The organism is Pseudanabaena sp. BC1403, from assembly GCF_002914585.1.
In the GTDB taxonomy this organism is placed as follows: domain Bacteria; phylum Cyanobacteriota; class Cyanobacteriia; order Pseudanabaenales; family Pseudanabaenaceae; genus Pseudanabaena.
Window position 1 is genome coordinate 1 of sequence record NZ_PDDM01000031.1, and the last position, 57,671, is coordinate 57,671.

Annotated in this window: 50 protein-coding genes and 1 tRNA gene (1 of these 51 running past the window's edge); 30 read left to right on the forward strand and 21 right to left on the reverse strand. The window is 42.3% G+C overall.

Going from position 1 to position 57,671, the window contains the following annotated elements:
• Positions 1 to 93 precede the first annotated feature (93 nt).
• Positions 94 to 723, forward strand: a complete 630-nt coding sequence (locus CQ839_RS21010) for a DUF3293 domain-containing protein (RefSeq protein WP_103670257.1) — start codon at positions 94 to 96, stop codon at positions 721 to 723.
• Between the two features lie 9 nt (positions 724 to 732).
• Here the strand turns inward: CQ839_RS21010 and CQ839_RS21015 are convergent, their stop codons facing one another.
• Positions 733 to 1,110, reverse strand: coding sequence for a hypothetical protein (locus CQ839_RS21015; RefSeq protein ID WP_103670258.1), 378 nt, complete (start codon positions 1,108 to 1,110; stop codon positions 733 to 735).
• A 118-nt stretch (positions 1,111 to 1,228) separates the two neighbouring features.
• On the opposite strand from CQ839_RS21015, the gene CQ839_RS21020 reads away from it, so the two are divergent.
• Together CQ839_RS21020 and CQ839_RS21025 are read left to right on the forward strand one after the other, a co-directional pair.
• Positions 1,229 to 1,471, forward strand: coding sequence for a hypothetical protein (locus CQ839_RS21020; protein ID WP_103670259.1), 243 nt, complete (start codon positions 1,229 to 1,231; stop codon positions 1,469 to 1,471).
• A complete protein-coding gene (locus CQ839_RS21025; RefSeq protein ID WP_103670260.1) occupies positions 1,450 to 1,821 on the forward strand; it encodes a type II toxin-antitoxin system PemK/MazF family toxin in 372 nt (123 codons plus the stop codon). The genes CQ839_RS21020 and CQ839_RS21025 overlap by 22 nt, the downstream gene beginning before the upstream one ends.
• Before the next feature lie 91 nt (positions 1,822 to 1,912).
• On the opposite strand, the gene CQ839_RS21030 is transcribed toward CQ839_RS21025, so the two are convergent.
• Positions 1,913 to 2,185 carry a hypothetical protein gene (locus tag CQ839_RS21030; RefSeq protein WP_103670261.1) on the reverse strand — a complete coding sequence of 91 codons (273 nt, stop codon included), beginning with the start codon at positions 2,183 to 2,185 and terminating at the stop codon, positions 1,913 to 1,915.
• The gene (locus tag CQ839_RS21035) at positions 2,175 to 2,450 is read right to left on the reverse strand and encodes a BrnT family toxin (RefSeq protein WP_103670262.1); all 276 of its coding nucleotides are present in this window, start codon (positions 2,448 to 2,450) and stop codon (positions 2,175 to 2,177) included. The genes CQ839_RS21030 and CQ839_RS21035 overlap by 11 nt, the downstream gene beginning before the upstream one ends.
• Before the next feature lie 312 nt (positions 2,451 to 2,762).
• Between CQ839_RS21035 and kdpA the strand changes: the two genes are divergently transcribed.
• The 6 genes from kdpA (at position 2,763) to CQ839_RS21065 (ending at position 9,437) form a co-directional block, all read left to right on the forward strand.
• A complete protein-coding gene (gene kdpA / locus CQ839_RS21040) occupies positions 2,763 to 4,472 on the forward strand; it encodes a potassium-transporting ATPase subunit KdpA (protein WP_103670303.1) in 1,710 nt (569 codons plus the stop codon).
• Between the two features lie 73 nt (positions 4,473 to 4,545).
• On the forward strand, positions 4,546 to 6,558 hold the full coding sequence (gene kdpB / locus CQ839_RS21045; RefSeq protein ID WP_258040822.1) for a potassium-transporting ATPase subunit KdpB: 2,013 nt from the start codon (positions 4,546 to 4,548) through the stop codon (positions 6,556 to 6,558).
• A 141-nt stretch (positions 6,559 to 6,699) separates the two neighbouring features.
• Positions 6,700 to 6,954: a potassium-transporting ATPase subunit F gene (locus CQ839_RS21050; RefSeq protein WP_103670264.1), complete on the forward strand. Its 255-nt coding sequence runs from the start codon at positions 6,700 to 6,702 to the stop codon at positions 6,952 to 6,954.
• A gap of 38 nt (positions 6,955 to 6,992) precedes the next feature.
• The gene (kdpC, locus tag CQ839_RS21055) at positions 6,993 to 7,592 is read left to right on the forward strand and encodes a K(+)-transporting ATPase subunit C (RefSeq protein ID WP_103670265.1); all 600 of its coding nucleotides are present in this window, start codon (positions 6,993 to 6,995) and stop codon (positions 7,590 to 7,592) included.
• 97 nt (positions 7,593 to 7,689) lie between these two features.
• Positions 7,690 to 8,331, forward strand: coding sequence for a hypothetical protein (locus tag CQ839_RS21060; protein ID WP_103670266.1), 642 nt, complete (start codon positions 7,690 to 7,692; stop codon positions 8,329 to 8,331).
• On the forward strand, positions 8,328 to 9,437 hold the full coding sequence (locus CQ839_RS21065; protein WP_103670267.1) for a universal stress protein: 1,110 nt from the start codon (positions 8,328 to 8,330) through the stop codon (positions 9,435 to 9,437). Before CQ839_RS21060 ends, CQ839_RS21065 begins: the two co-directional genes overlap by 4 nt.
• Before the next feature lie 28 nt (positions 9,438 to 9,465).
• Here CQ839_RS21065 and CQ839_RS21070 read toward each other — a convergent pair whose 3' ends face one another.
• From CQ839_RS21070 to CQ839_RS21100, 7 genes are all read right to left on the reverse strand, one after another.
• Complete coding sequence (locus tag CQ839_RS21070) at positions 9,466 to 10,074, reverse strand: flavin reductase family protein (RefSeq protein WP_103670268.1); 609 nt, start codon at positions 10,072 to 10,074, stop codon at positions 9,466 to 9,468.
• 83 nt (positions 10,075 to 10,157) lie between these two features.
• Positions 10,158 to 11,144 carry an aldo/keto reductase gene (locus CQ839_RS21075; RefSeq protein WP_103670269.1) on the reverse strand — a complete coding sequence of 329 codons (987 nt, stop codon included), beginning with the start codon at positions 11,142 to 11,144 and terminating at the stop codon, positions 10,158 to 10,160.
• Positions 11,145 to 11,383: 239 nt separating this feature from the next.
• A complete protein-coding gene (locus tag CQ839_RS21080) occupies positions 11,384 to 11,899 on the reverse strand; it encodes a MerR family transcriptional regulator (RefSeq protein WP_103670270.1) in 516 nt (171 codons plus the stop codon).
• Between the two features lie 291 nt (positions 11,900 to 12,190).
• Positions 12,191 to 13,774 carry a mucoidy inhibitor MuiA family protein gene (locus CQ839_RS21085; protein WP_103670271.1) on the reverse strand — a complete coding sequence of 528 codons (1,584 nt, stop codon included), beginning with the start codon at positions 13,772 to 13,774 and terminating at the stop codon, positions 12,191 to 12,193.
• Positions 13,775 to 13,777: 3 nt separating this feature from the next.
• Positions 13,778 to 16,084, reverse strand: a complete 2,307-nt coding sequence (locus CQ839_RS21090) for a DUF4139 domain-containing protein (protein WP_103670272.1) — start codon at positions 16,082 to 16,084, stop codon at positions 13,778 to 13,780.
• A gap of 402 nt (positions 16,085 to 16,486) precedes the next feature.
• Positions 16,487 to 18,838 (reverse strand): ComEC/Rec2 family competence protein, encoded by a 2,352-nt coding sequence (locus CQ839_RS21095; RefSeq protein ID WP_103670273.1) that lies wholly within the window; start codon positions 18,836 to 18,838, stop codon positions 16,487 to 16,489.
• A 4-nt stretch (positions 18,839 to 18,842) separates the two neighbouring features.
• Positions 18,843 to 19,118, reverse strand: a complete 276-nt coding sequence (locus CQ839_RS21100) for a hypothetical protein (RefSeq protein ID WP_103670304.1) — start codon at positions 19,116 to 19,118, stop codon at positions 18,843 to 18,845.
• A gap of 908 nt (positions 19,119 to 20,026) precedes the next feature.
• On the opposite strand from CQ839_RS21100, the gene CQ839_RS21105 reads away from it, so the two are divergent.
• A complete protein-coding gene (locus CQ839_RS21105; protein ID WP_146048783.1) occupies positions 20,027 to 20,380 on the forward strand; it encodes a hypothetical protein in 354 nt (117 codons plus the stop codon).
• Between the two features lie 460 nt (positions 20,381 to 20,840).
• On the forward strand, positions 20,841 to 21,101 hold the full coding sequence (locus CQ839_RS21110) for a hypothetical protein (RefSeq protein WP_103670275.1): 261 nt from the start codon (positions 20,841 to 20,843) through the stop codon (positions 21,099 to 21,101).
• A gap of 148 nt (positions 21,102 to 21,249) precedes the next feature.
• On the opposite strand, the gene CQ839_RS21115 is transcribed toward CQ839_RS21110, so the two are convergent.
• On the reverse strand, positions 21,250 to 22,950 hold the full coding sequence (locus CQ839_RS21115) for a ShlB/FhaC/HecB family hemolysin secretion/activation protein (RefSeq protein ID WP_103670276.1): 1,701 nt from the start codon (positions 22,948 to 22,950) through the stop codon (positions 21,250 to 21,252).
• Positions 22,951 to 23,184: 234 nt separating this feature from the next.
• Between CQ839_RS21115 and CQ839_RS21120 the strand changes: the two genes are divergently transcribed.
• From CQ839_RS21120 to CQ839_RS21175, 12 genes are all read left to right on the forward strand, one after another.
• The gene (locus CQ839_RS21120; protein WP_103670277.1) at positions 23,185 to 25,716 is read left to right on the forward strand and encodes a filamentous hemagglutinin N-terminal domain-containing protein; all 2,532 of its coding nucleotides are present in this window, start codon (positions 23,185 to 23,187) and stop codon (positions 25,714 to 25,716) included.
• 15 nt (positions 25,717 to 25,731) lie between these two features.
• Positions 25,732 to 28,368 (forward strand): CHAT domain-containing protein, encoded by a 2,637-nt coding sequence (locus tag CQ839_RS21125; protein WP_103670278.1) that lies wholly within the window; start codon positions 25,732 to 25,734, stop codon positions 28,366 to 28,368.
• Between the two features lie 781 nt (positions 28,369 to 29,149).
• The gene (locus tag CQ839_RS21130; protein ID WP_181016279.1) at positions 29,150 to 29,791 is read left to right on the forward strand and encodes a DUF928 domain-containing protein; all 642 of its coding nucleotides are present in this window, start codon (positions 29,150 to 29,152) and stop codon (positions 29,789 to 29,791) included.
• The gene (locus CQ839_RS21135) at positions 29,751 to 31,478 is read left to right on the forward strand and encodes a CHASE2 domain-containing protein (protein ID WP_103670280.1); all 1,728 of its coding nucleotides are present in this window, start codon (positions 29,751 to 29,753) and stop codon (positions 31,476 to 31,478) included. The genes CQ839_RS21130 and CQ839_RS21135 overlap by 41 nt, the downstream gene beginning before the upstream one ends.
• Before the next feature lie 287 nt (positions 31,479 to 31,765).
• Entirely contained in the window at positions 31,766 to 33,457 is a 1,692-nt protein-coding gene (locus CQ839_RS21140) for an AarF/ABC1/UbiB kinase family protein (protein WP_103670281.1), read from the forward strand.
• A gap of 427 nt (positions 33,458 to 33,884) precedes the next feature.
• Positions 33,885 to 34,631 (forward strand): Stp1/IreP family PP2C-type Ser/Thr phosphatase, encoded by a 747-nt coding sequence (locus tag CQ839_RS21145; protein WP_103670282.1) that lies wholly within the window; start codon positions 33,885 to 33,887, stop codon positions 34,629 to 34,631.
• Between the two features lie 53 nt (positions 34,632 to 34,684).
• Positions 34,685 to 35,269, forward strand: a complete 585-nt coding sequence (locus tag CQ839_RS21150) for a DUF4157 domain-containing protein (RefSeq protein WP_103670283.1) — start codon at positions 34,685 to 34,687, stop codon at positions 35,267 to 35,269.
• 269 nt (positions 35,270 to 35,538) lie between these two features.
• Positions 35,539 to 36,165: a recombination mediator RecR gene (recR, locus tag CQ839_RS21155; RefSeq protein WP_374937755.1), complete on the forward strand. Its 627-nt coding sequence runs from the start codon at positions 35,539 to 35,541 to the stop codon at positions 36,163 to 36,165.
• 145 nt (positions 36,166 to 36,310) lie between these two features.
• On the forward strand, positions 36,311 to 36,829 hold the full coding sequence (locus CQ839_RS21160; RefSeq protein ID WP_181016280.1) for a YdcF family protein: 519 nt from the start codon (positions 36,311 to 36,313) through the stop codon (positions 36,827 to 36,829).
• 437 nt (positions 36,830 to 37,266) lie between these two features.
• Positions 37,267 to 37,339 (forward strand) — tRNA-Phe (locus CQ839_RS21165).
• Positions 37,340 to 37,517: 178 nt separating this feature from the next.
• Complete coding sequence (locus tag CQ839_RS21170; protein WP_103670284.1) at positions 37,518 to 38,036, forward strand: FKBP-type peptidyl-prolyl cis-trans isomerase; 519 nt, start codon at positions 37,518 to 37,520, stop codon at positions 38,034 to 38,036.
• A 63-nt stretch (positions 38,037 to 38,099) separates the two neighbouring features.
• Positions 38,100 to 40,646, forward strand: a complete 2,547-nt coding sequence (locus CQ839_RS21175) for a CHAT domain-containing protein (protein ID WP_103670285.1) — start codon at positions 38,100 to 38,102, stop codon at positions 40,644 to 40,646.
• 92 nt (positions 40,647 to 40,738) lie between these two features.
• Here CQ839_RS21175 and CQ839_RS21180 read toward each other — a convergent pair whose 3' ends face one another.
• Complete coding sequence (locus CQ839_RS21180; RefSeq protein WP_103670286.1) at positions 40,739 to 41,602, reverse strand: hypothetical protein; 864 nt, start codon at positions 41,600 to 41,602, stop codon at positions 40,739 to 40,741.
• A gap of 264 nt (positions 41,603 to 41,866) precedes the next feature.
• On the opposite strand from CQ839_RS21180, the gene CQ839_RS21185 reads away from it, so the two are divergent.
• Complete coding sequence (locus tag CQ839_RS21185; protein WP_103670287.1) at positions 41,867 to 42,556, forward strand: zinc metallopeptidase; 690 nt, start codon at positions 41,867 to 41,869, stop codon at positions 42,554 to 42,556.
• Between the two features lie 278 nt (positions 42,557 to 42,834).
• On the opposite strand, the gene lpxB is transcribed toward CQ839_RS21185, so the two are convergent.
• Positions 42,835 to 44,016 carry a lipid-A-disaccharide synthase gene (lpxB, locus tag CQ839_RS21190; RefSeq protein ID WP_181016281.1) on the reverse strand — a complete coding sequence of 394 codons (1,182 nt, stop codon included), beginning with the start codon at positions 44,014 to 44,016 and terminating at the stop codon, positions 42,835 to 42,837.
• A gap of 313 nt (positions 44,017 to 44,329) precedes the next feature.
• On the opposite strand from lpxB, the gene rpmI reads away from it, so the two are divergent.
• The 3 genes from rpmI (at position 44,330) to CQ839_RS21205 (ending at position 45,856) form a co-directional block, all read left to right on the forward strand.
• Positions 44,330 to 44,527, forward strand: coding sequence for a 50S ribosomal protein L35 (gene rpmI / locus CQ839_RS21195; RefSeq protein ID WP_103670288.1), 198 nt, complete (start codon positions 44,330 to 44,332; stop codon positions 44,525 to 44,527).
• A gap of 72 nt (positions 44,528 to 44,599) precedes the next feature.
• Positions 44,600 to 44,953 carry a 50S ribosomal protein L20 gene (rplT, locus tag CQ839_RS21200; RefSeq protein WP_103670289.1) on the forward strand — a complete coding sequence of 118 codons (354 nt, stop codon included), beginning with the start codon at positions 44,600 to 44,602 and terminating at the stop codon, positions 44,951 to 44,953.
• A gap of 66 nt (positions 44,954 to 45,019) precedes the next feature.
• Entirely contained in the window at positions 45,020 to 45,856 is an 837-nt protein-coding gene (locus CQ839_RS21205; RefSeq protein ID WP_258040818.1) for a transporter substrate-binding domain-containing protein, read from the forward strand.
• Positions 45,857 to 45,888: 32 nt separating this feature from the next.
• Here CQ839_RS21205 and CQ839_RS21210 read toward each other — a convergent pair whose 3' ends face one another.
• Both CQ839_RS21210 and btpA read right to left on the reverse strand, forming a co-directional pair.
• On the reverse strand, positions 45,889 to 46,788 hold the full coding sequence (locus CQ839_RS21210; RefSeq protein WP_103670290.1) for a vitamin K epoxide reductase family protein: 900 nt from the start codon (positions 46,786 to 46,788) through the stop codon (positions 45,889 to 45,891).
• Positions 46,789 to 46,858: 70 nt separating this feature from the next.
• Positions 46,859 to 47,725 (reverse strand): photosystem I biogenesis protein BtpA, encoded by an 867-nt coding sequence (gene btpA, locus CQ839_RS21215; RefSeq protein WP_103670291.1) that lies wholly within the window; start codon positions 47,723 to 47,725, stop codon positions 46,859 to 46,861.
• A 176-nt stretch (positions 47,726 to 47,901) separates the two neighbouring features.
• Between btpA and CQ839_RS21220 the strand changes: the two genes are divergently transcribed.
• A complete protein-coding gene (locus CQ839_RS21220) occupies positions 47,902 to 49,176 on the forward strand; it encodes a lipid-A-disaccharide synthase (protein WP_258040819.1) in 1,275 nt (424 codons plus the stop codon).
• A gap of 59 nt (positions 49,177 to 49,235) precedes the next feature.
• Here the strand turns inward: CQ839_RS21220 and msrA are convergent, their stop codons facing one another.
• From msrA to CQ839_RS21245, 5 genes are all read right to left on the reverse strand, one after another.
• The gene (gene msrA / locus CQ839_RS21225; protein WP_103670293.1) at positions 49,236 to 49,886 is read right to left on the reverse strand and encodes a peptide-methionine (S)-S-oxide reductase MsrA; all 651 of its coding nucleotides are present in this window, start codon (positions 49,884 to 49,886) and stop codon (positions 49,236 to 49,238) included.
• Between the two features lie 104 nt (positions 49,887 to 49,990).
• Positions 49,991 to 50,335, reverse strand: coding sequence for a DUF1816 domain-containing protein (locus CQ839_RS21230; RefSeq protein WP_308455528.1), 345 nt, complete (start codon positions 50,333 to 50,335; stop codon positions 49,991 to 49,993).
• Between the two features lie 46 nt (positions 50,336 to 50,381).
• Positions 50,382 to 51,932 carry a 23S rRNA (guanosine(2251)-2'-O)-methyltransferase RlmB gene (gene rlmB, locus CQ839_RS21235; RefSeq protein WP_103670295.1) on the reverse strand — a complete coding sequence of 517 codons (1,551 nt, stop codon included), beginning with the start codon at positions 51,930 to 51,932 and terminating at the stop codon, positions 50,382 to 50,384.
• A complete protein-coding gene (locus tag CQ839_RS21240; protein WP_103670296.1) occupies positions 51,929 to 52,324 on the reverse strand; it encodes a Mini-ribonuclease 3 in 396 nt (131 codons plus the stop codon). The genes rlmB and CQ839_RS21240 overlap by 4 nt, the downstream gene beginning before the upstream one ends.
• A 621-nt stretch (positions 52,325 to 52,945) precedes the next feature.
• Entirely contained in the window at positions 52,946 to 53,299 is a 354-nt protein-coding gene (locus CQ839_RS21245; RefSeq protein WP_181016282.1) for an STAS domain-containing protein, read from the reverse strand.
• A gap of 214 nt (positions 53,300 to 53,513) precedes the next feature.
• On the opposite strand from CQ839_RS21245, the gene gatA reads away from it, so the two are divergent.
• Positions 53,514 to 54,974, forward strand: coding sequence for an Asp-tRNA(Asn)/Glu-tRNA(Gln) amidotransferase subunit GatA (gene gatA / locus CQ839_RS21250; RefSeq protein ID WP_103670297.1), 1,461 nt, complete (start codon positions 53,514 to 53,516; stop codon positions 54,972 to 54,974).
• Between the two features lie 76 nt (positions 54,975 to 55,050).
• Here gatA and CQ839_RS21255 read toward each other — a convergent pair whose 3' ends face one another.
• Positions 55,051 to 56,340 carry a glucose-1-phosphate adenylyltransferase gene (locus tag CQ839_RS21255; protein WP_103670298.1) on the reverse strand — a complete coding sequence of 430 codons (1,290 nt, stop codon included), beginning with the start codon at positions 56,338 to 56,340 and terminating at the stop codon, positions 55,051 to 55,053.
• 275 nt (positions 56,341 to 56,615) lie between these two features.
• Here CQ839_RS21255 and CQ839_RS21260 point away from each other — a divergent pair, with 275 nt between their 5' ends.
• Positions 56,616 to 57,671: the 5' portion of a hypothetical protein gene (locus CQ839_RS21260; protein ID WP_258040821.1), read on the forward strand. 285 nt of this gene lie beyond the right edge of the window; the window shows 1,056 of its 1,341 coding nt (coding positions 1-1,056); it begins with the start codon at positions 56,616 to 56,618; the stop codon falls past the right edge of the window.

Genomic DNA, 57,671 nt, shown 5'->3' on the forward strand with positions numbered 1-57,671 from the left:
TAAACCTGTCTCCTGTTCTGTTGTTCGTTAATTGTCTATCCTAAGATCCTCCATCTTTTGGCTTCTTTTTATTCATGCAACAACGCCGATGATATGCATAAGTTGCGAAATACTATAGCTCACGGAGGAAGTATTTTATCATTTGCTAACGAGAAAGGGAAAGATATTGAAGAAGTTATTGAGTGTATTTGGGAAATTGATAAGCTATTGGAAGAAATCACAAAACTAACCGAAAATAGAGATCAAGTATGGAAAGCTTTTGAAAAATCATACATAGTTACAAAAGGGAAAGTAGAGGAATATTGGGTAGGTGTAAACACAGTTGATTTGTCGAAAGATTTGAAACTACCTATTTATGTGATTAGTGCTGAAAATCCATCAGAAGAAGTACTTTTAAAAGAAAAGAACGAAGTGCGAACTAAGGCAATGTGTGATGTTCTAAACTATCGCAAGTCCAAATCTTCTAACGAGAAGTGGGAATACAGAGAGGTTATTGGTCAATCTCCCGATGGAGTATGGAAACAAGATAGTTTTGCTGTTGGAGGTATAAGTAAAGAAGAAGCTCGTGAGTTAGCAAAAATGTTCGGACAAAGGGCAGTTTTTGAGCTTACCCAAGACTATATTTGCGTTATCCCAACTGATCGTGGAGATGAAAATAAGCGTGAATTTAAAAAGCTAAATCGAAACGTGAATTTGAGGCTTAAACTTGCAAAAGATATATAGATAGATATTTCAAATCTTATTAAACTTCTGATTATCGTCACACTGCCAAAGTTCACTATTTATTAAAACTTTGTATGGCTTTTGCTCCAATGTCCTTAGACGAATAGCAATTTCTTCTGAAGACAATTCTAAGCTATCGATCTCTTTAGTTGCATCACCGACATTAAAGAGATCATTACTTTCGATAGCTTCTAACAGTGATGAATATACCGTTGTATTTTCGTCACTGCTGAGAGAAACAATATACTTATCGCCCCAACGATATACCTGCTCAAGGTCAGCACCAGCACCAAGCGATTCACTATCCCAATACACACTGTACACAGGCTCTTCTTCTAAGAGCTTTTCTAGTTCTTCATCACTAGGAAATTGGCTATATTTAGTCATTGTAGTAATTGCTGTTATTGCAGTTGTCTCAATTATTCTAATACTTTCAGGCGATCGCCTATGCACTTAGCCAACAATATGAGTTAGCATAATACACATAGCCAATGTGTACCCATATATGTATCAACGCATTAACATCACATTACCCAACGAAACACTACAGCTACTAGATCGCATAGCACCAAAAGGCGATCGCAGTCACTTCATTGACCAAGCTGTTAAGTACTACATCAACGCCGAAGCCAAGAAAAATCTACGGGAAAAACTCAAACAGGGCGCACTGCGTCGCGCAGATCGAGACTTAGGGATTACTCAAGACTGGTTCAATATTGATGAGGAATCATGGCAAAACGGAAAATAGAATTTCCCAAGAGAGGCGAAATCTATTTGGTTAACTTTGACCCTACCATTGGCTCAGAAATTCAGAAAACTAGACCTGCTCTCATTCTCCAAAATGATATTTCCAATCAATACAGCCCCATTACCATCGTCGCTGCCATCACATCCCAATTCGACTCTGAGACATATCCCACAGAAGTTTTAATCAATCCCCCAGAAGGCGGACTAAACGTGACATCCGTAGTTCTTCTCAATCAGATTCGTTCCATTGATAAACAACGCTTAGTCAAAAAAATGGGTGTCGTCTCCGATCGCCTCATGGGGTATGTTGATAACGCAATTCAAATAAGCTTAGGATTGATTGAGCTATAGAATTAGTTAGCGATCGCATATGCCCTTAACCATAAGATGACAAGGCGAGCGCCCCATCAAAAAACTTATCTAATAAAGTCTTGAATAGTTTCTAACGAGGAATTAATTTGATTAAACTTCTTAAAGTAGAATTGACCGATTCTGAATTGGGAAAATATATTTTGACATCAGGATCGAGAATAATTAAATCATCTTGTGGAGGGAAATGTTCCACAGTAGATGTACCATCTTCATGATGAATAGTAACACTATGTCCTTTTCGATACTGTTGATAATATTTGCCGCGAACAGGATTTTTAAGCTCACTTAAATCATATTCTTCCCGTAAATCATCTTCTAATTCATATTGAATTTCATCGCTCATAATATCTTCTCTCCTTTGGTGTAAGCAATCTTGCACTAATTAAACGAATCTTATTATTGCGATCCGTATGAGATACAAACAGAAGTCTACTTTGATTTGATAAGCCTAATATAATATAGCGCTCTTCTCCTCTAGAATGCTCAGGATCATCAAAATTTAGAGATAATGGGTCGTCAAATACAGTAGCAGACTCTTCAAAAGAAACGCCGTGTTTTATTTGATTTGCTTTATCTTTTCGCTCATCCCACTCAAACTCTAGTTCCAACCCATTTCAACTCTTTAAATTCAACTAATTTTTATCCTAACATATCGTTGAATCGTAGTTTTAAACAAACTTTGGCTAGAAGCGATCGCCTATGCACTTAACCATGAGATGACAAGGTGATCGCTAGCTAAACACCATCTAAACGCTATCTAAACAGCACAATCTTGAATGTGTCTAAAACCTATGCTTGATTAGGCACAAGGATTCTAAACAAAAAGATATACCTTGCCAGAGTAGAGAAATAGGTTGATGATTTGCCTATCACAGCAATTGCTTGTTACTTCATCGACTCATAAGGAAGCAGAAATCTCCATGCTACAAGGATGGATTCAGATAGGAATAACGCTAGTGCTGATAGTGGCGATCGCGCCGATCTTTGGTGGTTACATCGCACGAGTGTTTTTAGGGCAAAAGACATTGCTGGACAAGGCTTTAAACCCGATTGAAAGACTGATTTTTAAGTTCAGTGGCATTCAGTCTCAAATGCAAATGACAGTTTGGCAATATATTCGTGCAGTTTTATATAGCAACTTTGTCATGGCGATACTGCTATTCCTGATGATCATCTTTCAGGGCATATTGCCACTAAACCCAACGGGACTGAGCGCTCCCAGTTGGGATACAGCGCTACATACGACGATTTCGTTTATTACCAATACCAATCAACAGCATTATTCTGGTGAAACTACCCTCAGTTACTTTACACAGATGTTGGGTTTAGGATTTCTATTTTTCACCTCGGCAGCGACAGGTATTGCTGTCGCGATCGCATTTATTCGTGGCTTGACTGGGCGATCATTGGGTAATTTCTATGGAGATTTAACACTTGCCATTACGAGGATTTTGTTGCCGATCAGCATTATTGGGGCAATAATATTTGTCGCCGCAGGTGTACCTGAAACCTTGTCAGTGCCTGTAATTGTCCCAACTTTTGAAGATGGAAATGTTAGTCAGGCGATCGCGATCGGCCCTGTGGCGCATTTCGAGATCATTAAGCAACTTGGTGAAAATGGTGGAGGCTTTTTTGGTTCTAATTCCGCCCATCCCTTTGAAAATCCCAATGGCTTTACAAATCTAATCCAGATTTTGACGATGATTTCCATACCTACAGCGCTAATCTTTACCTACGGAGAAATTGCCAATAGCCGTAAGCAAGCATGGCTAGTGTTTGGAATGGTGTTCATTCTTTATGTTGCCTTCATTATCATCGTAGGAATTGGTGAATATCAAGGTAATCCCCTTGTAAATGCGTTGCTCGGTTCACAGAGTCCAAATCTAGAAGGTAAAGAAGTTCGATTTGGTTGGGCGCAATCGGCATTATTTGCCGTGACCACGACAGGAACGATGACTGGCGCGGTTAATTCAATGCATGATTCGCTGATGCCCAGTGGTGGCTTTATCACTTTGTCAAATATGTTCCTGCAAATCATTTGGGGTGGACAGGGAACTGGAACTGCTTACTTGTTCTCCTATTCGATTTTGGCAGTATTTGTGACTGGATTAATGGTCGGAAGAACTCCTGAGTTTCTTGGACGCAAGATCGAGAAGAATGAAGTGGTGTTGACTAGTTTCTTGATTTTATTAATTCATCCAATTTTTATTCTGATTCCCAGTGCGATCGCTTTAGCATTTCCCGATCAGTTAGCTGGAATTAGCAATGCAGGATTTCATGGACTCTCTCAAGTTGTTTATGAATATGCTTCGGCAGCAGCAAATAACGGTTCTGGCTTTGAAGGTTTAGCCGATAGTCAACCCGCAGCAACAGGGCTATGGTGGAACCTTAGCACTTCCGTTAGCTTGCTGGGTGGTCGTTATATTCCTTTAATTGCTCTGTTGCTGTTGGCTGATGGGATATCCCGTAAGCAACCTGTGGCAATGACTACAGGCACATTACGAACTGATACTGTTCTATTTACTAGTGTTACCGCAGGCGTGATTTTGATTATGGGTGCATTGACTTTCTTCCCTGTGTTGGCTCTCGGCTCTGTTGCTGAAGCTTTTCTGATTGCTAGAGGTGGCTAAATCTATGAATAAAACTTCATCTCATGTACCAAGTGGAACTCGCGAGTCTCGTAGACATACGCCTAAAGCATCGATGGCAGGACTCTATCCACGCGCCATTCGTGATGCCTTCCGTAAACTGAATCCACGTATTGCCGTTCGTAACCCTGTCATGTTTATGGTCTGGGTCGGCACAATTGTCACTTTACTTGTCACTATTGATCCAAATCTCTTTGGCAATGTCCAAGCCGATCCCACTCAACAGCGTATTCTTAATGGCTCGATTACCCTGATTCTCTTTTTGACAGTGGTATTTGCCAACTTTGCAGAGGCGATCGCAGAAGGACGTGGTAAAGCCCAAGCGGACTCATTACGAACTACGCGATCGGATACGATCGCTAGCAAAGTATTGCCTGATGGCACGATTCAACCAACCAGTTCTACAGAATTGCGACGTGGTGATTTAGTCAAGGTTAAGATTGGCGAGATGATTCCTGCTGATGGTGAAGTGATTGCAGGTTTAGCCTCAGTGGATGAGTCGGCGATTACAGGGGAATCTGCTCCCGTCCTCAAACAACCAGGCACAGATATCGCCAGTTCCGTCACAGGTGGTACTCGCGTGGTTTCCGATGAACTGACGATTAAGATTTCGGCTGACCCTGGGCAAGGATTTATTGATCGCATGATTTCCCTTGTAGAGGGTGCAGAACGCACGAAAACTCCTAATGAAATTGCCTTGACAGTACTGTTAACAGTACTTACACAGGTATTTCTAATTGTGGTCGCAACGATCACGCCGATCGCCAATTATGTGAATACACCCACGACGATCGCGATCTTAGTTTCTCTACTAGTTGCACTGATTCCCACCACGATAGGCGGTTTGCTTAGTGCGATCGGTATTGCAGGTATGGATCGCGTCGCGCAATTTAATGTTATTGCTACATCAGGTCGAGCAGTCGAAGCTTGCGGCGATATTAATACCTTAGTACTTGATAAAACTGGAACGATTACCCTTGGCAACCGCCTAGCTGATGAATTTATCCCAGTTAATGGACATTCACTTTCAGAAGTAGCCACTGTGGCTCTTGCCGCAAGCATCTTTGATGAAACTCCAGAAGGGCGCTCCATCGTGCAGCTAGCCGAACAATTAGGAGCGATCGCTACTTTTGATCGCGACCAAGCTAAAGGTATTGATTTCTCCGCACGTACTCGCATGAGTGGGACTGATTTACCAAATGAGATCGAAGTTCGCAAGGGAGCCGTGGATGCGATTCGTGGATTTGTGCGATCGCGATCGGGTGAAGTGCCTGAAGAATTTGAAGCCGCCTATGAGAAAGTCTCAAAACTTGGTGGCACGCCTTTGGGCATATGTCAGGGCGGCGATCTCTATGGGGTGATTTATCTCAAAGATATTGTCAAATCAGGACTGCGAGAAAGATTCGATCAATTGCGTCGGATGGGTGTGCGCACGATCATGCTCACAGGCGATAACCAAATCACTGCCTCAGTAATTGCCGAGGAAGCAGGAGTCGATGACTTCATCGCTGAAGCAACACCCGAAGACAAAATCGAAGTCATTCGTCGCGAACAGTCTCAGGGCAAACTGGTAGCAATGACAGGAGATGGCACAAATGACGCGCCAGCACTAGCCCAAGCTAACGTGGGTGTTGCCATGAACTCAGGCACACAAGCCGCCAAAGAAGCCGCAAATATGGTGGATTTAGATAGCGATCCGACTAAGTTGATTGATTTAGTTGCGATCGGTAAACAATTGTTGATTACTCGTGGCGCATTAACCACTTTCTCGATCGCAAATGACATCGCTAAATACTTCGCGATTATCCCCACCATATTTGCCGCCGCAGGGATCGGATCTTTGAATGTGATGGGACTAAAAAGCCCCCAGTCAGCAATTCTGTCAGCTCTAATCTATAACGCCCTAATTATTCCTGCCCTGATTCCGTTGGCGCTCAAAGGTGTGAAATTTCGCCCCCTCACCGCCGATCAACTATTACAGCGCAATATCCTGATCTACGGGTTAGGTGGCGTGATTGCGCCATTTATCGCCATTAAATTCATTGATGTTCTATTACCAATCATCTGAATCACGGATTAAATGGATTATGAGATTTCACGGATTTTGATGATGCTACAACCCTCAAAATTTAAGAATCGAAAAAATCTGTGTAATCCTTAAATCCGTCTAATCCGTGATTCAGGCTTTTTATTTACTCATCCATTACCTATGAAAAACCCTCTTTCTCATCATCTTACGATCGCTGATTTCACCGATCTATGGCAATTTGCAACTAAAAAGAAATATCCAAAATATCTATTTCTCACACTCTGCCTGAATCTCATCGTTGCCCCTGCTGTCTATGCCGCTAATGCTGATAGTTTTACCCGCTTTCAAGCCTACGCCTTAGGATTATTGGGAATCGTTACTTTGAGCTTCTCTATTTATCTATTTGTTGTCATGTTTCAGCCTGAGAAATTTTAAATCAATTACGAATTACGAATTATAAATTACTCAAATCTATGAACGAAATTATTAAAGCTATTCGCATCACCTTTGTCCTTTGGGTGCTAGTTGCCGTGATTTATCCTGCGGGAATATTAGCGATCGCGCAATTACCGTTTCTCTCAAATCAAGCCAATGGAAGTTTGATCCGTAATGCTCAAGGACAAGTAGTCGGTTCGGCGCTGATCGGACAACCATTTACCAGCGACAAGTATTTCAACAGCCGCCCCAGTACCTCTAGCTACAGTACCGCCGATCCCAAGAAAGATGATGCTGGTATCCTCAAGACAGGCGTTTCAGGTGCAAGCAATCTCGCGCCAAGCAATCCTGACTTGTTAAAGAGAATTAAAACGGATATATCGAAACTCCAACAATCAGGAATCTCGGCAACTGCTGATTTGGTCTATACTTCTGGCTCTAGTCTTGATCCCCATATCACGCCTGAATCAGCGAAGGCGCAAGTTGCCAGAATTGCTCAAGTCCGTAAAGTTGAACCTAGCCAACTTGAAAAGCTAATCGATCAAAATTGCGATCGCCGCTTTCTCGGTGTCTTTGGTGAGGATGGCGTGAATGTCTTGAAATTAAATTTGGCGATCGATGCGATATCAAAGGCTTAGAATAAGAAATGTAATGGCAAGGGCAATTCATGAATTGCCCTTGCCATTACATTTCTTGCCTTTGCGTAATTCCTAAAAACATCTAAAAAACCAAAATATGCCATACAACAATTACAAAAAGATTGATGAAGTACTAGGCGAATTTGAAGTTACCTATGCCGAGCAGAACTTTATCCAAATATCCGAAATAGAAGTGCCTACATACTTTGAATCTGAGATTGAGTTAACCCTGCGAGAAGGCGTATATAAAAATTCAGAATATGCCCTTTGCGAAACCTTAATTTATCCCACACTTAGAGAAGTATGGAAACTCTATAAAAATGATTTATTACTCTGGAGTCATCAGCCCCTCAATTATGATGAAAATCTATGTGGTATTCCTGACTACATGGTGGCAAAGCGATCGCCAATGGGCAAAATCTTTCTCGAAAATCCTTTCTTGATTATCGTTGAAGCTAAAAAAGATAACTTTGAAGAAGGTTGGGCGCAATGTATTGCGGAAATGATCGCTGCTCAGAGAATTAATCAAAGGCACAATCCAATATCTACGCCGATCTTTGGCATTGTATCTACTGGTGTAATTTGGGAATTTGCCCTACTTGATGAAAATCTGGGTAAGAAACATTTTATAAAAGAGATTCCCATTTATACAATCCAAAACTTAAAGTTATTATTCGCTGCACTGAGATATTTATTTGAACAGTCTAAACTACAGCTAGTGAATGTCCCTTCATCATGATTAAGACCCACCGTCGAGGTAAGCATAAAATATTTATCGGTATGAGTCCAGGGGTTGGTAAAACCTATCGGATGCTGGAAGAAGGACATCGACTGCGTTCTGAAGGAATTGATGTGGTAATTGGCTTACTGGAAACTCATAATCGGACTGAGACTGAGGAAAAAGCAATCGGCTTAGAACTTATCCCACGCCAACAGATTAAGTGGGAATCAGTAACGCTCACGGAAATGGATACTGATGCGATCGTTAAGCGACAGCCTCAATTAGCTCTAGTAGACGAATTAGCTCATACCAACGTCCCTAATGCAGAACGCGAAAAACGCTATCAAGATGTGGAGATCTTGCTCGAAGCTGGAATTGATGTCTATTCAACGGTAAATATTCAACATATTGAGAGCCTTAATGATACCGTAGCAAAAATTACGGGAGTGATTGTGCGTGAACGCATTCCCGATCGCATTTTAGAAAATGCTGATGAAGTGGTAGTTGTTGACGTTACTCCTGAAACTCTTCAGGAACGTCTACGAGATGGCAAAATCTACGCTCCTGAAAAAATTGATCAATCGCTAAATAACTTCTTTCAGCGTCGCCATTTGATTGCTTTACGAGAGTTGGCTCTGCGCGAAATCGCTGACAATATCGAAGATGATTTTGAATCTCATGATCAGTCAGGTTCCGCAACAACTATTATCTGTAATATTCATGAACGGGTTTTAGTCTGCGTTTCCACCTATCCCAATTCACTCCAATTATTGCGAAGAGGAGCAAGAATCGCGGGATATATGCACGCCCAACTCTATGTTTTATTTGTGAATGATCCTGATCGCTTTTTAACCAAAGCCGAAAGTCTACATATTGAGACCTGTGAACGCCTCTGTAAAGAGTTTGCAGGTACTTTTATTCGAGTGCGAAATAGTCAGCCTTTAGATGCGATCGTGGATACGGCAAAAAATTATCGAATTACGCAAATTGTGATGGGTGAAAGCCAGAAGTCACGCTGGCAAATCCTGTTTAAGGGATCGCTCACGCAAAGGATTTTACGAGTACTCAAAAATGTGGATATTCATATCATCTCCACTAGTAAAACTGGAGATGGTGGTATATAGTCGCTTTAAACCCAGCAACCTGATGGGTTTAAAGCAGATTCTCATAGGGAATACGCGGAACTTCAAAGCGATCGCTAGTTCGACAATAGTAAGCTGGTGAACCCATTCGACCGATAGGAGCAAATCCATTAATATGGAGGTGATTGCCAAGCAGTGCATCATCCACATGAAACATGACCACTTGTCCGATGATCAGTGTGTATATTCCCAAAGGCTGTTGGCTATGCAGTACACATTCTAGGCTGGCTTTTGCTTCTTCTACTCGCGGAACCTTAATCCGTTTTGATGCTGCTGCATGTAAACCAACTGCTGTGAGTTCACTCTCATCTGAGGGAAAGTTTGCCGCAGAAATATTCATGGCAGATAAAAGATCTTCTGTCACCAAATTAACCACAAACTCGCCGCTAGTAATGATGTTTGCGGCTGTATCCTTCATGCTGCCATCGTCTTTATTACCAATGCTGATGATTAGGTATAGAGGGTCACTCCCGATCGCATTAAAAAAACTGAAGGGAGCAAGATTGATCACTCCTTCAGAATTTTGCGAAGTTACCCATGCGATCGGTCGCGGTACGACCAGATTTGTTAACAGTTTGTAGTTGTCTTGTGGTGATGTTGAGTTGGGATCAATATGCATAGGAAATAGTCAACCTCTAGATATGCTGAATATAGCAGTTTGCCAATGAGCATATGCTCATTGGCTATAGGGCGAGTACAAGCTTAACGATTGAGGGCACTCATATTTTGGGCGGGATAGCGATCGCCTGCGGCAATGCCCTGAGGTGCGACAGCATCAATACGGCTGAGATCTTCAGGGGTTAGAGTTACGGTCGCAGCACCAATGTTTTCTTCCAAATAAGTACGGCGTTTTGTCCCAGGAATCGGCACGATATAGTCGCCTTGGGCAAGTAGCCATGCTAAGGCTAGTTGTCCAGCAGTAACACCTTTTTCAGATGCGATCGCCTTTACTTGCTCGACTAATTGCAGATTTTTAGTGAAGTTCTCACCTTGAAAGCGTGGAGATCGGCGGCGAAAGTCATCGGCGGCGAAGTCATCGGGGGTGGAAATTGCTCCTGTCAGAAAACCTCGGCCTAATGGACTATAGGGCACAAAGCCAATTCCTAATTCTTGCAAAGTGGGCAAGATTTCATCCTCTGGGTCACGGCTCCAAAGTGAATATTCAGTTTGCAGGGCGGAAATAGGATGTACGGTCTGAGCACGTCGGATCGTGGCGGGGGCGGCTTCGGATAAGCCTAGATATCTGACTTTACCTTGTTTGACCAGTTCTGCCATTGCGCCTACAGTCTCTTCAATTGGTACTGTTACATCAACACGATGTTGATAATAGAGGTCAATTACATCTACTCCTAAACGCTGTAATGAGGCATCACAAGCCTGTTGAACATATTCTGGCTTGCCGCTAATGCCTAGCCATCCACCATCAGCACTGCGAACATTGCCAAATTTGGTGGCGAGGATGACGCGATCGCGGCGATCTTTAATCGCTCTACCGACTAGTTTCTCGTTGGTGAATGGCCCGTACATATCAGCGGTATCGAGGAAGTTCACACCAAGGTCTAGGGCATGATGAATTGTCGCGATCGCTTCTTGTTCATCACCACTGCCATAAAACTCGGACATTCCCATACAGCCAAGTCCCAGTTCTGAAACTTCTAGTCCTTGATTACCCAGTTTTCTTGTTTTCATGGATTTGTTCCTTTTTGGTTGTAATAATTCGAGCATTATCGATTTTTTATTTTCAAATGAGTGCATACTCATTTGAATAGGACTTACGCAAAAGAACGAGATGTAGGGGCAATTCATGAATTGCCCCTACGATAAAATGAGGATTTTAGGGCATTTTTGCGTAAGTCCTATTGAAAATAAAAAATCAGTCCCAGTAGGGTTTTTGAGTTTTCATTTTGCCGTAGGCAAATTGAAAACCGTTATAGAATTGCTGGATCGAGTTGATCAATCAATTCTTGAGCAGCAGTTTCGGCTTTGAGAGAGATGTGAACTGAATGATTGATTTTTCCTGCTTGAACCATTGCGATATAAGTAGGAAGATGATACGAGTCTTCCTCATTGGTAATTTCTTTCTCCTCCAATTCCTTATAGTAAGCAATTTTTTTACTGATAATTTCAAGGCTATGATTAAGCTCTTGCTGGCTGGCAAGAACTGCATTGTAATGCTCTTCCAATAGCAATCGTCTTTGATGTGCTGAAGAAAGTCCTTGTCGGCGAAGCTCTGCAAACTGCTGCATTTGACGGATTGGCATTTTCGTAGTTCGTAATTTAGTTAGAAACCTGACACAATCCAGATCATAGTTTGTAAATCTACGATACCCACTATCATCTCGATTGATTGAATCAAGAAGATTCATGCGTTCGTAATAGCGCAATGTATGTGCACTTACACCAGTCATCAGTGAGGCTTCTTGAATTGTGAATGTCCTTTCCATAGAACTAACTCTAAACGTTAGAGTGCACTCTAAGTCAAGTACTATTTTTTAACATCACCTTAGTGGCTTACACAAAATAAAAACCCAAAAAATATAGCGGCGGGCGTAGCCCGCCGCTATATTTTTTGGGTTTTTATGGATCATTTTTAACTGATGTTACGTGGAATTCAGAATGTGAATCTCCTACTGCTAGCATGACAGGGCTGCACGGGGGCGCAGCCCCTACCCCAACAATTTAGATTTTGTAAGTACTGTGCCCACCTCGTGCTAACCCTATATACTATCTGCGATTTATAGACCTTCGACATCAGGCGCAGCAGCAATTTTGTAGACTAGGATCACTTTGGATTGAGAATAGGGTGGGAGATGCAAATGCCAATTGCAAAAACCGTTGATATCGGGTTGGATGCGATCGCTGGTTTCATCCTGAACTACTTCAATTTTTACCTTCTCCAATTCTGAGACAGGCATTCGCTCAGTCATGGTGATTTTTCTAGCTTCATCGCCAATATTTGAGAGAAAGATACTGACAGTGTTGGTAATAGTATTCCATTGGGTGAGATGATTCTTTTCTCGTTTTTGTGACTGGGTGCGCTGGACACGCATATTTGCATCAGTTCCCCAACCAAGGGCAAATTTTTCTTGGGGAGCGATAAAAGATACAGTTGTTCGTCCGACATATTCTGTAGATCGTACTAGATCTACGGGGCCAGCCAAAATTGGCAATGTGGAATTATTAGTTTGTTCACTTTTAAGAACGACTTGCAGAGCTATTTCTGGCATAAGCACATACTCAATCTTGGCTAAGGATTGAAATTGAAATAATGGCACACGATAGGGATTACCATCAGAGGGAATATTCGCTTTTTTGGGAGCGCGGAGAGTTCTCACTTCACCGCCATCATCAACCCCAGGTAAATCGATCGCATCTGGTCTTGCTCCTCCACCTAGCCCCGTCGTTTTAACCGTTTGATCGCGCATTTCTACGGCAATCTTCTTTGCTTTTTCACGGATATTCAGCCAATCATCGGTGAGTAAAGGTGGCTCAGTGCCAAGGGATGCACGCGCGGTGGAAAAGACTAAATCCACATTTAGCCAGTCTTCGCCTGTGTTTTGCCAAACGCAACCATCAGTACGGAAGGTTAATTGCGAATTTTCTCCCGTTTGCTTATCTCCCATCTGTAACTGGGCTTGATGATATGGTCGCCAGAAGGCATTGGGAACGACATAATCAAAAGCTAGTTCATATTCACCAGTTTCAGCGATCGCTAAATCCGCTTCGAGATGCGCCGTAAAAATCTGATCGGGTCTAGCTTCAGCGTGAATACGGCTTACCAGTCGCTCGATCGCAGATTTCAACTTCGCCTGTGCATGGTAAGTATTGAGGATTTCGCTACGAGCTTCCCGCATTTTTTGAAATAGCGGCTGTAATTGCGATCGCCATGCCATTGGATCGACTTGTCCCCATGCCGCGTCAATGGGCAACTCCTGCAAAGCTTTTTCCAAAATTATGCCGATTTGTTGAAACTGGTCTTCGAGTTGTTGGCGATCTTCAGTTAGGACATTGTATTGATCAAATTGTGATCGCCATTCAAGCATTAGCTCTTCTAACAAGCCTGAGCGATCGGATTCCTTAATTAACATCCGTCGGCGTACACGTACATCGTTTACTCTTGCACCAGATATGCGATCGCTAAATTCAGCACGAAGGGATTTATCAGAGAGAATGGGCGCAACTTTGGCAACGTGAACGCGCCAAAGTCCTGATGTTAAAGTTACCTTTGCCATCCGTTGAACTTGAGCGCGATCTTCGAGTAGCGTCACGGTAGTAACAGGAGCATTTAGATCTAGGGTCTGAATTTCGGTTGATATCATGTTCTATTCCTCTCTCCGATTACCGTTAACTAATTCGTTATCCACAAAAGTCTTAATTGTATAGTCGGCGGTTAATTCCGTTTCACCACCTGCTGGAACGTTGATTTGCCAACGATAGCCGCCTTTAATCACGGCATTACGCTCTTGCTGTTCGTATTTCTCCCATGCTGGGGCAACCTGTGTGACCGTCACATCTACTTTTACGTCAGCTTGTGGCACAGGAATACGTTCGCGTACTTCGATTCTGGCATCTCGTCCTAGTCGATTGGCGATCGCAATATGAATACTGTGACGCAACTCGTTAAAGGCGACCAGACTCATGCCCGATCGCACTTCTTTAAAGGAAGTATTTCGCGCCACTTTAATCGATTGTTCCACGCCTAAGCCTAGTTCCATTTGTCCTTTGGGTGGCACGGTGTTAATGCGCGTTGAGAGAATGTATTCCCCATCAACATAGACATCCGTAGAGCCTGCTAACAATGGCGATCGCAGTGGATTGCGAAGTTGTGCGATCCGAAAAACATTGGTATCTTCACGGGGGACGACGATATAGCGCAAATCAATCTCCGCATTCTCTTCCAGCAATGCAACTGAATGAAACTGTCCATCGGATGGAATATCAACAAGTCCAGTCCCAAGATATGCAAAGTCGAAAGCGCCTACCATCTCACGGACATTAGTTCCACCTGAAGGTAAAGGGATAGTAGAGCAAGCAGCAAGAAGTAATGCTTGCCGCAAAACCATCGTCAGCTCGAAGTTAACCGTCATTTGCGATCGCTTCAACGACTCCAAATAGATCGTCTGCACGTCAGGCAAGCTGAGTTTTCCGCGTTGTGAGGTATTACTAGGATCAGCCAATCGCATCAGTCCATAGTTCGTAATCTCTTGGACAGGATCAAAGATGGATTCTCGCATTACTGCCCCTGGACGATCGAGAAGCGTAGAACTTTGTGCAGGAGCAGGAGCCATTGCCTTACTCATTCTTGCTTCACTCACCATAACTCTTTCTTCCATTCTTGCTAGAGCAGGAGCTGGTGAACTTCTGCTAGCGTTAGATTGCATCATAGATTTAAGTTCTGCCAACTCTGCATCAACTTCTGATGACATACCACCAAAATATTGGTTCTGTTCATCAAATGAGATGGCTTCACGTGCTAACTCAACCGAATTGACTCCACGACCCAGCAGATTTTGACTAAGATCTGCTACGGAATCTATTTTTAAATTTTCAAGCTTCTGGTTCAGAATCGATTGGGTTACTGATGATAATGGCTCTAGTACTGGAATTTGAAAATTTTGCGAAACTGAAGTAGTACTAATGGCGCTATAGGCAATCTGTCTCTGAAGATCATAATCTTCAAAAAGTATCTCAGCTCCCTTGGGTGGATTGCGCCAAGCTTTTTTGGACGCAAATGGTTGCGATCGCCCTAACCTCAGAGAAGGTAATTCTGGTAACTCACACCAACCCGTCGGCGTAGCTGTCGAAAGCTCGATCTGCACACCTGACCAATCCTCGCCAGTACGCTGACAAATCAAAGCTCTCAAGGCGATCGCTGCCGTATTGTTGGCACTATTCAGCCGACAAACATAGGTGGGTGTCCATTTTGCCCCCTGCACAAAATATTCCACAATCAGTTGCAGATTGTCAGGTATGGCTAAAGATGCTGCCATGCGATCGCTAATTTGCAAACGAGCGACAATGGTTTTGCGTAACTCATTTTCTTTGGCAACATTCGCATTTGAAGCAATGGTTTGCTGTTGTTGCAGATCGCGCAGATTTTCTATGGCTTTTCGCAATTGCATATCAAGTTCGCGCTTTTCTTTGATGCGTAACTGTTTCTGCTCATCCTTGAAATTTGCTAAAGCTACTCTTGCACCTGTTGGTGAGGTTGGTGGGGCTTTGCCCTCTTCTCCTATAGGGCGATCGGGGACATTCAACACATTCAAAGCCGACATTTCTATAGCAATTACACCTTGGAGATCATTTAAGCGATCGACCTCAGCTTTTGCTGACTGGATTAATTCTTCTAAATCTGATATCGGAACTTCCACAGGTGATGGGACACTCAAACCAACCCGTACATCTGTAACAATTACATTCTCATCTGCCCCAGTTTCGCCATTGTCCACCCGCACCCTGACACTCGCATCATCCAGAGCTAGCGGTAATCCCACGATCTCGACTTCGACATTTTCAGTATTTTCATTTTGCCATGCGATCGCTGACAGACTTGCCAAACGCCTCACAGTGGAGCCTTCGGAGTAAACTTTAACTTTTTCGATTTTGGAGGCAAGCTGGGCGATCGACATAAATTTATTCTTTATACAAATCTTGTCCTGTTTTCTTGAATTTATTATATACGCCTAAAAATAATTTCACTTACCAATTTAGTTTCCACTTATGGAGAACCATAGAGATAATGGTCATGGTTGATTGAGCCATCATGGGGAAGTTTATCCCATTCTTCAGTGGGAACTTTGGCTTGAATTTCTTTGACGAGCTCTAATGGGAATCTTCCTTACAATGTGGGACAGTTGAATGAGAATGACAATAATAAAAATCGTAAGCTGCTAGCATAGCAGGGCAACCACGGGGGGATTGCCCCTACCCCAAAATTTAAAGGTTCTCGTAGGGGCTACGCCCCCGTGCCAGCCCTAGACCTATGCTATGGCAGGAATTCCTTCCACGTAACATCAGTTTATAAAAAATTGTTAGATTGGAGATCTCGTGTCTTGTTGATCTCTTAGGGTATGAAAGTCTTTTTCAGGATTCCATTGAATTGCACCGTCTCGACCTGTATAAAACACTCTGATTTTGGCTTCATAAAGTTGATTGACCATAGCTTCCACGACACTAGTTGCAGACGCGATCGCAATTTTAGGATTGATCGCTTGCAAAATAGCTGGCTCTATTTGTCCTCCCGTCCACCAGAGAATATTCGCTGATAGTTTTGGAAGTAAATCTTTTTTGGCAGCGATCGCTTGTTGAGATTTTGGATCAGCATTGGGAAGTAATAACCAAGTTAGTTCACCAGTTTTTATTTTTAAAACATCAGGGGATTGATTGAGTAGTTGAATCTCCACTTGATCATTAATCGTCAAGGTTTCACCAGCTTTCAAAGATGCTAATGGAGTTTTAGTATTGGCTAGAGATTGTTGGAGATCTTGATAAGGTTTTGGCGTGACCCCGAGACTGATATCGCGAAACTGAGCGATATCTAATGAGCTAGACATCAGCACATTCCATCCGTCGCTGACATCGGGCTGCGTATCGGTGGATATCGCCCAATCAATGCGATTGACACCGAGCTTTTGTAAAAATGGCTGTAATGTAAAACTGGCAAATTGCTGATCGCCGCTATTGATTAGCACCGTTTGATTTTGATTTTTGATCAGCATGATCGGTACGTCGTTAAAGGCTGGCAATGTCACTTGAAAGACATTAGCTTGGGCGATCGCATTGGAGACAAATAGCACTACGCAAGCTAAAACAAAAGCAATCGTCCAACGCTGCATTTTGCCAAACCAAGGCAATAACCAAATCGCCATAAATAATCCATAGGCAACTAACATTTGCCAGAGATTAATTGCCCCGACACTAGTACTAGCATTGGGCAGAGTATTTAACCATTGCGCGAGGTCAATCGTCCAATGGAGCAAGGGATAGAGTATCCAAGCGATCGCTGCACCAATTGGTACAAAAATAATTCCTAAAAACCCGCTAATAATGCCGCCATAGGTGGATATCGAAACTAATGGCGTAGTAAAAACATTGGCAATCAAGCTATAGGGAGAAAGTTTGCCAAATACCAATAGTTGTAAAGGCAATGTCCAGATGTAGGCAGCGATCGGTACAGCAAGTAATTCGGCGATCGCAGGTGGCAGCCATTCTAAACGGTCGGAAATTGATCGCGATGTGGTGAGTAGTCCAAATGTTGCAAGAAAACTGAACTGAAATCCTAAATCCCAAATCCAAAGTGGTTGATATAGCAATAACAAGACTGCGGTAACGATTAGACCAATAATGGGGCGGCTTCGGCGTTGCACCACTAAACCGATCAAACTACCAAAGCCCATGACCACGGCTCGTAAAATCGACGGACTAGCACCTGTCAGCAGCAAATATCCCCCTAAACAAAGGCTCCCAATCACAAATTGCAGCTTCAGCGATTTATTCCGACTCAAGGCGATCGCTGCACCTAATACCAATGTCACTTGAAAGCCTGAAGCCGCCAGCACCGCTGCCAATCCCGCCTGAATAAAAGCATCCTTCAGATCGCTCGGCAAATCTACCGCCCGACTACCCAAAACTAACGAGCTAAGCAATGCACCCTCTGGCACACCAGCACCCATCACATGGGCACGGACAATCCGACTCACAAACCACCATTCACCAAAACTAGGAGCATCACCTTGTTGCATTAGCGATCGCCCACTCATTCCCGCAAATACGCCCTGACGAGCTAAATAGGATTTAAAATCAAAGGCTCCAAAATTATCGGCTCGATTTGGCAAATACAATCTTCCTGAAAGTTCAACCGCTTGTCCTGAGCGTAATCCTGTCACCTCGATTAATGGCACGGTTACATATAATTTGCCCGAAGCCGCTACAAATTTATTAGCCTCATCAGGTTTAGCTTCGGTACTGCTATTACTAGGATTCGCCGTAGGAATTTGAGAAATATCTTTAATATCCAATTTCCCAGAGATGTTGATCTCTTTCACCTGTAGCAAAAACTTTGCCCGCTCGCTGCGAGTCAAGCTAGGCGATTCAATTACTTGCCCCCGCACGATCGCATTGGATAACGGTGCATATTTAGAGATATCTTCAGCTTGTGGCTGAGGCGTGCGCATTTTGACATAAAAGCAAGCAAAAATAGCAATTAACGTTGCTAGCAGATAAACCCAACGTTTAGGACCTAAACGCCAAATGGCAGGAACCACTAACGACAAGCCAAAACCAGTGCCCAAAACCACATAAAAGCCTGTCCAGTCTGGCAAAAAACTGGCATAGGCTCCCGCAATAAAAAATAAGGCTATAACTAAAACAAATTGTGATTTCATTTGCTCAGATTAAATCATCGCCATATGTGTTCCGAATGGCGCGATCGCTAAATTCTGATGGCGGGCGATCATTGCTCCAAGCCCACCACACCGATTGGCACTCACAGTGATAAAACTCTTGCCACTTGCGTTGATGATTTTCAGTATAAACAGGCGATCGGCGGTTAATCCACACTGCTTTAGCTGTGCTTGGTGGCTGTCCACATTTAGGACAACAAAACCCATTAGCATGTGTAGCCTTTTCGACCCATTCTGGGGGTATTGGATTAAAAGCATCCATAAAAATGATTAGGTAATGCGACTTTGCGATCAATATTTCTGGAGATTCTGCCAAACTTATGTTGCTTTAAGTTAACGCAAGATTACCAATAAATGTCTTATGTTGTACAATTTTGGCGCAGATATACTCAGATAGTTGTATTGAACGCTTGAGAAAGTGGCTCGTTCCACGAATTCACTCAATACACTTTAAACCGATTTACAACTAATATTTTAGCCATTTGAAACCTTGCCTCAATAAAAGTTTTCCCCAATCTCTAAAATATAGCTAGCTTTCGCCAAGCATATCAGGACGTAAGCCTCAAAAGAGAGTTGATGGACTCAGCAACTAAACTCTCCTTTGGAATTTTACTTTTTCCCTACCATGACTAGTGATAGCTATAATTTCACATCACGTATTGATAACGTTCTTATAACTTTTTGGTAGTGACAACAGCAATTACTTCGCAGTATCGTTCATGGAATATTAGCTGAGTTAATTCTTTTTACTGATGTTATAGCAATGTAAGCTTTGCTTAGAATATAAAACCCAAATTAATAAAGGCGGAGCGAAGCTCCGCCTTTATTAATTTGGATTTTGATTTGTCCTAGCTATCTCTTATCCCAATTCACAAAAGTGTGGCAACACTTTCGTGAATTAAAAGCCAAACCCAGTAAGGGTTTTAAAAACACAAAATGGCGTAGCCATTTTGTGTTTTGGTATTACATTGCTATACGTGGAACGCAGATAATGAATCTCTTGCTGTTAGCGTAGCAGGACACTCACGGGGGGATTGTCCCTACCCCAAAATTTAAAGGTCATTGTAGGTGTGCCCCGTGCCAGCCCTAAACCTATGCTATGACAGGAATTCCTTCCACGTAACATCAGTTTTTAGTCTTTATGTATATTTTTGTTTAAGAGATTGATTCTTGAAAAGATTGATGTTGGGGAGTGATAATTTCGATCTTTTTTATGAAAGCAATATTGATTTTCATGTTTTTAATTTGACTGATGGCTGCAACCATAAAATTATTAAAAGATCATTAAAAAAATGGAAGAATATTATGAATTACAAAAAGATTGAGACTAATCCAAACAAGGATCAAAGGAACAATCTTTCTGGGTATTCTATAGATTTCTATACTAGTTCAGAATTTTCTTACTGCCAGCATAAAATCGATAAGAAACCCCAAAAATTCACTATTCAAGTATTGATTAATGAATTAAAAGACTTGAGTGCTAATGCTGAAAAGCTAATGAGTAAACGCAAGACAATATTATAGATTTAGGTTTCAACTGCTAGTAGAAAAAAGGACTCATTAGTTTTAGGGAAGATTTCATAATTCTTGTGTTAAGCCACGTAACATCAGAAGTTTTTATAAATTATTCTTGACCAAAGAAAGTGGATTGGCTCAATTAAACTTGCTCTAATTTTGAACAATCACAAGGGTTTCAGACAAATTTATCTTAATATTTGATTTGACTATCATGCTTAATAACTTTCTTATAACTTTTCAGTATAGACATTAGCTATTTGAATAGAATATAGTTTGCTAGTAGTTAAATACTACGACGAGTTTCTGGATTGTACAGGTTTTGATATCCATCAATGAAAATGGAAATAAAAACAGACTTTTCCAGTTGTCTTCATTTATGTGTTTGGGGTAGGGAATCAAAATAATTACTAAATTGATTCTAAATTAGGTTTCTTGAAATCAAATCGTAAAATCCTTGGGGTTAATCATGAAAATTTCTTCTGTCTTTTGTATTTCCGCGATCGCAACATCTACTTTAATTACTTTTAGTACTGCTGCTTTAGCAATTTCTCAGCCTAAAAACATCACTACGAATTTGGAATTACAGTCTCTTCAAATATCGGAGCTTTCTACACAAAAGAATAATAATGTCAGCGCAAAAGCTGAAAAGGAAGAGGAAGAGGAGCAAACAACTGCTGGACGATGTGATCCTTCTCACCCTCTGTTTCCTTTTTGTGGATGGTGGTAAACGCCACATCCAACCTCATCTTGAATCCATAGTTATCCCAAATATTAGTTTCTGCAATCTACCGCAATTACCTATCAAACGAACCACAAAAAATCTTTTGTGGTTCGTTTGATAGGTAATTGCGGTAATCAAACATTCTGAACTGAAATCAAAATAGCCTATACGACAGCGAAAAATAGATGCTACTGTCTTGGTGATTATTCCTAATGGAAATCAGGGGTAATCCGTAATCTAATTTTGCCGTGAGCCGATCACCCATTTGCCAACGCAGTCCCAAACCTGTTCCTAGTATCCAGTTGTTTGCAGGAGTAGTCGAACTTTCCTGATTCCACACGCTTCCAACATCAATAAAAGGTACAATTTGTAATAGCCCTTGCAATTCTGGAACGCTCACAATCGGAAATCGTGCTTCTAAAGAAACATTCATTCCATTATCGCCAACTAGAACATCTTGTCGATAACCTCGACCATTTTGAGAACCTCCTAGACTAAATTTTTCTGCGGCTGGCAGAGCGCGATCAGCAAACTGGATACTACCACTCACAATCAGCAAGGTGTCCTCGGCTAAAGCTCGAATATATTGCAATTGTCCACGCCAAGCGACAAAACCACTATCTGGAGATCTGAGGTTAATCGTAGAATTTAGAACGCCTCTCAGACCCACACTTATTTGCGATCGCAATGCAATGACATCCTCGCTACTACGCTGCGTATAGTCTTGAAAAAAACGTAAAGCTGAGAGCTTAGTTTTACCGAAATCATCTGAACCTGCGGAGAGAGGAATTGGCAACTTGAGTAAGGTTGTAAAGCTGTCGCTATGAGATGCGGTCAAACCGAGCGCAAATTCTTGGGCAGGAGTTTGGATGAGTGGTTGCCGAAAAGTTAATTCGTAAGTTGTAGAGTTGGAATAAATATCCAGAATTTTGAATTCGGATTCGACCACATTGCTATTGGTATTGCTAAATAGAAAGCTCAAAGTTCCGTTATAGGCATTAACTGGCAATGTGTAGCCGAGATTATACTGATTTCGACCATCGGTATTGCCATAGGTGGCGATAATGCGATCGCCTAAGCCCAGTAAATTGCGATCGCTTATTTCAACCTGTCGCGATAACTGCCCAACACTAGGAGACGCATAATTATCGAGGCTTGCTCTGGCATTAAAGGAATTTGCCTCATCAACCTTAACCGCTAAGATACTTGTTCCTAGTTGTGAGCCAGTTTTGAGTTCTGAAGAAACAAACTTGAATAAAGGATCGAGCTGCAATAATTGCAAAGCATTGAGCAAGCGATCGCGGTTTAAAGGAGCGCCTGTCGCTATCTCTAGGCGAGAGCGGATATAGTTAGGGGCAACGCGATTTGTCCCTGTGATTTGAATTTCTTCGAGCTTACCTTCAACGACTTGAATTGTGATATTGCCATTATTCGTCTCTTGAGGAGGAATAAAAGCGCCTGATGTGATGTATCCGTTACGAATATATAAATCAGCGATTGCTGCCCGTGCTTGCAATAATTCCGCAAAACTGATGGGACGATTAGTAAAAGATTTGACAACAGCAGCTAATTCCTCTGCCGAGAACACAGTACTACCAATTACCCGAAACTCCTGCACAACAAAAGTAGTGGTTGAGTCAGGTATTTTTCGATTTGGTTCGATTTGAGGACTGCTTGGTATTAATAGTTGGTCAACAGGAGGCAGTCGTCGTGGAGATTCTTCTGGTCTGACAGGCACAGATGGAACTAGATTTGACGGTATAGTAGATTGAGCTAGAATAGAATTATCTTCTAACAAACAACCAAATATAGCGATCAGACCGCAAAAAAACATGCGTCTCCACAGTAACTGCATCTAGATATATCTCCTCACATAAAGTTTTGCCAGTGATTACAAAACTAATTTTCCAGCAATACAGCGATTCTGCTTGGGGGATGTTTCTTTAAACCAAACTAGAGCCGCTATACAGCATATAGCAATAATATTAAAAGCTAATGGTTTAATTCGTTGCAGTAAATTAAATTTAAGTTGATATAGAAGTACCAGAATAATAAATAGCTTGTGTTATGTAATAAAGGTTTTATTAATATGAAGATTCTGCGACAAAACTCTCTCAAGAATATAACTATCTTGGGCTTTGCCTTAGCAAATTTTTCTGTAATATGCATCCCTGAACTTTCATTTGCACAAATTACACCTGACACTACGTTATCAACTAATTCTATTGTTGTCGGAGGACCAACTTTCACAATTACGGGAGGGACAACAGCAAATACTAACTTATTTCATAGCTTTAGCCAGTTTTCCTTAATTAATGGTGAGACAGCAGATTTCGCTAATTCCCCCGCTATCCAAAACATTCTAGTTCGGGTAACTGGCGGTAATATCTCTAACATTGATGGAGTAATTAGTGCCAATGGCAATGCTAACTTGTTTTTGATTAATCCTAATGGAATTGTTTTTGGGCAAAATGCGAGGTTGCAAATAGGAGGCTCATTTTTTGCGACTACGGCTAATAGTGTTAGATTTCTAGATGGGAGTGAATTTAGAGCCAATGCAAGTACGCAAACAACCTCACCTCTATTGTTAGTAAGTACTCCAGTTGGATTGCAGTTTAACGGCACAACTAATGGCGCAATAGTTGCACAGGGTAATGGAAACGGCTTAAGGTTCGTCCCTTTTGCAATTTTTAAGCCTAACAATCCATCTTTAAATGTGGGTGGCGGTGTATTAGGCAGTCGGACTTTAGCGCTGGTCGGGGGTGATGTGACTTTGAGGGGAGCGAACTTGACGGCAGATAGCGGACGTATCGAACTTGGTAGCGTCGCAGGTAATGGATTTGTAGCGATCGCGCAAACGGCAAATAATTTTATTTTAAATTACGATCAGGTTCCTAATTTTGGCAATATCCGACTAGAGCAAGCTGCCTTAGCAGATACAAGTGGGAACAACGGTGGAGGTAGTATTCAGGTACAAGGCAAACAAGTAATTCTGAGTGATGGCTCAGTTCTGCGATCTTCATCACTGTTAAATGGAAATGGAAGTGAGATATTTGTCCGTGCTACCGAACTTCTCTCAGCAAGGGGAGTATCCAACACTCCATTCCCTAGTGGCATATTTACAGATACATCACCAGTTTCTTCAGGAAAAGGTAGTAATATCACGATCTCCACAAACAAATTAGAAGTAACAGATGGGGCGCAAATTTCTGCTGGTACATATGGTTCGGGAAATGCGGGCGAGATCAAAGTTAATGCTAGTGAAATTTTATTAAAGGGTACGTCTAATTCAGGTCGTTATGTAAGTGGAATATTCTCACAGGTTCTAGACAGACTAGTGACAGGTAATAGCGGAAGAGTAACTGTTACTACTGATAACCTGCAAATATTGAATGGCGGGAGCCTCACAACTGCTACTTTTGGAATTGGCAATGCAGGCAATCTAAATATCATCGCGAAAAATATCAGCCTATTCGGGACTAATAATTTCCCGACAGGTATTTCATCCGCAGTAGAGTTCGGCGCAAAGGGCAATGGAGGCATATTGGCAATCACATCAGACAATCTGTCGATTAACAATGGCGCTCAAGTCTCTGTTGGTACGGCTGGGAGTGGCAATGCGGGTAACTTATTCGTAAATGCGAAGACAATTGATATTGCTGGGCAGGTTGAGCGTGGACGTAGTGGTTTATTTGCCAATGCCATTTTTGGTACGGGCAGTGGAGGTGATATTGTCGTTACTAGCGATCAATTGACCGTGCGTGATGGTGGTCTTATCAGTGCAAGCAACTTTCGCAGTAATAGTACCACCTTCCCTGGAAGAGGTTCGGTGGGTAATATAAACATTACTTCGCCATCCATTCTGCTGAATGGTGGACGGATAAATATTGATTCGTTGAGTGGCTCTCGCGGCAATATTAACTTGAACTCAACACTGACACTTTTGCGGAATGCTAGCAGCATCTCCACCAATGCCTTAGGTAATGCGACAGGTGGAAACATTTGGATTAACACCGACTTTTTGGTGGCAGTTCCCTTAGAAAATAGCGATATCACTGCTAACTCTTTGAATAGCTTCGGTGGACAAGTGATTATCACGGCTAAAGGCGTAATTGGTTTTCAGTTTTTGAATCGATTAACTCCCTTCAGTGACATTACTGCAACCTCGGCTTTAGGAACACAATTTAATGGGCTTGTGGAAATTCGATCGCCCGACAACGATCTCAGCCGAGGTTTAGTCAAACTTCCTGATAATTTAACCGATGCCAATAAACAAATTGTGGCGGCTTGCGATCGCTTTCGTGGCAATGAGCTAATCTCTACTGGACGTGGCGGTGCTCCAACTGATGCAACCCAAACAATCTCCAGTCAGGCGATTTGGCGAGATTTACGATTGTCCGAGATCCCCTCGACTCAATCAAATCCCACGTCTCAAACCTCGTCAAATCAAGTTGCCACTCAGTCCAATCAACCAGTTGCCACTCAACCCATTCCCAAAATTGAAGCCCAAGGATGGGAAAAAGATGCAAATGGAAACTTGAAACTATTAGCCTATGCGAACTCGCCATCAGAGCCAGTGTGGCGATCTCCTGTCATTTGTCCTACAAATCCAATTAAATAGATAGAGATAAAAAACATGAAATTTGCGATCTCTACTGCTCGAAAGTTCTGGCTAATAATTAATAAAAAGAAACTGACATTCCTGTTGATGTTGGCGATCGCTACCTACTGCTCAATCGCATTTATCCAACCTGCGATCGCGACCAAAAACGAAGTTAATCAACCTGTCCCATCACAATTGTCCCAGTCACCTCAAATCTCATTGCTAGATCAAGGAAGCCGCCTCTACGCACAAGGCAACCTTACCGAAGCCGTAGCTACATGGCAAAAAGCTCTATTTACTTATCGTCTTCGCCAAAACACCATAACTGAAAAATTACGCGCCCAATTAAATGAGGCGCTGTGCCTAAATTATCTCTCAATGGCTTATCAAGAACTTGGCGAGTGGGAACAAGCTCAAGAAACGATATCCCAGAGTGCAAATTTACTGGATAGACAACTATTAGCGAGTAAAGAAGGACTAGCGATCGCGGCAAGAATCAGCAATACACAGGGTAGCCTCCAACTTGCTATGGGCAATCCCCAAGCCGCCCTAGACAATTGGAAAATAGCGGCGGAGCGATACACTCAACTCGATGACGAAATTGGGCTATTAGGTAGTCAAACCAATCAAGCACAGGCACTACAAGCTTTAGGGCTATTTCGTCTAGCGAGCGAACAATTAGAAGCGATCGAATTGCGTCTCCAAAAGCAACCAGACTCACTCCTTAAATCTGTAGCGCTACATAGCCTAGGCACGACCCTACAGACTCTTGGTGATCTTGCCAAGTCTCAAAAAATCCTCGAACAAAGCTTAGCGATCTCTCAAAAACTAAACAATCCTGCCGAGAGCAGCGCCACATTAATCAGCATTGGTAATAACTTCAGGTTTATCAAAGATGTAGATGGCGCTTTACAAAAATATGAACAAGCAGCAAAAAATTCTCCTGTAAGCATCCTGCGCTTAGAAGCACAGGCTTTAAATTTAAGTTTGCTCGTCGAAAGCGATCGCCTGCAACAAGTTCAACCACTATGGCAACAGATCGAACCAGATCTGACAAAATTGCAGCCTAGTCGTCGCAGCATTTATCTGATCGTCAATTTAAGCGAAAGCTTAATGAAGATTAAAGATCCAAATGCTCGTCCGATTACCACATCCAAGATTGCTGAGTTATTAACCGTAGCGGTGCGGCAAGCCCAATCCATTCAAGACCGCAGAGCAGAGTCATTTGCAGTTGGTGCTTTAGGTGGACTTTACGAACAAAATCAACAACTCACAGAAGCCTATCAGCTTTCCCAACGGGCGCTCTTGCTTGCTCAATCAATCAGTGCCGATGACTTACTCTATCGTTGGCAATGGCTCTCAGGTCGCATCTTAAACAAACAGGGCAAATCCGACCTCGCGATCGCGGCTTATAGTGAGGCAATCAAGAATATCCAAAATCTGCGTCGAGAGTTAGTCGCGACATCGCCAGAAGTTCAGTTTGCCTTTCGCGATCGCATCGAGCCAATTTACCGTGAACTCGTCTCTCTATTACTAAAAAGCGATAAACCATCTCAAGAAAACCTGATCCAAGCGCGGCTTACCCTTGAGTCACTGCAAGTCGTAGAACTAGAAAATTTCTTTCGAGCAGCTTGTCTCAATATTCAACCACAGCAAATTGATGCTGTTGACTCCAATTCCGCAGTGATCTATTCGGCTATCTTAAGCGATCGCCTAGCATTGATCCTCTCATTACCCCAAGAGCCTCTGCAATATTATTCCTCGAATATATCGCAGACAGAATTAGAAGAAAGTGCAGATCAATTTCTTCAAGCCCTGAACCCAGCATTTTCTGAACGTATTCGCTTAAAAGTCTCTCAAAAACTATACGACTTGATCATCCGTCCTTCAGAAACAGCCCTCACCAAAAAGCAAATCAAAAATTTAGTATTTGTTCTAGATGGCTCATTGCGAAATCTGCCCATGGCAGCCCTACATGATGGCAAGCAATATGCGATCGAAAAATATAGTATTGCATTGACCCCAGGACTACAAATATTAGGCGCAAAGCCTCTAGATCGAGGACAACTAAAAGTTTGGCTAGGAGGACTATCAGAAGCTAGGCAAGGTTTTACTGAGTTAAGAGGGGTAAAGTTTGAAGCTAACCAAATCTCCAAGCAAATTCCCACTGACTTAGAACTAAATAGCGACTTTACTAAAACGAACTTACAGAAAGGGCTATCGGAGGCAGGGACAGCTATAGTCCACCTAGCAACGCATGGACAGTTTAGCTCCGATCCAGAGTCAACATTTATTCTGGCTTGGGATGATCGAGTCACTGTTCCAGATTTCTATAAGTTTTTGCGCGATCGCACCGACAATCGAAAACAACCTTTAGAGTTACTTGTTCTCAGTGCTTGTAAAACTGCCGAAGGTGATGTGAAAGCCATCTTGGGACTTGCAGGTATCGCAATACGCTCAGGAGCTCGGAGCACGATTGGCAGTCTATGGGCTGTGAATGACGACTCAACCAGTAAGCTGATGTCAAACTTTTATGACATTCTCATCAAGCAACCAACTATTTCTAAAGCGGAAGCATTGCAGAAATCTCAACTTTCAATACTTAAAGATTCACAATACCGACACCCATACTACTGGGCAGCTTTTGTACTAGTAGGTAGCTGGCTTTAAGTTGCAATACTCACTGCCAGAATAAATCCGTAACCTATAGCAATAAAAGGTTTGCTTAGGACATAAAACCCCAAATAAAAGTGACGGTGCTTAGCGCCGTCACTTTTATTTGGGGTTTTGAATTGACCTATCTAGCTCTTTTACTAATATAAATATTGCAGTTCTAATTCGTTCGTAGATTTTTAGGCTTTTGGAAGCAATCCTGAACAAGTTGACATACAAAACAATTAGAAAGAATTCATATTTTCGGGTAAACTAGCCATAATTATTTAGAATTGTTAGAATAGCACTTATCCTAGTAGATAGTTAGCTTTTATATAAGCACTTATCTTACAAAGAACCACTATCTAAAAGAAATATATTGTTAGGAAGAAAATTGCATCAAATAACTAGTAGACATAGAAATATATATATCTTTTGTATAACTTTTAAATATAGCTAAATCATAATCACTAGACTATGATAAATCACAGTTATTGTATCCAGCACTACTTTTGCAATCACCAATAGCAAAAGATAAAAATCAGTATATTTATTGATTTTTATCTTTTGCTATTGGGTATATTAATCCTAAATTAACCATATGAAGCTAAAGCTAATAACAAGGGAATTAATGCCATTGGCTTTACTTCAAATAATTTAGAATTTCTATATTAACTATGAATATTTTCTCCCAATTGAGGATATAAAAATGTACTCAAATCTATCTACTCTCTCCAAGATTTTTCTTTCGACATCAACAGCTACTTTACTATCATTGGCATTTATGTCTGAGATAATAATGGCGCAAACAATTAATTTTAAGCCACCTAGTGGTGGAGCACCTAAGACTACAACTGGAGCGGCAACTCGCGACCAAAGCTGCTTAATTGATGCTTCCGAGCCCAATAAGAAACCACTACAAACATTACCAATTCTGCCTCAATCAAACTATGGTTTAACAGTCTCTAGCCGACCTGAATTTCTGATATTTAAGACTAAAAGTACAGCTAAACAGATGTTTTTGAGCCTTGAAAGTGAAGATGGAGAACAGGTTTATCAAACTTTCTTGCCTCTACCATCAGAGGTTGGTTTTGTCACCATTGCTTTCCCCAGTCAAGCTCCAGAAATGATTGTGAATAAAAAATATAAATGGACAATGACCTTTATCTGTGGGAAAGCTCTCAGACCAGACAGCCCTGCTATTACAGGTTGGATTCACCGCATCCCTCAATCACAAATGCTCACTGCTAAGTTGCAAACAGCATCACCAGTTGATCGAGTTGTCATATATGGAGAAAATGGCATTTGGTATGACATGATCAATGAAATAAATAAATTGCAGAAGCAAACCCCTAACAATCAAGTACTTTCTAGAGCTTGGGACAAGTTGCTAAAAGATCATGTCGTTCAACCATCTGAATCCATTACGCTTGCTAAATAAGGGCATAATTAGGACCGTTAATAAACTTCAAGCAAGTATATTTACGATTCCAATTTTAATCGCAATCCTAATTTGCTCGTTACAAATATTTGGGTTGTTTCAATTACTAGAACTGAAGTTTTTAGATAGGCTCTTCCAATTACGATCATCTGAAGGCTTAGAACCTCGAATTGTCATAGTCACTTTTGATGATAGTGATATTGCAAAAGTTGGGAAATGGCCATTTCCAGATGATGTAGTTGCGAAACTAATTACTACAGTTAAAGAAGGCAATCCACGATTAATTGGGTTAGATGTATATCGTAATCTTCCAGTAGAACCAGGTTTTGATGAATTAAAAAGGGTTTTTCAATCTACTCCAAATCTGATTGTTGCGGAAAAATTTGTTAATCCAAGTGTCCTACCGCCATCTTACATTGATTATGAAAATCAAGTTGGTTTCGTGGATACTGTAGTCGATCAGGATGGTACGGTAAGACGAGGATTACTATCTATTGAGAAGCCTAATGGGAAGATAATTTATAGCTTTTCAATCAAAATAGCCTTAAAGTATTTGGAGTCAGAAAATATATTTCCACAGATATCTTCAGGTGATGACCGCACTGTGGTTTTAGGCAAATCCAAATTTGCTCCATTAGATCCCTCTCAAACAGGTTATGGATCTGAAGACAATGGTGGATACCAAACCTTACTAAATTACCGCTGCCTTAGAGAATGTTTTCAGGAAGTTTCCACAACAGATATTTTAGATGGGAATTATCCCAAGAATCTATTTAGAAATCGGATTGTTTTAATTGGATCTACCGCAGAAAGTCTCCGTGATTTCTTCTTTTCGCCATATGGCAAAATTCCAGGTGTACATATTCATGCCAATTTGATATCACAAATCATTAGTGGAGCCATAGATAAACGTCCATTTTTACAAACCTATCCAAAGTGGATGGAAGGAATATGGATTGTTTTATGGTCTTCTATTGGTGTGGGAGGAATTTCAGGTTTTTTGCGCGGTGGCAATCTTGCAAAAACTCAATTTATTACAGGGATACTAACCTTCCTTCTTATATCAATGTTGGGTTTGGTATTAATTAGTTATGTTTCTTTTTTGTTTAGTTTTTGGGTGCCAATAGTTCCTACTCTATGCTCATTTTTATTAAGCAGTGTTATCTCCATTATTCAACTTGGTGAAAAGTTTCGCTACGCCTCAAATATTGATGAACTAACTCAGATTGCAAATCGGCGTTATTTTGATCGCTTTCTGGGAAAAAACTTTCAAACTAAGCAAAATCTTTCTGTCATCATCTGTGATGTTGATCACTTTAAACTTTATAACGATAGCTATGGACATCAAGCAGGAGATACATGCTTACAACAAGTGGCACAAGCAATTAATGAATCTGTCCGCATTGGTGAACTTGCTGGTCGGTATGGCGGGGAAGAATTTGCAGTGATTCTTCCCCATACCAGTTATGAAGCAGCCTTAGCTGTAGCGGACAGGATCGTTACGAATGTGCGTAATCTAAATATTCCTCATAAAAGCTCAAAGACTAGTAGTATCGTGACATTAAGCTGTGGAGTTGCGAGCATGACTGCTGAGGATAGTTCTAGCTTGGATTTGTTGATTAAAGCCGATCGCGCTCTATACAAAGCAAAAGAACAAGGAAGAAATAGATCTGCGGGTTATGTTTAGTGGACTTTGTATTACTGCTGCCGACATGCTCATTGGTATTACTAGGATAAATCAAAACCCAAATTAATAAAGGCGGAGCTTCGCTCCGCCTTTATTAATTTGGGTTTTATGTCCTAAGCAAAGCTTACATTGCTATACACAGAATAGTAAGGGTTTTAAATTCTCAAAATAGCGTTGCCATTTTGAGAATTTGTTCAAACAGTCATTGCCTTGAAAATGTAAAGATTTAGGTTAAGATGTAAAGGTTTATTACAGATTTTTGATAGTCCTACCATTGCTAGTGAACCGTGCCAGCTTTACCATCTGAACCAAATTATCGCTGGAGTCGTGACAACTACTCTGAACTCGCCCGCAGCATCGACATTTGGCGAACCGTCCTCACATTTTCTTGGATGATTTGGATCGATGGCAAAAAATGGAGCTATGTCGGCGGCAAGAATGAAGCCAAAGTCAAAAAACGTACTCGCAAACGCGCTGTTTGGCTACGTGAATCAATGCTACAACTGGGACCAACCTTTATTAAGGTCGGTCAATTACTCTCAACACGCGCTGATATTTTACCTGCGGAGTCAGTAGAGGAGCTATCAAAATTACAAGATAAAGTTCCCGCATTCACGGCAACCAAAGCTCAACAAATCATTGAGTCAGATTTAGGTAAGCCGATCGCTGAAATGTTTGGTTACTTCGATCCGATCCCCCTTGCGGCGGCGAGTCTCGGACAGGTGCATAAGGCTCAATTGCATACGGGCGAAGAAATCGTTGTTAAGGTACAACGTCCTGGATTATTAAAATTATTTGCGATCGATTTAGGAATTCTTAAGCGAATCGCGCAATATTTTCAAAATCATCCTAAACATGGGCGAGGACGCGATTGGGTGGGCATTTATGAGGAATGCAGCAAAATTCTTTACGAAGAAGCAGATTATTTAAACGAAGGCAAGAATGCGGATACCTTTCGTCGTAACTTCCGTAGCGATCGCCGTATTATGGTTCCACGTGTATATTGGCGATATGCCTCACGGCGGGTGCTGACGCTGGAGTATATGCCAGGGATTAAGGTTAGCAATTATGAAGCGCTGGAAGCTGCTGGCATTGATCGCAAAGGCATTGCCCGAATTGGCGCAGAAGCTTATCTTGAGCAACTACTCAATCATGGATTTTTTCACGCCGATCCTCATCCTGGAAACTTAGCGGTGACTGGCAAAGGCGAATTGATTTTCTATGATTTCGGGATGATGGGTCAGATCCAATCGATTACCCGCGAAAAATTATTAAAGACTTTCTTCGGGATCGCCCAAAAAGATGCTGAAGCCGTGATTAATTCTTTAATCGAGCTAGGCGCTTTAGAAGTTACGGGTGATACTGGCCCAATTAGACGTTCTGTGCAGTATATGCTTGACAACTTCATGGGTCAGCCGATGGAAAAACAGTCGGTTGCTGCCATCAGTGATGATTTGTACGATATTGCTTATGACCAACCATTTCGATTTCCCGCCACATTTACCTTTGTCTTAAGAGCAATTTCTACGCTTGAAGGTCTAGGTAAAGGACTCGATCCAAACTTTAACTTTATGGAAGTAGCCAAACCCTACGCAACAAATCTTATGGAAAATGGTAGTTCTAAAGAATCAGGAAATTTGTCCACAGCTTTCTTTGGTGAGTTAGGTAGGCAAGCCGCACAGGTAAGTAATACTGCGATCGCCTTACCTCGTCGCATAGATGACACCCTCGCCAAACTTGATCGCGGTGATATTCGGGTCAGAGTCAAATCTCAAGAAACTGATCGCCTATTACGACGTTTAAGTAATGTCGGCATTGGCGGAATTTATGCGCTATTGGGTGCAACTTGTTTGTTGTGTGCCACGCTGTTATTTGTGAATGGTTCACAGATTCCCGCTGTAATTGCCGCGATCATAGCGGGGCTGTTTATCTTAGTTTTATTACGATTGCTATCAAAAATCGATCGTCCTGAAAGATAATTAATCTCTTGTTTTTCTATGTCTACGACATCTTCTTATACCAAAACACAAAGTGGCGTAGCCATTTTGTGTTTTTAAAACCCTTACAGAGTCTGTTTTTTAATTCACAAAAGTGAGGCAACACTTTTGTGAATTGGTAGTTAGAGCATCAAAGCCCAAAAGATGAGAGGCGGTGCTTCGCACCGCCTCTCATCTTTTGGGCTTTGATATGTCTTAATACAAATGACTATGAAAACAATTTCAAGACTTATAGCGCCTGCGGCGCTATAAGTCTTGAAATTGTTTTCACAATGAGCATCTGCGAAAGCATAGAAAAACTAAAATAAGGATTGCATGGATATTTCTGTAGTTTTTGCCTGTGAGGGGTAAACTAAAGATTGCTGTAGCAAAACTGGTCAATTCAATACGTCGAGCCGAACCACCTAACATGAAGCGTCTATTTGCGGGAGCAACCGATACAGGCTGCGTCAGATCAGCCAACCAAGATTCTTACCATATCGACCCTGAGGGACGATTTTTTGTAGTTGCTGATGGAATGGGAGGACACGCAGGAGGGGAGGTAGCAAGTCAGATTGCTGTCGATTCCATTCGCGCATGTTTAGAAGCATTTTGGGATGTTGAAACAGACACCCAAAAACTAATGCAAGATGCTATTAGTAAGGCAAATCAAGCAATTATTAACGATCAAGCTGCTAATCCTGTGCGATCGGATATGGGTACAACTATTGTCGTATTACTCTTTCGCGACGATCAGCCTTGGTACTCTCATATTGGTGATTCGCGGTTATATCGATTACGTGGTGCAAAGCTTGATCAAATCAGTGAAGACCATACATGGATTGCTAGAGCAATTCAAACAGGGGTTGTCAATCCTGAAGAAGCTAAAAGCCATCCTTGGCGACATATGTTGTTGCAATGTTTGGGCCGTGAAGATGTTAAATCAACTACGGCTCGTGAAATCGAATGGCAACCAGGCGATCGCTTCTTGATCTGTAGTGATGGTTTGACTGAAGAACTCAGCGATGATCGAATTGCACACCATCTCAAGGGCATTCGTAACTGCCAACAAGCAGCTCAAACTCTAATCGAGTCAGCTAAGTTACGTGGTGGTCGCGACAATATCACTGTCGTGATTGTTTCTAACGAACTAAATCAAAACTCCCAAGAAGACTAAATAAGGCTACGTTTGTGCGGTCTTACTTAGTCTTAAAAGCTCTGTAAAGCATTATGAATAGCTTTCGTAGAATAGTCTTTCTAATTTTGCTGTCCCTTGCATTAGTCGCAACCATAGGAATGTCAGATGTCAGCTTTTTTGCGGACTCTGAAACAAAATTGAGCCTAGCTGATGAGGCTTGGGGACAGGCAGGATCGATCGCATATCAAGCAGCATCTAGAACCATGCGTTCTAAGAATGGCAAAGCTGTACCTTTAGACAATGTGCAGAAGCGTTACCTTAGGAGATATTTTATTGATTACATTGATCGTGTGCAGGTCATTTATAACGCCCAAATGATGGATCGTTGGATATTAGGTAATGTCGTCGTCCATTTTGGTCAAGTCGAGACAATCGCCCAAACCTATTGCGATCGCATTTATCTTCGAGATGATTACAAGCCAGAAGATCCCAAACAATTATCAGTTTTAGCTCATGAAATGGTACATGTGCGTCAATGCTTTCAAAATGGTGGGATAGACCAATTTGGCTATCAATATTTTGTGGAGTATAAACGAGCCAAGCAAAAGTACGAAAATAATCTCATGGAGAGAGAAGCTTACGATTTACAAAATCGTTTTGCTAAAGCTAATTCATAAAAGTAAATGGCGGCGCTTCGCGCCGCCATTTACTTTTATGTAGATGAGCATAATTAATTACAAACCCCAACCCGTGAGGTTGCGCCCCGCAGGGGCGCAACCTCACGGGTTGGGGCATTATTCGGCACAGGCACTTATGGTTTTATACCAAAACACAAAGTGGCGTAGCCACTTTGTGTTTTTAAAACCCTTACTGGGTTTGGTTTTTAATTCACGAAAGTGTTGCAACACTTTTGTGAATTGGTTTTAGGCATGAAGTAACGTTAAAATTGTTAACGTTACTTCATGCCTTCGCTGTTTTGTATACTCGACCCTTAGCTAATCTCATCGAACAATTGCAGCGCCTGCCAGGTGTTGGGGCGAAAACGGCTCAACGCTTATCGCTTCATATTCTCAAACGCCCCACAGAAGAGGTTGAAGCTCTTGCTCACGCATTAATTCAGGCAAAGCAACAGGTCGGTAGTTGCACCATATGCGGACATCTTTCGGCAGAACCCATTTGTGAAATTTGTGCTACCCCTAGTCGTGATAATGCCTTAATTTGTGTAGTCGCGGACTCCCGCGATCTGATTGCCCTTGAAAGAACTCGCGAATATCGTGGAAAATATCACGTACTTGGGGGGCTAATCTCGCCTATGGACGGGATTAGCCCTGATCAACTGAATATCCAAAGCTTAGTGCGGCGCGTCAGTGGCAACAAAGTCTCTGAGGTGATTATGGCGATCGCACCGAGCGTCGAAGGTGAAACTACGACTTTATATGTGGGCGGATTATTAAGACCCTTTACAAAAGTTACGCGAATTGCCTTTGGCATTCCGATGGGTGGTGATTTAGAATATGCAGATGAGGTAACTCTTGCTAAAGCGATCGAGGGCCGACGCGAATTAGATTTTTAGATTGTTAAGATAATTGCAAAAAGGGTAAACATCTTAACAATCTACGGAAATATCTTGTTGCATATTGTTCCATCAAGCAGATAATATTTTGCTGATTCGCAACGCATTAATAACGATGATTCACCAATTCCCTAGCAAAAGTTCTATGACAGCTTTAACTGGGTTAATTGGCTCTGGATGCATGATTTTTGGAGTGCCATGCTTACCACCAATCAGCTCCAGTCCTGCGCCTAGAGAACCACAGGCGATTTTAGTGTTGGGTGGATCTCCCACCCGCGAAAAATTTGCTGCTCAGTTTGCTTTACAACACCCACAGCTGCCGATTTTTGTATCCTCAGGTAGTCCTGAGGAATACGCTGAATATGTGTTTGATCAGGCAGGGGTAAAACGCGATCGCATTCACTTAGATTATCGTGCTGTCGATACGGTCACCAATTTTACGGTAATGGTGACTGAGCTTCAACAGCGCAAAATTACGGATGTGTATGTACTGACTTCGGAGTTTCACATGCCCCGCGCTATTGTGATTGGCAAGATTATTTTAGGCAGTCGTGGCATTGAGATGCACCCTGTGTCGATTCCTTCAAATATTAAATCCGAGAATCCTGCTAAATCTCTGCGCGATGGTTTGCGATCAGTTGTTTGGCTAGTCACTGGATCGTAGCAAAGTTGGCACGAAGTGCTAACTAGAACAGAGAGGCGACGTATCACGTCGCCTCTCTGACGATATAAAGCCCTAAAAGCTGTACCACGCGATTATCTGGTGGTACAGCTTTTAGGGCTTTATATTTAATTGTGCTTAGCTACTTAACTATAGCCACTTAAGTTAAGACAAACCCAAAACTCAAACTAGAGTTGCGGCGCAACTCTAGTTTGAGTTTTGGGTTTGTCTTAGCCACTTGCATTAGGACAAAATAACCCCAAGAAGAGAATGGCGGCGCGAAGCGCCGCCATTCTCTTCTTGGGGTTTAAGTACTGATAGGTTGGCAACAGAAATATTGCAAATTTCTAGATTACAAATTTCTAGAAATTTTTTTAAAATTCTATTGCTTGAAAATCCCACTCAGTGTTATCTTAGTAAAGCGCCAAAAAACGCACAGCGCCGGGATAGCTCAGTTGGTAGAGCAGTGGACTGAAAATCCACGTGTCACGAGTTCAAATCTCGTTCCTGGCATCTCTAAAAAAAGAAGTCACTTAGTGACTTCTTTTTTGTTGTCTATACTTTGAGTAATTGTGCTGTGGGCGCAAAGCGCACGCAACACAATTACATTGCAGACTTCTTTTTTTTAATGCAAAATCGCTGTAAGATCCCAAAAGCTAAGTCATCACGTAATTGATTGGAGAATGTAACCTTGAAAGGAATTTTGATTAGCTTTGGCATTATGGCAGTTGCTGTCCTAGTCATTGTAGTTGCTCAAATTACAGGCGGACAGCCAGCAGTTGCTAGCACTGGTGCACCATCTACAGGTGTACCAAATCAAACAGAAGTAAAAATAGCAGCAGCACCTTTAATTAGTATGAGTGATTCTGAAATCAAAGAAACTGGCACTGGTCTCAAATATAAAGTGATCACTGCGGGTACAGGTGCAACTCCTAAAAAAGGCGATACCGTAATCGTGCATTACACTGGTACGCTCGAAGATGGTACTAAGTTCGATAGTTCTCGCGATCGCAATAGTCCTTTTTCGTTCAAGCTTGGCGTTGGTCAAGTGATCAAGGGCTGGGATGAAGGCTTATCGATTATGCGTGTTGGCGATCGCTACACCTTGATTATTCCCCCAGATCTCGGTTATGGCGCTCGTGGAGCAGGTGGAGTCATTCCTCCTAATGCGACATTAATGTTTGATGTCGAGCTACTGCGCATTTCTTAAATCATTCCATCTCAAAAAGCACTGCCTTCGGGTAGTGCTTTTTGGTTTATTAGGATCAATGTTATGCATGGAAAGTTGATTGCGATCGCTTTAATCACTATTTTGTCGAGCTTGCCTATGCAAGCATTGGTATGCGATCGGTTATGGGCGCAGGAGCAGAGCGATCGCAAAACGCAAGCAGGTCAATTGCTAAATCAAGGGCTTCAGCGATATCGAAGCGGTCAGTATGAAGCCGCCTTTCAAGCATGGCAACGCGCTTTACAGATTTATCAAGAAATCAAAGACCGTCCTAATGAAAGCAAGGTATTGAATAATCTGGGCATTGCTTACTACAGTCTCGGTCAATTTGCGAAGTCAGTCCCTTTATTTCAGCAACGTTTGACGATCTCTCGTGAACTAAACGATCGTCAGGCTGAAGCCTATGCCCTTGATAGTTTAGGGCTGAACTACATTCAACTAGGGCAGTACAAACAAGCGATCGCAGTTTATCAATCTGCTGTAGAAATCCTGCACCAACTCAATGACCGTATAAATGAAGGTAATGCCCTTGGAAATCTTGGTATTGCTTACCGTGAGCTAGGAAATTATGCTAAAGCGATCGCCTTCCATCAGCAGCAATTGGCAATTACTCGCGAGATTAGCGATCGCGCGGGTGAAGGAAGAGCGCTAGGCGGACTTGCAATTGCTTATCGTGAGTTGGGGCAGTATGAAAAAGCGATCGCTCTCTATCAACAGGATTTAGCGATCGCCCGCGAATTACAAGATCTTAGTGGACAGGCTAGGGCGCTAAATAATCTGGGCACTGCTTATAGCAACTTGGCTCAATATCCCCAAGCAATTGTTTTGTACAAACAAGGTTTAGAAATATTGCGCAGTCTTAAGGATCGCAGTGGAGAAGGTAGAGCCCTTGGCAATATCGGCAATGGTTATCGGCAGTTAGGACAATACGAGCAGGCGATCGCTTTCCTTGAGCAACAATTAGCCATAGCCCGTAACATTAGAGACATTGCCTCTGAGGGGAAAGCTGCTTCTGGTCTGGGCATTGCCTATAATCGATTAAGAAAGTATGAAAAAGCATTCGTCTTTTATCAGCAAGATTTAGCGATCGCCCGTCAGCTTAAAGATCGTAATGGCGAAGGAAGGGCTCTGAATAACTTAGGCGTATTGCTTGGGGATCTAGAACAACCTGAACTTGCAATTCTGTATTACAAACAATCGGTCAACATTCAAGAATCGATTCGCCAAGATATTCGCGGATTGAGCAAAGAGGAACAGCGATCTTTTTTAGGAACGGTGGCAGGTACATATCGAAGCCTTGCGGATTTATTGCTCAAGCAAGGGCGAGTAATGGAAGCTCTACAAATCATCGATCTATTAAAAATCCAAGAACTAGAAGATTATCTCCAAAATGTTAAAGGGAACGATCGCACAGCACAGGGAATGCGAATTTTAGAGCCTGAGTCAAAAATTAGTCGCCAGTTAGCCACGACAAGCTTTGCGCAAATTCCCTTGCTGAACCGTGAGCTAACTCAACAGATACAGCAGATCGCGCCATCGGAAATTAATAAGGCTCCTGAATACTTACAAAAGCTACCGCAAGGAGTGGTTCTCATTTATCCATTGGTGCTGCTAGATCGTCTGGAAATAGTAATTTTTGCTGCTAATTCTATTCCTACGGCGCGTACGGTAGCGATCGCTAAACCCCAACTAGAAGAGATGATCGCCGATTTTCGTACTGACTTGAATGATCCTAGCTCTGAGGACATCAAGACCTCGGCAAAGAAGCTATACGAGCTTCTCATCAAACCGATTGAATCCGATCTCAAGCAAGCAAATGCTACGACTATTCTCTACGCCCCTGATGGGATCTTGCGTTATATTCCCCTCGCTACACTCTACGATGGCAAACAATGGTTAGTGGAACGATATCGCATCAATAATCTCATTTCCTACAGTTTGCTAGATCGCGATCGCCAATCATTGAATGACTTAACCATTTTAGCGGGAGCATTTGGCGGGAAAATGGGAGAAATCAAATTTGGTTTAGTAGGACTACCATCTTCTGTTACAGAAGTTGAGAACATTGCATCAACTTTTCCTAAAGCGAATAAATACATTGAACAGAATTTTACGAGTCAGGCGATTCGGGATAAAGCAGCAGGTAATGCAATTATCCATTTGGCAACCCATGCAGAATTTAAAAATGGTATTCCTTTTGAATCCTATCTGTTATTTGGTGATGGCAGTAAGCTCACATTAGCAGAAGTGAATGATTTAAAGCTAAAAGATACGCAGCTCGTAGTTTTGAGTGCTTGTCAGACAGGATTAGGTAGTTTAGGAACAGGTACAGAGATTTTAGGCTTTGGGTATCAAGTCCATCGGGCAGGTGCAAAAGCATCGATCGCCTCGCTGTGGAAGGTTTCTGATAATGGTACACAAATACTGATGTCTGCTTTTTATAATAATTTGCGAAAGGCAAATATTGATATTTCTACATCTCTACGGGAAGCTCAATTGAGCATGATCAATCGCAATATTAAAGAAGGTTCTGTGAATTATAATCATCCTTATTTTTGGTCGGCTTTTGTTCTGATTAGTAATAGTTTGTAAATCACCTAATTCTGACTATAACTACTTCTTTCTCAATGAATAATTAGTGTTGCGCGGCTTTGCCGCGCAACACTAATTATTCATTGAGAAACCTATTCTTTCGGTGGAAAGGGAGTATATTGCCAGATTCCATCAAACGTTGTCAGAGTGGTTTGTTGATTGGTATTTAGCTTTTGATCTCGATCAAGAGAAATCTGACCAACTACTTTAACTATTTTTCCATCATAGGTTTTGACTTCGGCAGGCGATCGCAACGACTGCTTAAAGTAAGTTGGGTAAATTGGAATTTCCGTTCCATCTTCTAGCACAATATTCGCCGTTGTATAGGTTCCCTTAAAATCTATGCTGGATGTGATTGCGGGTGCTGGGCTACTGTGCGATACATAGCGACCGATCACTTGAACACGGCGATTGTTGAACCGAGTCAAATCCGATTTTGTTTTAACAACATCTAATTCTTCTTGCAGCACTTGAAAAGAAGTATTAAATCGATGATCAGTAGTCGCTACGGCGGGTACGAACTTGAATGCTTCTTGAGGAACTCCCGTAAATCCTCCTGTTTCGTAGCCCACATATTTAAACGATCGCCCTAAAACAGGCTTGGCAACCTGTGCCGTCATAAACAGATTAAATTCGATGGTTACTGGCTGAGCGAGAGGGCGATCGTTTACAGATTCAACGCTTAACACCTCTCTTGGGCTAGCTTTTGCACCCAATTCTCCTTGGCGAACGACACCTGCGATCGTGATAATTTTACCAAGAGGCTGCCCCAATTGTCCGAGCAGAGGATTCTGTTCAAGATCGTTGACAGTGAGATGATTTGATACTTTCGTCATTAAATTTGTAGGAGCTATATTCCCTTCTTGGCGAGGCTGTGGGGCCGCGATCGCTTGCATTACTTGTCCTTCAAACCAGATTATAGACAAACTGAGGAGAATCAGACGTAATTTTTTCATGGCTATTTCATTTGACAGTCTCTAATTAGTTTATTTATATATAGCGCTGTAAGCTTTGCTTAGGACATAAAACCCAAAAGAGCAATGGCGGCGCGAAGCGCCGCCATTGCTCTTTTGGGTTTTGATTTGTCTAACTCAATCATTGCTATAGGTAAATGTTACAAACTGTTTTTCCTAACCAGATCAGTAGTGTTTTCACTACCGCCAGAGACTATAGCGGCAAGGGCATAATCATACATAGAAATGTCTGAAGGAGAAAAGTAAATGTTTTTTCACCCATCCTATTTGATCCTCATCCCAGGGATGATCTTGATGTTTTGGGCGCAGCAGCGAGTCAAAGCAACTTACGAAAAATTTGCAGATATGCGATCTAGCCTTGGAATGACAGGCGCACAGGTTGCTAAGACCATCCTGCAACGCATGGGTATCCATGATGTGACTGTAGAGCAAGTAGCAGGAGAACTGACCGATCATTACGATCCCTCTGCGAAGGCAGTGCGCTTATCGGAATCAGTGTATGGCTCATCTTCACTGGCTGCTGCTGCGATCGCAGCCCATGAATGTGGTCACGTTTTGCAAGATGTACGCGGTTATCAATTTATGAATATCCGCGCATCTCTTGTGCCAGTAGCGAATATCGGCGCAAACTTTGGCCCCTTGATGGTGATGGCGGGACTATTTCTGACTTCGCTTGGCAGTTTGAGTGTTGTGTTCATCAATATTGGCATTGCCTTGTTTGCCAGCGCAATCCTATTTCACCTCGTCACTTTACCCGTTGAGTTTGATGCTTCTAGCCGAGCTTTGAAGCTAATTGACGAGCTAGGTATTCTCCAAGGTGACGAAAATATCGGTGCTCGGAAGGTGCTTAATGCTGCTGCATGGACATATGTGGCGACTGCAATTTATGCAGCCCTTCAACTTGTGCAGTTGTTGTTAATTCGCGGCGATCGCTAATTACAACGCTTTGCGCTCAAATTCAACCCTTGCTGTAAAAAAACAAGAAGTGATGGTTTTAAAAACACAAAATAGCTACTTAGGAATGAAAATTAATTAACTTGTGCAATTAAAACCAAAATTTGTTGGGGCGGGCGAAGCCCGCCCCAACAAATTTTGGTTTTAAATAATTTTCATTCCTTATGTCCCTAAGAGGGATCGCTCGTGTTGCTTTTGGTCATTATAAAAATCGGGTTTGATGCAAGTTCGCCGTCGGCGAACTTGCATCAAACCCGATTTTATAGATAATCCAAAATTGAATCAGCAACACGGTTAATCGCTCCTTCTTTGCCCAAACTCTCTCTTACTCTGGTATATCCATCGAGCATAGTTTGCCTTGCTTGAGGGTTGATTAATAGGTCTAAAGCACATTCCGCGATCGCTTCGGGAATAGCATCAGTTTGGACAAATTCAGGCACAACTGATTCCATATTTACTAAATTTACTGGTGAAATAAATGGTAGTTTTAGCTTCAGAATATTAAGCGCAATCCAAGCGGTAAGCGCACTGACTCGATATAAAATAACCTGCGGCACATTGAGAAGAGCTGTCTCTAAATTCACAGTTCCTGATTTGCTCAGTACCAAGTCAGCCGCGCTAATAGCAATCTGAGACTTTGCAGAAATAATTGTGGCTTTGATATCATATTCCTCAAGCAACTTCTCAACTTCGGGGCGATAGCGCTCTAGAGATAGTGGCAACCAAAATTTGACATGGGGCAACTTGGTTTGGATGATTTTAGCGGCGGCAAGAATAATCGGCATGACCGATCTCAATTCTTGAGTACGAGAAGCTGGAAGTAAAGTCACCACCAAATCATCATCAGCGATACCAAGTTGCTTGCGTGATTCCATGCGATCGGGAATCTTTGCCATTAGGTCTACAAATGGATGTCCGACCCATTGAACATTTGTGCCTTGCTTCTCGTAAAAAATTGCTTCTTGCGGGAAAATTGCCAATAACTTATCTGTAAAATCAGCGATCGCCCTCGTATTTTTGTCGTTATATGACCAAACCCATTCTTGAGGAGCGATGTAATAGATGACGGGAATCTTTAACGTGTGTTTAGCATAATGCCCCATACTTTGATTGGGCATCATGTAATCGATTAGCACTACCACATCGGGCGGAGAAGTTTTTAACCATTGTTTGGCATCTCGCTGCACCTTAAGAGTTGGCAAAATATAAGGCAAGGCTTCAACTATCCCAATTGAACCAATTCCAACCGTATTTCCTAGCACCCTTATCCCAGTCGCCGCCATGCGATCGCCACCAAGTCCGACGATTTCTAATTCAATCCCTCTTAGGGCAGCCCGTTCACGCAGAGCCTCAATCAAAATCGCCCCATGCCAATCACCTGAAACTTCCCCTGTACTGATAAACACGCGGCGTTTTGTCTTAATTTCTGAGCTAGATTCCATACTTAAATTGGTTGTAAGAGCGTTTTGTGCCATAGAGGTCTAATGAACTCGATTTTAAATTTTTCTGCGTCTACGACGTAGAAAAATTTAAAATCAGTTTTGATAACTGTCGCCAAGTGTATCAGGACATAAAACCCAGTCATAGAGTTTTCACTGCAAAGCAACGCAAACTCTATGACTGGGTTTTATGTTGTCCTAAGCATGACTGAACAATAGCTATAAAAGGAGAATTGCTGAAATTTTATACTAAATGAAATATATTGCATTTGCTTATGGTACACTCGTAAAGGTCAAAAATTTGGACTAGAAAGAAGTGCCTAAGCTCAAAACTCGTAAATCTGCCGCCAAGCGATTCAAGGTGACGGGTAGCGGCAAGTTTGCTCGCCGCCACGCTGGTCGCAATCACCTACTAGAGCATAAACCAACTGTTCGTAAGAGCAGATTGGGTAAGATGGCTATAGTTGATGAGACTGATAATGACAGAGTAAGTGCAATGATGCCTTACGCCTAGTGATTGCTATCGATGAGATAGACATTGCTAGAAGTGAAAATAACCGACTTTAACGATAATTAACGAACTGCCATGACGAGAGTAAAACGCGGTAACGTAGCTAGGAAGCGCCGCAACAAAGTACTGAAATTAGCCAAGGGCTTTCGCGGATCGCACTCTAAGCTGTTCCGCACTGCTAACCAGCAGGTAATGAAAGCTCTTCGTAATGCCTACCGCGATCGCCGCAAGAAGAAGCGTGATTTCCGTAGTCTCTGGATTACCCGCATTAATGCTGCGGCTCGCCAACAAGGTTTGAGCTATAGCAAGTTTGCAGGGTTGCTGAAGAAATCTAATATTGAGATCAATCGTAAGATGCTTTCTCAGATTGCGATTCTTGATCCTGATGCTTTTACCGCTATCGTGGAAAAAGCAAAAGCGATTGTTTAAAAACAAAAAAGAAAAAAGCGGCGCTTAGCGCCGCTTTTTTCTTTTTTGAGACTTAACGGAGGTCGTGTGACAAAGAATCAGATTAGGACTTTTACCTTGGCAACGATCGCGATGATTTCCTTATTTGATGGAGGGAATCATTTCAAGTTGCTTCAGCCAATTCATGAAGCAAATCTAGCGATCGCCGCAGAAACAAACTCAGCTATCACCCCAGAAATAAATACTCTCGATAAAATTAAAAAACGGGGCAAGCTAATTATTGGAGTCAAAGATAATTTGCCGCCCTTAGGATTTCGCGATCGCAGTGGCAACCTAGCAGGACTAGAAATTGATATTGCGCGTGAATTAGCAAAAGAGCTTAATTTCCCAGTTGAATTCGTTCCTTTAAAAAATCGCGATCGTCTATCAGCCTTACAAAACAATCAAGTTGACTTAGCGATCGCCCAAATCACGGTCACTACAAATCGTTCGCGCCTAGTTGATTTTTCTTTACCCTATTACACCGACAGCACGATCGTGATCGCTAAGCGTGGCATCACTTCTCAAGATCTAAATCTGCCTTCAGCAATTGGCGTTCTCAAAAATTCTTCAGCGATCGCCGCGATCCAATCTCAATTTTCCAAAGCAGCGATTATAGGTGCAAGTTCTTATTCTGACGGCTTAGAGGCTCTGCAATCTGGCAAAGTCAAGGCTTTTGTTGGCGATCGCACCAGTCTCATGCAATGGCTAAAAGATCATCCTGATTTTGCCATCATTGGACAACCTTTGGCCGTTCATAGTTTGGCGATCGCATTGCCGCGTGGTTTACAACATCTAGACTTACGTGATCGGGTCTTTGAAATTGTCGAGAAATGGCGAAGAAATGGCTGGCTCAAAGAACGAGCAAATTATTGGGGCTTATAAAAAAAGAGAGTGCAAAGCACTCTCTTTTTTGTTTATTTGCGATCGCCTGTATAGCCAGACTCATTTGCTAATTCTTCTAAAGATCTCTCACCTGAAAGCATTTTGCCATTGATCTCCCAAGTGGGAAATCCCTTAATTCCTTTTTGTTCGCATAATGCAGTTTGAGACTTTACCCCATTAGGAGCATTAGGAGCACATTCCACATAGGGAATTAACTTTTGTGCCTCACCAAACTTTTTCTTTTGATCTAAACAATGTGGACACCAATATGCGCCATACATCTTGGCATTTGTTGCGGTCAAGTGCTGAGCTAAACGTCCTGCAAAGGAATTGTTCTGAGCCGAGAGTTTACCTTGGCTACCATAAATAACTAAAGTTCCTGTCAGCGTAACTATTGCAACGATCGCGCCTGTAAAGAAGAGATTGCCCACATCTTTCCAGGCATTACCAAATACCGTGAGTACCCAAATTGTAGTCATGGTGACGGCGGAGGATATGCAGTACAGACAAACCTGAGGCTGCCCACCGATCTGTCCCGATGAGAGGAGATACATCAGGTAGCCGCTAAAGACAAAAGTTGACGAGGACACCATGAATAGCAAGAAATTAGCTAATTCCTTGATTTGCGCTTGAGCTTTGGGATCATCTTTTTTTAAGAGCAATGGCAAGCCCGCTAACAGTCCGATGGTGAGATAGCCTAAAGCACCAAAGATTGTTAAAGGGATCCCAAAAATCTTGGCGTATTCACTACTTAGCACTAAGTCACAGCCACTTCCTTGGACATCGCAGAGCGCGACTTTCTGACCAAAGAAGTGAGTTACGGTCAAATAGGTTACCAGAGAAAAGCCAAATAGAGACAAAGCGACGATCGCAGGGCGCGACCACCGATGCAACCAAGGCTCAGATCGTTTTCTTGCAGCTGTTCCTGACAATTTGTACCTGCCTACTAAATAGATTTTTAACTAGAGACGTTATGCGCATCTAGCTTTTATTTTATAGATTTTATCCAATCGATATCGGCGGAGATCGCAATATTTGCTCTTCGGCAATATGCTGATTTTTTTTGTTGGCAATATCTAATCGCACAGCATCGACAAAGCGGCTAACCCTGATTGGATCGATCGCCTGTTGAATCTGACCATTACGCTTGAGCGAACTAGAGACAATTACACCGTCAGCATATTCCATTAACTGCGGCACATTATCCCATGTTGCTCCAGAGCCAACAAATAGGGGTGTATCACCACAGGCAATTTTCGCTTCCTGAAGATCTTCTGATGTCGGTGGTTGCCCAGTTGCCCATCCAGACAAAATCACCGCATCGGCAAGTCCACGATGAATCGTATCGTGAACAGCAGCGGAAATCTGCGGAACTGAAATCGGTTGAGCGTGCTTCACCAAAACATCTGCAAAGATTTTTACATCTGAGCCGAGTTCACGGCGATAGCGCAAAAGTTTGTAAGCATCACCTTCGATAATGCCTTGATCAGTTGCCATTACGCCCATCAGGACATTGACGCGAATAAACTTAGCGCCAACACAGGACGCGATCGCTAAGGCACTATGACCATCATTCCTTAAGACATTGATGCCTACAGGAACGCCAACCATCTGTTTGACGCGATGGACAACTAGGCTCATGGAACTGACCACAGCAGGATCGACGCGATCTTTAGTAAATGGAGCATCAAAAAAATTTTCTACGATAATTCCATGTACACCGCCTGCGGCGAGTGCTGTAGCTTCCTGCTCAGCACGATCAATGACCTCTTTAAGGCTGCTCCCCCAACGCGGCGAAGTAGGCAACGGCAAAAGATGGATGACCCCAATTACGGGCTTTGGCGTATCAAATAAACTACTTAAATCCACATGCGTGACGTTTATAAAAATTTGGGTAAAAAACTGAGTTACTAGCTCTTAATTTAACTTGATTATGAGTGCATAATTTTATCGTGAATTCGATCCCGACGTTTCAATTTCTGTCAATAAACCCATAAAGTAGAGAAAGCGAGAACTTTTCTGTCTACTTTATGGGTTTACTGACAATGGCTAACATTCCTCAAACCAAGGATATTTCCACAGATATTTTAATTCTGTCGAATGCTCCTGGGGAGTTAACGACATGGGTGTTTCCTTTTTTGAAAGCTTTAGAAATAGCAATGCGATCGCAGTCAGACTTACTCAACCCTCAACAAGCTCGCATCTCGATTGCGCTCTCGCCTTGCCAGAATGCCAGTGGACGAGAAGCACAACTCGCCCAAAGTTTTCCGAATGTAGATCGTGTATTGTCGCAGGATCAGTTTTTTGATTTTTTATTGTGGGGCAAAACCCCTAACTGGGAATGGGCGAAAAAGGGGATCGTAATTTTTTTGGGTGGAGATCAGTTTTTTGCAGTAGCGATCGCGAAGCGCCTTGGCTACAAAACTTTGATTTATGCAGAATGGGAAGCCCGATGGTATCGCTGGGCAGATTTGTTTGCAGTTCGCAATCAGGCAGTTTTCGATAAGATCCCAACAGAATTTCGAGCAAAAGCAACAGTAATCGGAGATTTGATGATTGATCAATCAAATCAAGAGGCATTAAGCACCTCATTACCTGCTAACAGAATTTGCTTTATGCCTGGTTCCAAAGGGCACAAATTACAGGTTGGTGCGCCTCTAGTTGTTGCGATCGCTGATATTCTCAAGCAAAAACGCCCCGAGCTGGAATTAGCGATCGTCCTTGCCCCAACGACTACTCCTGAAACTCTAGCTCAATACACTCAAACTAGCTTTCCAACTGCCGACAGTGATGGTGCAACGGCAGATATCTTTGAAGGGAATTTGGTGACTGCCAAAGGCACTGTAATTAATATTTATCGCGAATTTCCTGCCCATAACCTTATTAAAAGCAGTCAACTTTGCATTACCACTGTCGGTGCTAATACTGCTGAACTAGCTGCGCTCAATCAGCCGATGCTAGTTCTTTTACCAACCAATTTTGCGGACACCAAAGTGGGATGGGATGGATTGCTGGGGATACTTGCATCTGCACCAATTCTAGGCAAAGTTCTAGGAATTTTAATTAACTCAGTTCTAATGGCGCAAATTCAAAAAAAAGGTCAATTACTAGCTTGGCCAAATATCTGGGCTGGTGAAGCGATCGTCCCTGAGCTATTAGGAAAGCTCATTCCGACTCAAGTTGCTACCGAAATTTTGTTTTATCTAGATCGCCCCGAAGAGTTAGCAAAAATGCGCGATCGCTTAAAAAAAGTATGTGGTGAAGCGGGAGCAGCAAGTAAACTTGCGGCAATGGTAATTAGTGCTATTGCGAATAATTGATGCGGCGACGCATCAATTAAAAAAGGGAAGGCATCGCTTTGCGATGCCTTCCCTTTTTTTTAAACTGCAACAGGAGGGTAACAAACATTTGTACCGCCTAGCCCGCAATAACCACCAGGATTCTTGGCGAGATATTGTTGATGGTAGCCCTCAGCGTAATAAAACTCCCCAGCATCACGAATTTCCGTCGTAATGCCCTGCTTCATCCCTGAAGCTTTTAGAGCATCCTGATAAACTTCGCGCGAGTCCTCAGCGAGTTTTCTTTGGGCATCGTTGTACACATAGATGCCTGAACGATACTGGGTTCCTTTATCGTTGCCCTGTTGCATTCCTTGCGTAGGATTATGAGATTCCCAAAAAACCTTGAGTAAATCAGCATAACTAATCACTTTGGGATCGTACACAACCAGCACAACCTCATTGTGTCCAGTCATGCCCGAACAAACTTCTTCATAAGTCGGATTAGGTGTTAAGCCCGCTGCATAACCAACAGCAGTAACATAAATACCTTTTTGCTGCCAAAACTTACGTTCTGCCCCCCAAAAACACCCTAAGCCAAAAACAGCAGTTTCCATACCTTCAGGGAAAGGTGGTTTCAGCGCATTACCATTTACGAAATGATGTGATGCGGTGGGAATTGCCGAAGATCTTCCCGCAAGAGCATCTGATGCAGTGGGAAGAGTTAACTTTTTGCCAAGTCCAAATAACATATGTTCGTTTAAAAAATTTATAAATCTCTCATAGATATTTATTATGCATTTATCTCACAAAAAATTAGGGGCTTCAGCCCCTCAATTCATTATCAGTTTAGTGATTACAGAGTCTGACCGCTAAATGCAAAGAAACGGTCAAGCTTAAAATCCAGTGAATCATCATAAATGGTCAGCTTTTCAGGTTTGCACCGCTTAACCATTACAGAAAGTCCTTTAGAACCTTCTGCTTCAAGATCTTCGATAAAACCAAGTTTTGCAGATTCAGCTTCGGATTCACTTGTAAAAGGCCCAAAGTAGTATGTGCAATGTGGTGAATCAGTAACAATTTCGATCCACACAGCTAACCCAACAGTTTCGAGAATTGATGTAAAAATGTTCTTAAACAAGTTACCACCCATGATTTTCGTAGTTAAAGTGAATGGTTTAGGTGAATGAGAAAGCTTCAAAGTTAAAGTTTTCTTCCTATATCTTTATATAACTTAAAACATGACTTCAAGACAAATTGTTCAGGTTTAACGTATTAACCCAACGTTGTCTAAAAATCTCGTACAGCGCCATTCCTGTGGCAACTGATGCATTCAAGCTTTCCACTTTTCCTTCTAAAGGTATAGATACCAAGAAGTCACAATTTTTTTGCACTGACAGACTCAAACCTTCATCTTCTGCACCGATGACCAAGGCGATCGCGCCAGAGAATTTGGCTTTGTGAATTGCTTCGCTTGCACCTGCCATAGTTCCATAAACCCAGAAACCTGCTTCCTTGATTTTCTCAAGGGCGCGATTGAGATTAACCACACGGGCGACTGGCAAGATTTCCAATGTGCCTGCTGCAACTTTTGCAACAGTGGCGGTGATTCCTGCTGCACGACGTTGAGGAATGACTAGGGCATGTGCGCCGAGGGCAGCAGCACTGCGAATGATCGCCCCTAAATTATGGGGATCGGTGATTCCGTCAGCGATGACAATAACTGGCTGAGCCGATTTTTCTTTAGCGCTAGCAATTAATTCGTCAAGGTCGGCATATTCATAAGCGGAAACCTGAATAGCGATACCTTGATGTCTGCCATTGTCAGTGATGCGATCAAGTCTTGTATTATCAACTTCATCGACCACTGCTCCTGCTGCCTTAGCTTCGTCAATCAAGGGCAAGAAGTCTGGTGCATAACGCAGTCGAGCAGTAACCCATACGCGGTTAATGCTGCGATCGCTATTTAGGACTGCCTCAACTGCATGACGACCATAAACGATGTCAGGATTTTCGGGATTATGAACTGGTGCAGTAATTCCTAGTTCGCCATCGGGATCGACATTACGTGAGACGGGCGGCAGAGAGCGGCGTTCAAAATTAGGAATAGCTGCGCGATCGCGATCCCCAAAATTACGATCGCGATCAAATTTGCGATCGCCGAAATCACGATCCCCAAAATTACGATCAGTGCCCCGATCAGAACGCTCAGGGCGATCGCTCCGTTCAAACTTCTTGTCACCGAATTTCTTGTCACCAAATTTTTTGTCGCCGAATTTCTTGTCGCCGAACTTCTTGTCACCGAATTTTTTATCGCCAAATTTCTTCTCAGCGAATTTATCGCCAAACTTTTTGCCTATGGGCTTGTCAAACTTACGTTCAAATCTTGGCTCAGCAGATGAGTCAGAACGTTTTTCAAAGGGCTTGTCAAAACTTTTCTCAGGACGACGATCTGAGTACTTGTCTGATTTACCAGAATATTTAGAGTCAGTACGACTATCAGAGCGTTTATCAAAATTTCTATCTGATGACTTATAAGGCTGCTCAGATTTGTAGGGCTTGTCAAAGGATCTGTCAGCTCTCTCTGGACGACTATCAGATCGACTATCAGAGCGATTGTCAGTGCGTTTATCGGTATATTTGCCAGTGCTGCGATCGGATCGGCTATCAGAGCGATTATCAGAACGTTTGTCAGAATATTTATCAAAAGACTTGTCGGAGCGTTTTTCGTAGCTTCTATCTCCGTCTCTATCGGAATTCTTGTCGGATTTGGATTTTAGTCTAGGTTGCGTTGTCATGGCGGCGCTGGGGGGTCGATGTGGCTAAGTAGCTGTGTAAAAATTTGGTCGAGGCGATTGCGATCGGTTAAGTAAAGATAACCAATCAAAGCTTCAAATCCTGTAGCACTTTGGTAAATCTTGGGATCAACTTTACGTGGGGCAGATCCTGCTGAATTGCGACCGCGTCTTACTAGATCTGACTCAGAATCTGAGAGATCAAGTTTTTCGAGAAGTTTTGCTTGTTGCTCGGCTCTAACTTGACTAACGACAAGCTGGTGATATTGTTTGGCTGTGCGTGGCGGCAGTAAATAATGAAGCCGCATTTGCATCTCATACACAGCATCGCCAATATAGGCTAGAGCAGAGGCTGGGATCTCAGCGATATTTTCAACGATTGGGCTAAGAGACATTACAGGATAATGCCATTACAGAATAATTTGATTGCTTTTGTTGGGTGTTGACAAAATATTTAGGTATCTATCAGACATTTAACATTTACGTTTGCTTCAGACATTGATGGGCAAGCTATGCTTGCCCATCAATGTATATAAATCTTGTCTTAGAAACATCATAGCAGGACTGTCAATTACTGAGAATAGGTTTTTATGGCTGCCTCTAATAATCGAGTGTCGCAACTATTGGTATTACAGTGCTTTGCGCGCAGCTCAGAAATAATAATTTTAAAAAGTGTTTCTTTGTAACTCTTTTTAAAATTATTGGTTCTTTTGATCGAAAACTGCTGTGTTTCGATGTCTGTATATGGTGGCCAAACAAACAAATCTTTTGCAAAAAAACAGCAAAGATTCATTTTTGCAAAAGATTTGGAGTCAATATCAGGGATTTAATCTATATCAAGTTCATTTAGGTGATCAATTTCATTTTGATGTTTACATCAAATTCAGAATATTTGCCCCCTTCACTTTCTAAATCTTTGAAGCATACAAAATTATAGTCAAGTTTAAATTGAGTGCCTATACTTTTTGAGCTTGATCGGGATTTTGGCTTGTTTGCTTGTTTTACCGCCTGTTAACTTAGTCTTTTTTAGGTTGATCGAGCTTTGCAAGCGCGGCATCAATAGATGTCTGAAGTGACAGAAACTGATCTAATCGAACCAGTTTGACTGTTTGCGTGACTCTAGCATTGGTAATAATTTGGAGCGTTCCACTCAAAGTTTGAGTTTTTTTTGCCATTTGCACTAAAACCCCAAGCCCAGAGCTATCGACAAAATCAATGGTTGACAGATCTAAAATCACGTTAAAAGGCCCATCATCGACGCATTTGCCAATAACTTTTTTAAAAGCTGGCTCAGAGAAAGCGTCCAGAAGACCTGTGAGGCGGATCAATTGATAGGTGTCCTTGACTTCGCGGCTGCCTCGTAAACTCACAGTCAGGGTTAGCGGTTCAGGAATAATGACCTCCAAGCGGTGCGAACGTACCTTAATTTGCGGATATATTGTATTTGCTTTCTCCGCACTTGTCCAGAAAATTATTTGTTTTTGTTCCAAAAGCTATAGCGAAAAAGTAGAGATGCTGCTTGATGCCCTCTCTACTTTTTCGCTATATACTTAAAATTCTGCCAACTAACGTACTAGATTCTTTATGCTTTCGATCGCCCAAATTCGTCAGACCTTAATCAATAAAGAGCGATCAGCAACTGAAATTGCTCAAGAGTTTTTAGATCGCATTGATCGGTTAGAGCCGAAATTACATAGTTTTGTGACTGTTACGCCAGAAGTGGCGATCGCTCAAGCCAAAGTCATCGATGCTGCGATCGCCTCAGGCGAAAATTTACCAGCACTTGCAGGTGTGCCGCTTGGCATGAAGGACAATATGTGCGTCAAGGGAATGCCCACCACTTGCGGCTCTAAAATGCTGAAAAATTTTGTCCCACCCTACGAAGCGACAATTACAGCAAAACTGCGATCGGCTGGAGCCGTAATGGTTGGTAAAACTAACCTTGATGAGTTTGCGATGGGTAGCTCCACCGAAAACTCAGCGATCGCCCTCACCGCTAATCCTTGGAATACAGAGTATGTCCCTGGTGGTTCATCGGGTGGTTCTGCTGCTGCCGTCTCTAGCGGTGAATGTGTAATTGCCACAGGTTCAGATACTGGTGGATCGATTCGTCAGCCAGCTTCATATTGTGGGGTAGTTGGGCTAAAGCCGACTTACGGATTAGTTTCACGATTTGGGTTAGTTGCTTTTGCTTCGTCTCTAGATCAAATAGGCCCTTTTGCAAATACCGTTGAAGATGCGGCGATATTTTTGGGCGCGATCGCAGGCTACGATCCCAAGGATTCCACCAGCATTAACGTCACAGTTCCTGACTATGCTGCTTTGTTAACACCAAATTTAACTCAATCACTCAAGGGCAAAAAAGTCGGTGTAATTACCGAAACCTTTGGCGAAGGCTTAGATAGTGAAGTTGAAGTTGCTGTGAGGAAGGCGATCGCGCATTTCGAGAGCATGGGCGCAGAAGTCTATGAAATTTCCTGTCCTCGATTTCGCTATGGACTCCCCACCTATTACATCATCGCGCCCTCAGAAGCATCCGCCAACCTCGCCCGATATGATGGTGTGAAGTATGGCTTCCGTGACGAGAATGCTGAGAACTTGCTGAGCATGTATGAAAATACCCGCGAACAAGGGTTTGGTGCTGAAGTAAAGCGACGGATCATGATTGGTACATATGTCCTATCTGCTGGCTACTATGATGCCTATTATCTGAAAGCTCAGAAAGTTAGGACTTTAATCGTTCAAGATTTCCAAAAAGCCTTTGAGCAAGTGGATGTTTTGGTTTGTCCAACTGCACCAACTACTGCTTTTAAGGCAGGTAGTAAAACTGAAGATCCTCTGGGGATGTATCTGTCGGATCTGATGACAATTCCTGTAAATCTGGCGGGTTTACCAGGAATTAGCATTCCCTGTGGTTTTGACTCAAAGGGAATGCCGATCGGGTTGCAAATGATTTCCAATGTATTAAGGGAAGATGTGTTGCTGCAAGTTGCTTATGGCTACGAGCAATCAACGGAATGGCACAAACAAAAGCCCTCTGTATAAACAAAAAAAGCCTTGCAAAGCAAGGCTTTTTTGTCCTAAAAAAGAATCGGCACAAAGTGCCGATTCTTTTTTAGATTTAGATAATGGTGTTATCGGGAATTATTGCGTTTTTGACGACGACGACAATGCCATTACAGATGCAATAGCCCTGCTCTTCACGATTTACATCTTGGACACGATCTTTGTTGATGATCTGTACATTTTTGCCAATACGAGCATTCTTGTCGATGATTGCATGACGAATAATTGTATTTTCGCCAATTCCCATTGGGACTTTATTGGTTTCGAGATCTGTCTCACGCTCTTCTTGAGGCTGATAGAAATCACAACCCATTAAGAGAGTATCTTCGATAGTGCAATTAGCATCAATATGCATCCGAATACCGACGACCGAATTGGTGACAGTCGATTTGTTAAGGAGACATCCTTCACCGATGATTGAATCTTTTACCTTACAGTCATGAACTTTGCTGGGTGGCAAATAACGAGCGCGGGTGTAGATCGGTTTTTTAGTCTCGTAGAAATTAAAGCCAGTGGAAGGATGACGAGTCAAATCTAGATTAGCTTGATAGAAGGACTCGATGGTTCCAATATCTTCCCAATATCCCTTATATAAGTAAGCCTGAACATTCAAATTGTGAATTGCATCAGGAATAATTTCTTTGCCAAAATCTGTATGTTCAGGATTTTCGCTGAGCAGTTTTAACATAGCCTGCTTGTTAAATACATAGATTCCCATCGAAGCGATGAAAGGATTCGCGATCGCTGAGGCCTGATCTAAGCCAAGTTTAGTTGTATCAACACGCATTCCCTCCAGTGCTTCACCTTTAGGCTTTTCGAGGAAATTAATCACTTTGCCAGTGCTATCGGTTTTGAGCAAGCCAAAAGCTGATGCTTTTTTCTGATCGACAGGCAATACGGATAGGGTAATATCTGCTCCAGTTTCGCGGTGATGTTGGACGAATTTTTCGTAGTCCATGTTGTAAAGATGATCGCCAGATAGGATCAAGTATTCACTGACATCCCAAGATTCTAAAAGCCATGCATAGCGGCGAACTGCATCGGCTGTGCCTTGAAACCAGTCTGGACTATCAGGGGTCTGCTGGGCTGCTAAAATTTCCACAAAACCATCAGAATAGGAGGCAGGTCGATAGGCTTGATTGACATGTCGATTAAGCGATGCGGAGTTAAACTGTGTCAGGATATAAATTTTTTCAATGCCTGAGTTAATGCAGTTACTCACAGGAATGTCGATCAGTCGATATTTGCCTGCTACGGGGACGGCGGGCTTAGCGCGTGTCTTAGTGAGGGGATATAGTCGGCTTCCCTGTCCACCGCCCAGAATGATAGCCAGTACGTTTTTCATAAATTCTTCGGATTATCTTGGCTTTTTTATTTGCATATTTTTTCTGAATGCAAACATTGTCTATCTTTGCGGGGATCGTTGCAAGTAATGTGAGAACACAAAATCAGAAAGTCAAACCCAAGAAAGGAGTGGCGGTGCTTTGCGCTGCTACTACTTTCTTGGGTTTGAAAGTATTTCGCTGCATAAAAATTTATTTTTGCTAGGAACAATATGAGCAATAACTATGTCTAGCAGGGTTAAGTTTAAGCCTAAATTGCGATTAGGGAGATTTTATAATGCTTGGGAACAAAACGCTGGCTAATTCATGTTTCGCTTTATTTAGTTTGGGCGCGATCGCTATCTCTGTCATCTCTTCACCACAGATAGCTAGAGCCTCAGAGCAACCGAGTTTGGATAGCCTCGTTCAACAAGCAGCTTCCAAAGATCAAGTAACATCGCAGCAGGCGATCGCGAAGTTACGCGAATTTAAAAATGTGGGTGTAGATGCATTTTGGAATGCTTATCAAAAAGATTTACCTAATAATTCACAATTACGGGCAACTTTAGACGCAATTTGCCAGCAAAAGGACTGTGATGCATCGCGGTTGTATTGGTACAAAGATTTAGAAGCTGCTAAGACTGCATCAAAAGAATCTGGCAAACCGATTTTGTCTTTGCGCCTGCTTGGCAATCTCAATGATGAGCTGAGTTGTGCTAATAGCCGATTTTTCCGCACGGCTCTTTATCCTAATGCGGGAGTATCGCAATTGTTACGCGATCGCTTTATTTTGCATTGGCAATCAGAGCGTCCAGTGCCTAAGGTAACGATTGATTTTGGGGATGGTCGTAAGCTGGAGCAAACCCTTACAGGTAACAGCATTCACTATGTTCTGGATAGTGATGGTCGTCCAATTGATGCCATCCCAGGTTTGTACAGCCCACAAGCATTTATGGAAAATCTTAAAGATGCTGAAGGGGCAGAGAAACTGCTTAACAATACCAATGATGTAAAGTTGCGTCGCGAAGTTTTGGTGAAATATCATCGCGATCGCTTAGCCAAAATCGAAAGAAACTGGCAATCAGATCTCAAGCGCTTAAACTTACCTGCACAACGGTTACTTGAACCTATAGCGATACGGACTCCCGCAAATGTTGATGCAACGATTGCAAGTCGTTTGACTTTTGGCAAAATGGCAGTCGAGATGCCAACCCTAACTCGCACACCTAGTGCGCCTATCTCTGAAGTTATTCCACCTTCGCCATTTGCTAAGCTCAGTGATGCCAATTGGGCAAGATTAGCAAGGCTTTTTCAAAATCGGGTATATCTCGATCAAGGCAGTCTAAAGCTAATG

What these genes read in the sequence shown, in the direction of transcription:
- CQ839_RS21010 (WP_103670257.1), top strand. Translation starts at nt 94, where the DNA reads ATGCATAAGTTGCGAAATACTATAGCTCACGGAGGAAGTATTTTATCA.
- CQ839_RS21015 (WP_103670258.1), bottom strand. Translation starts at nt 1,110, where the DNA reads ATGACTAAATATAGCCAATTTCCTAGTGATGAAGAACTAGAAAAGCTC.
- CQ839_RS21020 (WP_103670259.1), top strand. Translation starts at nt 1,229, where the DNA reads ATGTATCAACGCATTAACATCACATTACCCAACGAAACACTACAGCTA.
- CQ839_RS21030 (WP_103670261.1), bottom strand. Translation starts at nt 2,185, where the DNA reads ATGAGCGATGAAATTCAATATGAATTAGAAGATGATTTACGGGAAGAA.
- kdpA (WP_103670303.1), top strand. Translation starts at nt 2,763, where the DNA reads ATGCTACAAGGATGGATTCAGATAGGAATAACGCTAGTGCTGATAGTG.
- kdpB (WP_258040822.1), top strand. Translation starts at nt 4,546, where the DNA reads ATGGCAGGACTCTATCCACGCGCCATTCGTGATGCCTTCCGTAAACTG.
- CQ839_RS21050 (WP_103670264.1), top strand. Translation starts at nt 6,700, where the DNA reads ATGAAAAACCCTCTTTCTCATCATCTTACGATCGCTGATTTCACCGAT.
- kdpC (WP_103670265.1), top strand. Translation starts at nt 6,993, where the DNA reads ATGAACGAAATTATTAAAGCTATTCGCATCACCTTTGTCCTTTGGGTG.
- CQ839_RS21060 (WP_103670266.1), top strand. Translation starts at nt 7,690, where the DNA reads ATGCCATACAACAATTACAAAAAGATTGATGAAGTACTAGGCGAATTT.
- CQ839_RS21065 (WP_103670267.1), top strand. Translation starts at nt 8,328, where the DNA reads ATGATTAAGACCCACCGTCGAGGTAAGCATAAAATATTTATCGGTATG.
- CQ839_RS21070 (WP_103670268.1), bottom strand. Translation starts at nt 10,074, where the DNA reads ATGCATATTGATCCCAACTCAACATCACCACAAGACAACTACAAACTG.
- CQ839_RS21075 (WP_103670269.1), bottom strand. Translation starts at nt 11,144, where the DNA reads ATGAAAACAAGAAAACTGGGTAATCAAGGACTAGAAGTTTCAGAACTG.
- CQ839_RS21080 (WP_103670270.1), bottom strand. Translation starts at nt 11,899, where the DNA reads ATGGAAAGGACATTCACAATTCAAGAAGCCTCACTGATGACTGGTGTA.
- CQ839_RS21085 (WP_103670271.1), bottom strand. Translation starts at nt 13,774, where the DNA reads ATGATATCAACCGAAATTCAGACCCTAGATCTAAATGCTCCTGTTACT.
- CQ839_RS21090 (WP_103670272.1), bottom strand. Translation starts at nt 16,084, where the DNA reads ATGTCGATCGCCCAGCTTGCCTCCAAAATCGAAAAAGTTAAAGTTTAC.
- CQ839_RS21095 (WP_103670273.1), bottom strand. Translation starts at nt 18,838, where the DNA reads ATGAAATCACAATTTGTTTTAGTTATAGCCTTATTTTTTATTGCGGGA.
- CQ839_RS21100 (WP_103670304.1), bottom strand. Translation starts at nt 19,118, where the DNA reads ATGGATGCTTTTAATCCAATACCCCCAGAATGGGTCGAAAAGGCTACA.
- CQ839_RS21110 (WP_103670275.1), top strand. Translation starts at nt 20,841, where the DNA reads ATGAAAATTTCTTCTGTCTTTTGTATTTCCGCGATCGCAACATCTACT.
- CQ839_RS21115 (WP_103670276.1), bottom strand. Translation starts at nt 22,950, where the DNA reads ATGCAGTTACTGTGGAGACGCATGTTTTTTTGCGGTCTGATCGCTATA.
- CQ839_RS21120 (WP_103670277.1), top strand. Translation starts at nt 23,185, where the DNA reads ATGAAGATTCTGCGACAAAACTCTCTCAAGAATATAACTATCTTGGGC.
- CQ839_RS21125 (WP_103670278.1), top strand. Translation starts at nt 25,732, where the DNA reads ATGAAATTTGCGATCTCTACTGCTCGAAAGTTCTGGCTAATAATTAAT.
- CQ839_RS21130 (WP_181016279.1), top strand. Translation starts at nt 29,150, where the DNA reads ATGGCGCAAACAATTAATTTTAAGCCACCTAGTGGTGGAGCACCTAAG.
- CQ839_RS21135 (WP_103670280.1), top strand. Translation starts at nt 29,751, where the DNA reads ATGTCGTTCAACCATCTGAATCCATTACGCTTGCTAAATAAGGGCATA.
- CQ839_RS21145 (WP_103670282.1), top strand. Translation starts at nt 33,885, where the DNA reads ATGAAGCGTCTATTTGCGGGAGCAACCGATACAGGCTGCGTCAGATCA.
- CQ839_RS21150 (WP_103670283.1), top strand. Translation starts at nt 34,685, where the DNA reads ATGAATAGCTTTCGTAGAATAGTCTTTCTAATTTTGCTGTCCCTTGCA.
- CQ839_RS21160 (WP_181016280.1), top strand. Translation starts at nt 36,311, where the DNA reads ATGACAGCTTTAACTGGGTTAATTGGCTCTGGATGCATGATTTTTGGA.
- CQ839_RS21175 (WP_103670285.1), top strand. Translation starts at nt 38,100, where the DNA reads ATGCATGGAAAGTTGATTGCGATCGCTTTAATCACTATTTTGTCGAGC.
- CQ839_RS21180 (WP_103670286.1), bottom strand. Translation starts at nt 41,602, where the DNA reads ATGAAAAAATTACGTCTGATTCTCCTCAGTTTGTCTATAATCTGGTTT.
- CQ839_RS21185 (WP_103670287.1), top strand. Translation starts at nt 41,867, where the DNA reads ATGTTTTTTCACCCATCCTATTTGATCCTCATCCCAGGGATGATCTTG.
- lpxB (WP_181016281.1), bottom strand. Translation starts at nt 44,016, where the DNA reads ATGGAATCTAGCTCAGAAATTAAGACAAAACGCCGCGTGTTTATCAGT.
- rplT (WP_103670289.1), top strand. Translation starts at nt 44,600, where the DNA reads ATGACGAGAGTAAAACGCGGTAACGTAGCTAGGAAGCGCCGCAACAAA.
- CQ839_RS21220 (WP_258040819.1), top strand. Translation starts at nt 47,902, where the DNA reads ATGGCTAACATTCCTCAAACCAAGGATATTTCCACAGATATTTTAATT.
- msrA (WP_103670293.1), bottom strand. Translation starts at nt 49,886, where the DNA reads ATGTTATTTGGACTTGGCAAAAAGTTAACTCTTCCCACTGCATCAGAT.
- rlmB (WP_103670295.1), bottom strand. Translation starts at nt 51,932, where the DNA reads ATGACAACGCAACCTAGACTAAAATCCAAATCCGACAAGAATTCCGAT.
- CQ839_RS21240 (WP_103670296.1), bottom strand. Translation starts at nt 52,324, where the DNA reads ATGTCTCTTAGCCCAATCGTTGAAAATATCGCTGAGATCCCAGCCTCT.
- gatA (WP_103670297.1), top strand. Translation starts at nt 53,514, where the DNA reads ATGCTTTCGATCGCCCAAATTCGTCAGACCTTAATCAATAAAGAGCGA.
- CQ839_RS21255 (WP_103670298.1), bottom strand. Translation starts at nt 56,340, where the DNA reads ATGAAAAACGTACTGGCTATCATTCTGGGCGGTGGACAGGGAAGCCGA.